Here is a 40,610-nt window from a genome sequence, read left to right on the forward strand (position 1 = left end):
AGCCCCAAAGTAAGCAAAGGGCTCTGCCCCGCCTGTCGGCACCTCGCCTAGGCTCGGTGTTCCCTCACTCCGGCGATGCTCCGCGGGCCGCCGCGATGGGCCATCCTTGGCCCAGCGCGGCTAAACCGGCGTCCTGCCGGTTTACCCGCTCCGCACCACCTGCGTTCGGCCTCGGGCTTATTGGGGCAGTCAGAGCCAGATCAAGATCAAAAGCAAGAGCACAGCGGCCTACAGGCCGGCTTGAGTGGTAGAAGCCAGATCAAAAGCCAAAGCGAAAACCAAATCTGAAACGGATGCAGCTCTGCTTTTCTGTGGGAGCTGGCTTGCCTGCGATGCAGACACCTCGGTTTTTCAGGTACACCGAGGCGATGCCATCGCAGGCAAGCCAGCTCCTACAGTTGGACCGTGCCCGCTTTAGATTTTGATTTTGATTTTGCCTTTGCTTCACACCACTCAAGCCGGCCTGTAGGCCGCTGTGCTGTTGATCTGCTTTTGATCTTGATCTTAGGCGCCCCGTTAAACCACGCTGGCCGAACGCAGGTGGTGCGGAGCGGGTAAACCGGCAGGACGCCGGTTTAGCCGCGACGGGGCAGGGACGCCCCGTCGCGGCGGCCCGCGGAGTAGTGCCGGAGTGAGGGCACACCGAGCCTGAGCGAGGTGCCGAGTGGTGGGGCAAGAGCCTTTTGGTTACTTTTGGGCTCTTTCAAAAGTGACCCGCTGTAAGAGCGGAACCCATAGCGGCCATCACCCAAATAACGGATATACACCCAACCCCCAAAACCACCCCGCCCAAGATTTTTTCAACCCAAGGGGAATAAACCCAAACCCTCGCCCGTTCTATCCCCAGAACATCTTCAACGAGGGCAGTACGATGGACCTCTCCACCCAAGCGCAACCCCTTGATTTCACAGCGCTGGCCCACCCGATGGGCGACACCGCCCCCTGTGGCGAGAACGTCGAATACGACCCCGACTTCCTCCTGCTGGAAGAAGAAGCCCTGGGCAAACCCGAGGTCCAATACGGCGACACCATCACCCAGGCCATCGAGCCCAACTGGAAACTCGTTGCGTCCCTGGCCTTGCCCCTGATGCAACGCAGCCGGGACCTGCGCCTGGCCATGTGGCTCACCCGCGCCGAGCTTAACCTGCATGGCATCCACGGCCTCAACGCCGGCCTGGGCCTGATCGAAGCCCTGCTGATCCACTGCTGGGACGGCCTGCACCCGCAGCTCGACCCGGACGACGACCACGACCCCCTGCTGCGCATCAATATCCTGGCCTCCCTGTGCGAACCCACCGGTTTGCTGCGCGACCTCCTCGACACCCCACTGGTCAGCACCCGCAGCCTCGGCCAATTCAGCCTGCGGGACCTCGACCAGGCCAGCGGCGAGCAGGGCAGCAGCGACACCCTGGCCCTTATCGATGGCGCATTCGCCGATGCCGAGCCCGACACCCTGCGTGGCATCGAAGCCGCCCTTACCGAAGCCCTGCAACGCAGCCAGCACATCGAACAACGCCTCACGGAAAACGTCGGCGTGGGGCGCGCCATTGACCTCAGCGGCCTGGCCAACGTACTGCGCCGCGCCGCCGAAGCCGTGCGCCGCCGCTTGCCTGCAAGCGAAAACCCGGCAACCGGCGTCGACGCTCACCCGGCAACCGCCGCAGCCCCACAGCCGGCCAGAGGCGAGATCAACAGCCGCGAAGACGCGCGCCAGGCCATCGACCGCCTGTGCACCTATTTCAACACCCACGAACCCGCCAGCCCCGTGCCGTTCCTGCTGCAGCGGGCGAAGAAACTGATCGACAAGAACTTCATGGAATTGCTGCAAGACCTCGCCCCCGACGGCCTTGCACAACTGGCGCTGGTCAGCGGTATCCGCCCCGGCAACGACTGACCTTCCCCTATCAACCCTCACACTGGAGCTATCCCGTGGCCAAAGAAAGCAGTCAAAAGTTCATCGCTCGCAACCGCGCACCACGCGTCCAGATCGAATACGACGTGGAAATCTACGGCGCGGAAAAGACCGTGCAGTTGCCCTTCGTCATGGGCGTGTTTTCCGACCTCTCGGGCAAACCCGCCGAGCCGTTGCCGCCGGTGGCCGAGCGCAAGTTCCTGGAAGTCGATATCGACAATTTCGACGACCGCCTCAAGTCGATGAAGCCACGGGTGGCGTTCCAGGTGCCCAACACCCTGACCGGCGAAGGCAACCTGCCGGTGGAGATCACCTTCGAAAGCATGGACGACTTCACCCCGGCCGCCATCGCCCGCAAGGTGCCGAGCCTCAACCAGTTGCTGACCGCCCGCAGCCAGTTGTCGAACCTGCTGACATACATGGACGGCAAGGTCGGCGCTGAAGAATTGATCGCCAAGCTGCTGAGCGATCCTGCGGTGATGCAAGCGCTGAGCAGCGCGCCCCAACAACCCGAGTAACTGATTTTTCGCTGACTCTGCCGGCGCCTCGTTTGCCCCGGTACGGGGACGCTTTTGCCCAAATTTCAAGGATACCGTCATGTCCACTACGCAATCGGAACAGTCAGGACTGCCACAAGGCGCCGCCGCCTTTGATGCCGGCGACTTCGCCAGCCTCCTGCAAAAAGAGTTCAAGCCCAAGACCGACAAGGCCAAGGAAGCGGTGGAAACCGCCGTGCGCACCCTGGCCGAGCAGGCGCTGCAAGGCACGCACCTGCTGTCCAATGACGTGCTGGGCACCATCGAAGGGCTGATCGCCGCCCTCGACCAGAAGCTCACCGAACAAGTCAATCACATCCTCCACCATGAGGAATTCCAGGGCGTGGAAAGTGCCTGGCGCGGCCTGCATTACCTGGTCAACAACACCGAGACCGACGAGTCGCTGAAGATTCGGGTGATGAACATTTCCAAGAACGAAGTGCACAAGACCCTGCGCAAGTTCAAGGGCGTGGCCTGGGACCAGAGCCCGATTTTCAAGAAACTCTACGAAGAGGAATACGGCCAGTTCGGCGGTGAACCCTACGGTGCGTTCGTGGCCGACTACTACTTCAACAACAGCGCGCCGGATGTGGAGCTGCTGACCCAGATGGCCCGGGTCAGCGCCGCCGCCCACTGCCCGTTGATCACCGCCGCCGACCCCAGTGTGATGTTGATGGAGTCCTGGCAGGAGCTGGCCAACCCGCGGGACCTGACCAAGATCTTCCAGACCCCGGAACACGCCGCCTGGCGCAGCTTCCGTGCCAGTGAAGACTCGCGTTATGTGGGCCTGGCGATGCCGCGCTTCCTGTCCCGCGCACCCTATGGCGCCAAGACCAACCCGGTGGAAGATTTCGACTTCGAAGAAACCACCGACAGCGCCGGCTCCCGGGATTTCACCTGGGCCAACGCGGCCTACGCCATGGCCGTGAACATCAACCGCTCGTTCAAGCATTACGGCTGGTGCTCGCAGATTCGCGGCATCGAGTCCGGGGGCGCGGTGGAAGGCTTGCCGGTGCACACCTTCCCCACGGATGACGGTGGCGTCGACATGACCTGCCCCACCGAAATCGCCATCAGCGACCGCCGTGAAGCGGAGCTGGCGAAGAACGGTTTCATGCCCCTGGTGCACAAGAAAAACAGTGACCTGGCGGCGTTCATTGGCGCCCAGTCGATGCACAAACCCGCCGAGTACGACGACCCGGACGCCACTGCCAACGCCAACCTGGCCGCGCGCCTGCCGTACCTGTTTGCCACCTGCCGTTTCGCCCACTACTTGAAGTGCATCGTGCGCGACAAGATCGGCTCGTTCAAAGAGCGCAACGACATGCAGGTGTGGCTCAACAACTGGATCGGCCGCTACGTGGAGCACAACCCGGCCACTGCCACCGACGCCGACAAGGCCCGCAAACCCCTGGCCGGCGCGGAAGTGGTGGTGGAAGAGATCGAAGGCAACCCGGGTTACTACGGCGCCAAGTTCTTCCTGCGCCCGCACTACCAGCTCGAAGGCTTGACCGTGTCCCTGCGCCTGGTCTCCAAACTGCCGTCGACCAAGGCTTCTTGATAACACCTTCCTACCCCAACCAAGGTACTGACCATGATCCTGCTTAACTTTAAAGGCAAACAAATCAAAGGCACTTCCACTGTCGAGGCGCACAAGGACTGGATCACCATCGACGCGATCCAGATGGGCGTCGGCCGGGCGATTTCCACCAGCGGCGGCGGTGCCGACCGTGACACCAGCAACCCGTCGTTCTCGGAAATCTCCCTGACCAAGGCCACCGACCTGGCCTCGGCCGACCTGTTCATGGAAGCGGTGTGCGGCAAGAGCCTGGGGGATGCCGAGATCCACTTCATCCAGACCGGCGGCCCGGACAAGAAGCAACAGGTGTTCCTCAAGATCATCCTGGGCAAAGCCATCATCAGCTCCTACTCCGCCAGCAGTAACGGCGAACGCCCGAGCGAAACCATCTCCATCAACTTCACCACCATCAGCTACGAGTACGACTCCTTCACCGGCGACACCGTGATCACCGGCACACCGAAGAAGTGGGACCTGGAAGCCAACGCCAAAATCTGACCCCGCTGCCGCCCCCCTGTAGGAGCCGGCTTGCCGGCGATGAGGCCGTTGAACCGTTCGGTGTTCTCGAGATGGCCATCGCCGGCAATCCGGCTCCCGCAAGGTGGCGCGTTCAAGTGATGGAGATTCATATGACCCCGATTCAAGGCCAACCCCATGGCTGAACTCACCAGCCGCGAACGCCTGCAGCCGTCCTTGCTCGATCGCCTGAGCGATGACGACACCGAGCACGCCGTGGAGCCCCGTGACAAGCGCATCTTGTCCATGACCGGCCTGCGCAAGGCGGTGCTGCGCGATCTGGGCTGGCTGCTCAACAGCACCAGCCTGGGCAGCTTTCGTGAACTCGGTGGTCACCCCCTGGCCGCGCAATCGGTCATCAATTTTGGCTTGCCGGATTTGTCCGGCAAGACCGCCGCCGGCCTCGACCGTGAAGAACTGGCCCGGCGCATCCGCCAGGCCATCTGGGATTTCGAACCCCGGATCCTGCGCGACAGCCTGCGTGTGGTGCCGCTGGGCACCAGCGCCATCCCCAACCAGATGGCCTTTGAAATCCACGGTGAACTCTGGGGCCAACCGCTGCCCGAGCGCCTGTACCTGAAGACTGAACTGGACCTGGAAGCCGGTGAAGCCAGGGTCTTTGATATCGAGACAAGGGACGTGCGGTGAACGCCAAACTGCTGCGCTATTACGAACGTGAACTGGCCCACCTGCGGGAAGTCGGCGGTGAATTCGCCCGTGACTACCCCAAGGTGGCCGGCCGCCTGGGGCTGGAGACCTACGCCTGCGCCGACCCTTACGTCGAGCGCCTGCTGGAGGGTTTCAGCTTCCTGGCCGCGCGGGTGCAACTGAAGATTGACGCCGAGTTCCCGCGCTTTACCAATCACCTGCTGGAGCTGGTGTACCCGCAATACCTTGCGCCCACGCCGTCGATGGCGGTGGTGCAATTGCAGCCGGACATGAGCGAGGGCAGCCTGGCCGCCGGCTTCAAGGTGCCGCGTGGCACGGCCCTGCACAGCCAGTTGGGCAAGGGCGACCAGACTGCGTGCGAGTTTCGCACCGCCCATGACGTGACCCTGTGGCCGGTGGAGCTGGCCGAGGCGCGGTACTTTGCCTGTGGCAGCCAGGTCGCGGGCATCGACCTGGCGCGCCTCGGCGGGGTGAAGGCCGCGCTGCGCCTGCGGTTGCGCGCAGGCGCCGGGATGACCTTCAGCGACCTGGCCCTGGACACGCTGGCGCTGCACATCCGTGGCGGCGAAGCCTTGCCTTCGCGCATCCTCGAACAACTGCTGGCCCAGGCCGCCGGGGTGCTGGTGATGCCGGTGCAGGAGCATGTGGACTGGCACCAGTTCCTGCCCAGGACCGCGATTCGCGGCCTCGGCTACAGCGACGAAGAAGCCTTGCTGCCCACCGGCGCCCGGTCGTTCCAGGGCTATCGGCTGCTGCAGGAGTACTTCGCCATGCCCCAGCGTTTCCTGTTTGCCGAGCTGGGCGGGCTGGCCAGCAGCGTGAGCCGCTGCACCGCGGAACAACTGGACGTGATTGTGCTGTTCAAGAAGCTCGACCCGCTGCTGGAACAGAGCCTCAACGCCGCCAACTTCGGGCTGTATTGCACCCCGGCGATCAACCTGTTCCCGATGCGCACCGAGCGTGTGCACCTGTCGGACCAGCAGTCGGAATACCACGTGATCCCCGACCGCACCCGGCCGATGGACTACGAGATTTACCAGGTCGAAGGCGTCACCGGTTATGGCAGCGGCGCCGAGGCGAGCCAGACGTTCGAGTCGTTCTACCGGGCCAACGACCTGCATGCGCGCACGCCGCCCAAGGCGTTTTACCAGGTGCGCCGGGACACGCGGCTGCTCTCGGAACAACAACGCCGCCAGGGCCCGCGCTCCAGCTACATCGGCAGCGAATTGTTCCTGTCCCTGGTGGACGCCCAGGAGGCGCCGCACCGCAGCAGCCTGCGCCAATTGGGCATCGACACCCTGTGCAGCAACCGTGACCTGGTGCTCAGCATGCCGGTGGGCAGCGGCAAGACCGACTTCAGCGTGGAGTCTGGCGCGCCGGTGCAGGCCGTGCGGTGCGTGGCCGGGCCCACGGTGCCGGCGCCGTCGTTTGCCGAAGGTGAAACGGCCTGGCGGCTGGTCAGCCACTTATCCCTCAACTATTTGTCGTTGCTCGACCAGGACAAGGAGCAGGGCGCCAGCGCCTTGCGTGACCTGTTGCGCCTGTATTGCCGGATTGACGACGAAGCCGCTCACAAGCAGATCGAAGGCCTGCGTTCGGTCAGTGCCGAAAGCATCGTGCGCCGTCTGCCGTTGCCGGGGCCAATCACCTATGGCCGTGGCTTGCAGATCAGCGTGACCCTCGACGAATCAGCGTTTGAAGGCAGCGGCGTGTTTATCCTCGGTTCGGTGCTGGAGCAGTTTTTTGCCAAATACGTGTCGCTTAATTCCTTCACTGAGACGGTGATCAAAGGCACCGCCCGTGGGGTGATCATGCAGTGGCCGGCGAGGGTGGGGCGATGCGAGATCCTCTGAGCCTGCTCAGCGCCCTGGAAGCGCACCCGGCGCGGTTCGATTTTCACGGGGCCCTGCGTCAGCTGGAGTGTGCCTTCCCGCACCTGCCACGCATCGGCCAGGCGGCGCGCCCGGCGGATGAAGCGGTGCGTTTCGGCCAGCAACCGTCCCTGGCATTCGAACCGGCAATGATCGCCAGCCTCATGCCGGGCGCCACGCCGAAATTGCTGCTGAATTTTTTCGGTTTGCTGGGGGCGAACGGGCCGTTGCCGATTCACCTGAGCGAATACATTCGCGACCGCCAGCGCAACCTCAATGACCCGACCCTGGCGGCGTTCTGCGACGTGTTCCATCACCGGCTGATCAGCCTGTTCTACCGCGCCTGGGCCAGCGCCCAGCCGGCCGTGAGCCTGGACCGTCCGCAGGCGGACCGCTTTGCGCAGTACCTGGGTTCACTGATCGGCATCGGCATGCCGTCGCTGCTGGGCCGCGACACGGTGCCGGACGTGGCCAAGCTGCATTTCGCCGGGCGCCTGGGCCCGCAGACCCGCAATGCCGGCGGCCTGGCGGCATTGCTGACGGACTACCTGCAAGTGCCGGTGCAGGTCGAGCAATTCGTCGGCCACTGGATGACCTTGCCCGCCGATGGCCTGTGCGCCCTGCGCAGCGGGCCCGACGCGCCGGTGTTGGGCCAGACCACGGTGATGGGCAAGAAAGTCTGGAACACCCAACACAAATTCCGCCTGTTGATCGGCCCGCTGGACCTGGAACAGACCCGCCGCCTGCTGCCGGGGGGCGACAGCCTCAAGCGCGTGCAGGACTGGGTGCGCCAATACGTCGGCCTGGCCATGGACTGGGACGTGAACCTGATCGTCAAGAAAGAACAACTGCCTGGCTTGCGCCTGGGGTCTGCGCCGTTGGGCTGGACCAGTTGGCTGAGCAGCAAGGCGCCCCTGGCGGATGACCGGCAATTGCTGATCAACCCGCGCATTTCTCACACTTCTCAAGGACCTGCCCATGGCTGATATCAGTCGCGTCGCGCTTTTCGGCAAACTCAACAGCCTGTGCTACCGGGCGATTGAAAGCAGTACTGTGTTCTGCAAGATGCGCGGCAACCCCTACGTGGAACTGGTGCACTGGTTGCAGCAGATCCTGCAACTGACCGACTCCGACCTGCAGCGTCTGATCCAGCATTACTCGCTCGACCCGGCCGTGCTGGCGCGAGACCTGACGGCGGCCCTGGACCGCTTGCCCCGTGGCTCGACCTCGGTCACTGACCTGTCGTCCCAGGTGGAGGAAGCGGTGGAGCGCGCATGGGTCTACGCGACCCTGATGTTCGGCGAGTCCCAGGTGCGCTCCGGGCATTTGCTGCTGGCGCTGCTGAAAACCCCGGGCTTGCGCAATGGCCTGTATGGCGTGTCCCGGGAGTTCAACAAGATCGGCATCGAAGACCTGAGCGAACAATTCACTGCACTGCTCAAGGACTCGCCCGAGGCGCAGATGACCGCCAGCGATGGCTTCCAGGTGCCCGGTGAAGACGCCGGCGCCCTGGCCCCGGCGGCCATGGGCAAGCAGGAAGCGTTGAAGCGCTTTACCGTCGACCTCACCGCGCAGGCGCGAGATTCGAAGATGGACCCGATCGTCGGCCGCGACGAAGAGATTCGCCAGGTGATCGACATCCTGATGCGCCGGCGCCAGAACAACCCGATCCTGGTGGGCGAGGCCGGCGTGGGCAAAACCGCTGTGGTCGAAGGCTTTGCCCAGCGCATCGCCCGGGGCGACGTGCCGCCGAGCCTCAGGGACGTGCAATTGCTGGCCCTCGACGTGGGCTTGCTGCAGGCCGGGGCGAGCATGAAAGGTGAGTTCGAACAGCGCCTGCGCTCAGTGATCGACGAGGTGCAGGCCAGCGTCAAACCGGTGGTGTTGTTTATCGACGAAACCCACACCCTGGTGGGCGCCGGCGGTGCCGCCGGGACGGGCGATGCGGCCAACCTGCTCAAGCCTGCGCTGGCCCGTGGCGCCTTGCGTACCATCGGCGCCACCACCTTTGCCGAGTACAAAAAGCACATCGAAAAGGACCCGGCCCTGACCCGGCGTTTCCAGACCGTGCAGGTCGATGAGCCGGACGAAGCCCGCGCGTTGTTGATGTTGCGGGGCATCGCCCAGACCATGCAGCAGCACCATCAGGTGCAGATTCTCGACTCGGCCCTGGAAGCGGCGGTGCGTTTGTCCAACCGCTACATCCCGGCGCGCCAATTGCCAGACAAGGCTGTCAGCCTGATCGACACCGCCTGTGCCCGCGTCGCCATCAGCCTGCACGCCACGCCAGCCGAGGTGGATGACAGCCGCCGCCGGATTGAATCCCTGGAAACCGAACTGGCGATCATCGAGCGCGAAACCGCGATTGGCGTCGATACCGTCAGTCGTCGCGCGTCCGTCGAGGCGTTGTTGGTGACTGAGCGCGAACGCCTGGATGGCCTGGAAAGCCGCTGGGACAACGAACTGGCACTGGTGGAACAGATTCTGCGCCTGCGCAGCCAACTGGCAGACGCCACCGAGGGCGAAAGCGGCCTGGCGGAGTTGCGTCAACTGCAGGACGAACTGGCGGCGCAGCAGGGCGAAAACCCACTGGTGCTGATCAGCGTCGACGAACAGGCGGTGGCCTCGGTGGTGCAGGACTGGACCGGCATTCCGGTAGGCCGCATGGTCAAGAACGAAATCGAAAACGTGCTGCGCCTGGCGGATCGCTTGTCCCAGCGCATCATCGGACAAAACCACGCCCTGGAAATGATCGCCCGGCGCATCCAGACCTCCCGCGCCGGCCTCGACAACCCCGGCAAACCGGTGGGCGTGTTCATGCTTGCCGGCACCTCTGGCGTGGGCAAGACCGAGACCGCGCTGGCCCTGGCGGAGTCGTTGTATGGCGGTGAACAGAACGTCATCACCATCAACATGAGCGAGTACCAGGAAGCCCACACCGTCTCCACCCTCAAGGGCGCGCCACCGGGTTACGTGGGGTACGGCGAAGGCGGTGTACTGACCGAAGCGGTGCGGCGCAAGCCCTACAGTGTGGTGCTGCTGGACGAAGTGGAGAAGGCTCATCCGGATGTGCACGAGCTGTTTTTCCAGGTGTTCGACAAGGGCTGGATGGAAGACGGCGAAGGCCGGATCATCGACTTCAAGAACACCCTGATCCTGCTCACCACCAACGCCGGTACCGCGTTGATCAGCCGCCTGTGCCGCGACCCGCAGGCCATGCCCGCGCCCGATGACATCGCCAGGGCGTTGCGCGAGCCGCTGCTGGAAGTGTTCCCGCCTGCCTTGCTCGGGCGCCTGGTGGTGATCCCGTATTACCCGCTGAGCGACGCGATGCTCGGCAGCATCATCCGCCTGCAATTGGGCCGTATCGCAAAACGCATCAGCGAAGGCCACAAGGTCCCGTTCACCTTCAGCGACGAAGTGGTGCACCTGATCGCCAGCCGCTGCACCGAACTGGAAAGCGGCGGGCGAATGATCGACGCGATCCTGACCAACTCGATGTTGCCGGCCATCAGCACTGAATTCCTCAACCGCCTGCTGGCGGGCACGCCGGCGACGCGGGTGCAGGTGAGCGTAGACGCCGGTGAATTTGCTTACGTGTTCGAGGAGCAGTGAACCAATGCCTTATGTAGCGTGGAAAACCCCGATTGCGATGAAGTGGTTCCGGGTCGCGAAGTTCAAGCAGCGCTCGCAACTGACCAAGAATCCTTACCTGCAAGCCATGCCCAGCCTGGCCGGCGGCGCCTGTGTGGGCGCGACCTTCGCCTGGTTGAACCGGCACCTGCAGGCGCCGGCCGAGTCGGCCACCCACCGGTGTGCGTTCCTGAGCCGGGACGACACCTGGTGCCGGATCGAAAGCTATTGCAGTGCATTCAATACCACCCTGATCCTCGATAACACCCGGCGCATCAAGGCAAACCTGCCGAACATCTGCGGCCTGACCGACAGCTCGTCGGTGGAGGCCCAGGGCTTCGAGGGACTGGCGACCCTGGCCCAGCACATCGACAGCACACAACCGGGCTACTACGTCTGGCTGTTCACCTTTGAAGGGGGCGGGCCTTCCCACGTCTGCGGTATCTACGCCGACCGCAACTGCATGACGTTCTTCGACCCCAACTCGGGTGAGTACCGCGTGGGCCCCACCCGCAAGCTCGATTTTTTCAAGATGCTCTACAAGCACTACCTCAATTACCTGTCGGGCGCGGGTGTGCGCAAGGAAATGAAGTTTGACGAGCACTACCTGGTGCAACTCGGCGCTTGAGTGGGAAATCAGCCGCGCCACGGAATAAACCCGTGCGCCCGGCTGTTGTGTCTACGTTCCTCAACTCTCAGGGAGACACACGATGCCCCGGATCAATAGTGCATTCAGCTGCCGCAAAGTGGACTTTCAAGCATTCCGCGAAGCCCTTGGCGAGGCCGGCATGCTGGCGGAGTCGCCCGCCGCGCAGGAAGTCATTGCGACCATGAACACCATCAGCACCGCACGCTCCAACGACACCCCGCAAGAGCAAGCCAAGGTTGCGTATTTCGCCGCCTATGAGGGCGAGGATGCGGTGGGGTTGATGGTGATGTTCAAGGAAGGCCCCACCTGGAAGATCGAAGACGTGTTTGCCGGAGTGGCGGGCAGCGGGCTGGGCTCGACCCTGGCGGCGTTTGGCATGGACTACGCGATCAGTGACTACGGCAACAAACCCAATTGCGAGATTCGCCTGACCTCCCTGGATGCGGCCTCGTGTGCGTTCTGGAAAAAGATGGGCTTTGTGATGCTGCCTGGGGTCGCAAGCGGACACGGCGGCATGATTTACCGCGTGCCCAACTCCCGCCCGACCACACCGCTCTAGGTAGAAAACCACCATGGCAACCACCCAAACCCGGCGCGAAATCCAGGTCACCAGCGTGCTCGGCGCCGATGTGCTGCTGTTCCGGCGCATGCAGGCCCGGGAAGGCCTGTCGCAGCTCAGCGAATACACGCTTGAGCTGTACAGCGAACGCGCCGACCTGAATATCGACGACCTGCTGGCAACCCAGATGAGCGTGGCGGTGGACCTGCCCAAGGGCGGCAGCCGCTATTTCAGCGGGCACGTCAGCCACTTTTCGTTTACCGGACGCCAGGGCCGTTTTGCCACGTACACGGCGGTGTTGCGTCCGTGGCTCTGGTTTTTGACCCTGGCCACTGACTGCCGGATCTTCCAGGAACTGAGCGTGCCGGACATCCTCAGGCAGGTGTTCGCCCCGTACACCATCGCCGATGTCGATACCTCGGGCCTGAGCGGCAGCTACAAGGCGCTGACCTACTGCGTGCAGTACCGCGAAAGCGACTTCAATTTCGTCAGCCGCCTGATGGAGCAGGAGGGCATCTACTACTTCTTCAAGAGCGCGGCCGGGCGCCACACCCTGGTACTGGCCGACTCTTATGGCGCCCATTCACCGACACCCGGGTATGCCCAGGTGCGCTTCATGCCCGCCGAAGACCACACCATGCGCGAGAGTGAAGTGATCTACGACTGGCGCATGAGCGGTGACGTGGAACCGGGTGGCTACACCTTGCAGGATTTCGACTTTGAAAAGCCGTCGGCCAACCTGGTGGCCAAGTCCACGCTGGCCGGCAGCTACCCGCAGGCGCGCCACGAACGCTACGACTATCCGGGCAAGTACACCGAGCGCAAGCAGGGCGAAACCTATGCGCGCACGCTGATCGAGTCCCTGCACACCGGCACTCAGCGGGTCACCGGCGCCACCCGTGCCCGGGGCTTGTTTCCCGGGGCACTGATGACCCTGACCGAACACCCGCGCAGCGAGCAGAACGCCCAGTTCCTGTTGCTGGAGGCGCGTTATGCGTTGTCCTCGGACACCTACGAGCCGACACCGCCGGCCCATCCCGCGCCGGTGCTGACCTGCGACTTCACCGCCTTGTCCAGGCAGCAGCAGTTTCGCGCGCCGTGCAGCAGTCGCAAACCGCTGATGCAGGGCCCGCAGACCGCCAGGGTGGTGGGCAAGCAGGGCGAGGAAATCTGGACCGACAAATACGGGCGGATCAAGGTGCAGTTCCACTGGGACCGCGAGGGCAAACAGGACGAAAACAGCTCGTGCTGGATTCGCGTAGCCCAGGGCTGGGCCGGCAAACGCTGGGGCAGCCTGTTCACCCCGCGCATCGGCCAGGAAGTCATCGTGAGCTTTCTGGAGGGCGACCCGGATCAGCCGCTGGTCACCGGCAGCGTCTACAACGCCGAGACGATGCCGCCGTATGCCCTGCCGGAAAACGCTACCCGCTCGACGCTCAAGAGCAACTCGTCCAAGGGCGGCGGTGGCTACAACGAGCTGCGTTTTGAAGACAAGAAAGGTTCGGAGCAGGTGTTCCTGCACGCCCAGAAAAACCTCGACCAGCGCGTGCTCAAGGACTCCCTGGACTGGGTCGGTGGCGACCGCCATTCCAAGGTCGACCAGGACCTGCGGGAGAAGGTCGGCGGCGACCGGCACTCTTCGGTGGGCGGGCATCGCAATGAGAAAGCCACCGGCGATGTCTCGATGTCGGCCGGCACCAACATGATCATCAACGGCGGCCTGAAAACCGGCGTCACGGCCGGCATGGACATGTACATGAAGGGCGGCATGAACGTGGTGATCGAGGCGGGGGCGACCATCACCCTGAAAGTCGGCAGCACCTTCCTGACCCTCACGCCGGCCATGATCATCGCCTCGACCATTCCGATCCCGCTGCCCGAGGCCGCCTCTGCGGCGACTGCGCTGGCGCTCACCGCTGCCACCGGCCCTGCCGGGGTGCCGCTACCACCGAAGGAGGCCGACGATGGCAAGTAACCCCGTGAATTTGATTCTGCTGGTCCGCAGCTACCGCGACCAACCCATGCCCGGTGACGTGATCTGCCGGTTTACCGACGCCGGTGGTTCGATTGGCCGTGGCCCGGACAACGACCTGACCCTGGACGACCCGGGCAAATACATCTCCCGCATCCACGCACGCCTCGAATGGCGCGGCGAGCAGTTCTACCTGACCGACACCGGCAGCAACCCCAGCCTGGTCAACGAACGCCCGCTGGGCAATGGCCGTGAGCGGGCGCTGGAGGAGGGCGACCGCCTGGTGATCGGAGATTACGGGCTGGAAGTGCGTCTGGAGCAACCGGTGGCCGAGGTGCAGGACGACGCCCTGGCCACACGCATTTTGCCCCCGTTGTTCGTGCCGCCGCCTGCGCCCGTGGCCGCACCGTTGCCACCGCTGGAGGTGTATCGCGAGCCTGAGGTGGTGGCGCCGGTGGTGCTGCATGACGCCCTGGCCGGGGCGAGGATTCTGGAGGGCGAGTCGTTGTTTGATGGGGCCGTGCCGCTGTCTGACCCGCTCGGGTTGAACCTGGCAGGACGGGTGGAACCACTGTTTCGCGGCACCGAAAGCGACCACGTGGCGCCGCAGATGCAGGCGTTTGTGATGCCGGTGATGCAGGTGGAAGCGCAGGTGATCCCTGATGACTACGACCCGTTGCTGGGTGTCTCCACACTCCCTGTAGGAGCCGGCTTGCCAGCGATGGACGTTAACGATGACGCGGGCTTGCAGGATGAACGTGTCGCGCTTGAGCCTTTCGCGAGCAAGCTCGCTCCTACAGAAGAGCGGGCAGTGCCAACCGGGGACGACGCCGTCTTCCAGGCCCTGCTCCAAGGCCTCGGCCTGGAAAACCTGCACACCACCCGCACCCCGGTCGAACTGGCCCACCTGGTGGGCGAGCTGCTGCGCACCGCCACCGGCGGCACCATGGCGGTGCTGATGGCCCGGGCCCTGACCAAGCGCGAAAGTCATATCGACATGACCATGATCGGCGCCCACTCCAACAACCCGCTGAAGTTTTTCCCCGACCCCCACAGCGCCCTGACCCAGATGCTCACCGCCGATTCCCCGGCCTATATGCGCCCGGTCAAGGCCATGGGCGCGGCATTCGACGACCTGAAGGCCCACGAGCTGGCGGTGATCGCCGGCATGAAAGCGGCGCTGGGCGCGGTGGTGCAGCGTTTTGACCCGGCCCGGGTCGAGCAACGCCGCACCACCCACGGCGCCCTCGACAAATGGATGCCGGCCCGGCGCAAGGCACGCTTGTGGGACCGCCTGGTGGAGCGCTACGAGGACCTCGCGCGGGATGCCGATGAGGACTTGCAGCGCCTGTTCGGTGAGTTGTTTTCGGTGGCTTATGAAGAGCAGGTCGCGCGGTTGCGCACCGGCCAATGAGAAGAATTTATGTCCTGGAATAACAAAGTAGTCTGGTCCGAAGGCATGTTGCTGCAACCCCAGCACCTGCAACAACACGACCGTTTTTTGCAGGCCCAGCTTGAAGCCCGGGTCGGTACCTTGCGGGCCTACGCCCATGGTTTTTCAACGCTGCACATCGACCCGCAGCAATTGGCCCTCGGTAAGTTGTCGTTGCTGTCCTACAGCGGCGTGTTGCCCGACGGCACGCCGGTCGGCCAGCCGTTCGACGATGAAATGCCGCTGCCCCTGGAGATCCCCGCAGACGCCCGTGACCTGAAGGTGGTGCTGGCGCTGCCGAGCCTGCGCCCCGGCGTGGCCGAGGTCGACGACAACCCCGGCTTCGAAAACTTCGCCCGTCACCGCAGCAGTGAGTACGAAGCCTGGGACAGCAACGGCCTGGACAGCAGCGCCCTGATGAGCATCGGCAAACTGCGCCTGCGCCTGGCGTTTGAAGGGGACGTGGCCGATGCCTACACCACCCTCGGCATCGCCCATGTGGTGGAAAAACGCGCCGACAAAACGGTGGTGCTCGACCGCGATTATTGCCCGCCCTGCCTGGACATCCGTGCCGCCGAGCGCCTGGGCGCGTTTGTCGACGAATTGCTCGGCCTGTTGCAGCAGCGCGGTGAAGCCCTGGCGGCCCGCCTGAACCGGCCGGACGGCAGCGGCGCGGCGGAGATTGCCGACTTCCTGCTGCTGCAAGTGCTCAACCGCAGCCAGCCGTTGGTGCGCCACCTGGCGGCCATGCGCGGCCTGCACCCGGAGCAGTTGTACCGCGACCTGACGGCCCTGGCCGGCGAACTGGCGACCTTTACCCAGGCCGACAAACGCGCCTCGGCCTACCCGGTGTATCGCCATGACGCGCTGGCCGAGACCTTCGCTCCGGTGATGCTCGACCTGCGCCGCTCGCTGTCGACGGTGATGGACGCCCGCGCCATCGCGATTCCCCTGGAAGAGCGCCAATACGGGATTCGCGTGGGGGTATTGCCCGACCAGGAGTTGCTGCGCTCGGCCACGTTCATCCTCGCGGTGCAGGCGCAAATGTCCGCCGAGAGCGTGCGCAACGGCTTCCCGCCGCAGGTCAAGATCGGCTCGGTGGAGAAGATCCGCGACCTGGTCAATCTGCAACTGCCGGGCATCGGCCTGCGCCCGCTGCCGGTGGCGCCACGGCAACTGCCGTTCCACGCCGGCTTCACCTATTTCGAACTCGACCGCAGCAGCGACTACTGGCAACAGCTGAGCAATTCGGCGGGGTTTGCCATGCACATCGCCGGGGTCTTCCCGGGGCTGGACATGCAGTTCTGGGCCATTCGGCGCTAAGGCAAGGTGACTGACGTGAATGACACTTTCGATAGCACCCAGGACCCGGACCGCACCCTGCTGATCCCAACGCCGGGCGGGCGGCGGGTTGCGCCTGCGGTGGCGCCCGTGGCCGACGTGCAGAGCGCCGCCGTGGTGCTCAAGGGCCTGGGCCTCAACCCGCTGGTGAGGGCCGCCAACCTGTTGCTCGACCTGGTGGTGCCACTGCGCATGCTGACCGCCATGCCCGACATGGAAAGCCTGCGCCAGCGGCTGATCCAGGCGATGCAGGCGTTCGAGGCCCAGGCCCGGGCCAGCCAGGTGGACGTCGAAACCGTGGCGGCGGCGCGTTACGCGCTGTGCACCCTGGTGGACGAAACCATTTCCAGTACGCCGTGGGGCGCGGGAGTGTGGGGCAGCCGCAGCCTGTTGGTGACCTTTCACAATGAAGCCTGGGGCGGCGAAAAATTCTTCATGATTTTGCAGCGCCTCAGCCAGGACTCGCGCACTCACATCGACGTGCTGGAGCTGATGTATTTGTGCATGGCCCTGGGGCTGGAAGGGCGTTACCGGGTGTTGGACCGCGGCCTGGATCAGCTGGGCCTGTTGCGGGAACGCTTGCTGCAACTGATCAACCAGCAACGCGGCAACCGTGAGCAGGACTTGTCGCCACGCTGGCGCGGCGCCGAAGCGCCCCAGGCGTCGATGTTGCGCCAGGTGCCGGTGTGGGTGCTGGCGGCGGTGGCGTCGGTGCTGCTGCTGAGTGCGCAGTTGACCTACAACTGGCTGCTTAACCGCGCTTCCGATCCGGTGTTCGCGCAACTGGGGGCGATCCGTGTGGTGTCGCCGCTCAAAGTGGCGGCGCCCGCCACGCCTGCGCCGGTGCGCCTGTCGGGGTTCCTCGCGCCGGAAGTCGCCCAGGGCCTGGTCACGGTGAAAGACAGCGCCGACCGCTCGGTGATTACCCTGCGCGGCGACGGTGTATTCGCTTCCGGCAGTGCCGAAGTGGCGAGCAATTTCGACGGTTTGCTGGCCCGCATTGGTGATGCGCTGGCAACGGTTCCGGGGGATGTGGTGGTGGTCGGGCATACCGACAATGTGCGGCCTTCGGCGACTTCGCGGCTGGGTTCCAACTTTGATCTGTCCCAGGCCCGGGCCAAGACCGTTGCACGCTTGCTCGCGCAACGGGCGGGGCCGGCCGAGCGTTACCGCAGCGAAGGCCGGGGTGAAACCGAACCCCTGGTACCCAATGATTCAGCGGCCAATCGTGCACGCAACCGCCGTGTCGACATCACCGTGCTGATCCCTTCCCAGGCGCAATAGACCATGAACCTGTCCTCGTTTTTTTCGTTGTTATGGTCGCCGGTGGAGCGCTTCATCCTGTGGTTGCTCAAGCCGTGGTTGCTGTCGCTGATCGGCGTGGCGCTGTTGTCGCTGCTGGTGTGGTACGAAGGCCCGCTGCTGGCGTTCAATGGCAGTGAGCCGTTGGCCCCGGAAGCCCGGCGCTGGGGCTTGATCAGCGTGTTTGTGCTGGTGTGGGCGGGCTATTTTGCCTGGCGGTTGTGGCGTGCCTGGCGGGCGAATCGCGGGTTGATGGCGGGGGTTGCCGAAGCGCCGGCGGGGGTACGCGAGTCCCAGGCCGAAGTGAATGAACTGGGCGAGCGCATGCGTTCGGCCATGGCGGTGCTGCGCAAGGCCAACCCCGGCTGGAAGATGAGCGGGCAGTACCTGTATCAGTTGCCGTGGTACATGTTTGTCGGCGCGCCGGGCAGCGGCAAGACCACCGCGCTGACCCATTCCGGCCTGCAATTTCCCCTGCGCGAAGCCATGGGTTCCGGGGCCATCGGCGGGGTGGGCGGCACCCGGCATTGTGACTGGTGGTTTACCGATGAAGCGGTGTTGCTCGACACGGCGGGGCGCTACACCACCCAGGACAGCTACACCGAAGTGGACAAGGCGGCCTGGGGCGGTTTCCTCGACCTGCTGAAAAAACACCGGCGCCAGCGCCCGGTCAACGGGGTGATCGTGGCCCTCAGCGTCAGCGACCTGTTGCAGCAAACCGAAGCCCAGCGCCAGGCCCAGGCCTTGGCGATTCGGGCCCGGATCAATGAGCTGTATGAACGTCTGGGCCTGCGGTTTCCGGTGTACGTGATCATCACCAAGTGCGATTTGCTGGCGGGTTTTTCGGAGTTTTTCGAGACCTTTGGCCGGGAGGAGCGGGCGCAGGTATGGGGTGTGACGTTCCCGTTGCAACAAGACCCGAAAGCCGACAGCAGCCTGGCGTCGTTCCCCGCCGAATTCGATGCCCTCGAACGCCAGCTCCAGGGCCGGGTACTGGAGCGGGTGCAACAGGAGCGGGACCTGTCGCGCCGGGCCTTGCTCTACAGCTTCCCGCAACAGTTCGCCAGCCTGGGCGAAGGGCTCACGCGGTTTCTCAACAGCGTCTTCGAGGCCAACCGTTATCAGGAACCGGCGCTGCTGCGGGGCGTGTACTTCACCAGCGGCACCCAGGAAGGTAGCCCGATTGACCGGGTACTCACCGCCCTGGCGGCCTCATTTGGCCTGGGCCGCAAGGTGCTGGCGCCGAATGTCGCCAGTGGCCGCAGTTACTTCATCACGCGTTTGCTGCGGGAAGTGATCTTCAAGGAGGCCGGGCTGGCCGGCGTCAATCATCAGGAAGAGCGTCGCCGCCGCTTGCGGGCGCGGGGCGGGCGGATCGTCGCCGGGGCGGCGTTTGTCCTGCTGTTGCTGGGCATGACCATCAGCTACAACCGCAACCTGCAATTGATCGCCGACTCGGCCACCGCCGCGACCAACGTCGCGCAACTGGCCAAGGAACTGCCGGCCGAAGGCGACGTGCTGGTGACCTTGCCGTTGCTCAATGCCGCCCGCGCGCTGCCCGGTGGCTACAGCGAGGGCGACACCAGCGTGCCGCTGCTCAGCCGCATGGGCCTGTACCAGGGCAACAAGCTGGGCGCGGGCGCGGTGACTTTGTACCGCCGCCTGTTGCGCAGCACCTTGCTGCCGCACATCGTGGCGAACATGGAAAACGCCCTGCGCCGGGGCGACGCCAGCAACCAGGAGTTCCTCTACGAAACCCTGCGCGCCTACCTGATGCTGGGTGAGCGGCAGTTCTTTGATGCCGCGTCTGTGCAGGCGTGGGTCGATGTCGATTGGCGTCGCGAGCTGCCCCAGGCCACCCCGGCGCAGTTGCAGCAATTGTCCGATCACGTCTCGGCGCTGCTGGAGGCCGACGATGAAGCTGAACCGGTGCCACTCGACAGCGCCCTGATTGCCAAGGTGCGCCTGGCCCTGGCGAGTATGCCGCTGTCCCAGCGCATCTATAACCGGGTCAAGCGCCAGGTGGATCAGGAGCATTTGCCCGAACTCAGCGTGAATGGCGCGGTGGGCCGGGATGTGTCGTCGCTGTTCACCCGGGGCAGTGGCGAGCCGTTGTCCCGTGGGGTCAGCGGCGTGTACCGCATCGCCGGCTACCGCGAGCTGACCGACAAGACCCCGCAAGCCGTGGCTGACATGGCCAAGGACAGCTGGGTGCTGGACCGTCAGGAGTCGGCGCAGATCGCCGGCGGCAGCGCTGCCATGCAAGCCGCGGTGCTGGAGCTGTACTACGCCGATTACATCCGCCAATGGGACACCTTCCTCGCCGATGTGCACCTGGTGCCGTTGACCAGCCTCGGCCAGGCGTCCCTGGTGACCAACGTACTGGCGGCAAACGATTCACCGCTGCGCGCGTTGCTGCTGGCGGTGGCGAAGGAAACCACCCTGGAAGGCGCATTGACCTCGGCCGCCAGCAAAGACACCGACCAGCGCGTGCGCGACAAAATCGCCGCCGCCACGCAAAAGCTCCAGGCGGCCCTGGGCAACGACGCCCCGGCCCCGGCGACGGATGCCGGCGCAAACCCGGTGGACCAGCACTTCGCCGCGCTCCATCGCCTGGTGGGCAACGGCACCCGCCCGCAACCGGTGGATGAGGCGCTGGCTGCGCTGAAAGACGCCGGCCAGTACTTCGACAGCGCCGATGCCGCCCGCCGCAGCGCCGCGCCGGCACCCACCGGTGAAGTGCTGGAGCGTTTGAAACGTGCCAGCGACACCCAGCCGGCACCGTTGTCGACGTTGCTGCGGGATGTGCAATCCGGCGGCGCCGCGCTGACCCTGGGCAACGAAAAGGCCCGGCTGAATGCGTTGTGGGAAGCCTCCGGCGCACCGTTCTGCCGGGCGGCGATTGCCGATCGTTATCCATTGGTGCGTAGCTCCAGTCGCGATGCCACCGCCGATGACTTCGGCAAATTCTTTGGCCCGGGCGGGCTGATGGATGATTTTTTCAGCAAGAACCTCGCGGCCTATGTCGACATGAGCGGCAGCCAATGGCGCTGGCGCTCCAGCGGCGTGACGCCGTTGAACATCTCCCAGGACGTGCTCAACCAGTTCCAGCGCGGGGCGCGCCTGCGGGACATGTTCTTCGTGGCCGGGGCACGCCAGCCGTCATTGCGCTTTGACCTGAAAGCCCTCAGCGCCGACCCGGCGTTGACCAAGGTCACCCTGGACATCGACGGCCAGCCGGTGGTGTACGACGCGGGCAACGTGGCGGACTTCACTAGCATCAGTCTGCCGAGCGGCAAGGCCGGTGGTCTGGTGCGGCTTGAAGCGACCCCCGCGCTGGTCAGCCCGCTGCGAGCCGATGGCCCGTGGGGTTGGCTGCGGATGATGGACAAGGCGGCGGTGAGTGCCCAGGGTGAGTTGCTGCAATTGACGTTCACTGTGGAAGGGCATCGGGTGGTGTATCAACTGCGGGCCAGCAGTGTGATCAACCCGTTCCGGCGTGATGCGCTCGAGGCGTTTCACTGCCCGACGACGTTATAGGGATTGGGCATGGACCAGCAGTTGACGGGGTTTTTCGGCAAGGTTCCCAGCCATGGGGACTTTGTCAGCCGACGTTTGCCAGAGGCTTTTTTGCGACCTTGGGATACGTGGCTGCAGAACGGTTTGCAGCACAGTCGCGAGCGGCTGGGTGAGCGCTGGCTGGAGGTTTATTTGTGCAGTCCGGTCTGGCGCTTCGCCTTGGCGGCGGGAGTGTGTGGCGATCAGGGCTGGGCCGGTGTCATGTTGCCCAGTGTGGATCGGGTAGGGCGCTATTTTCCATTGACGGTGGCGGTGGCGAGCGAAGACGTGCCGCTGTTCGCGCGGCTTGAGCAGGATGGCGAATGGTACGCGCAGGCCGAACGGTTGGCGCTGTCGACCCTGGTTGAGGGGTTCACGATGACTGCGTTTGATTCGGCGCTCAGGGCATTGCCGCCGCCGTCACCCCTTATCCGGGGGGAAGAGGGTGCGGCGGCGGGGCATTCGTTGTTCTGGACTGAAGGCTCGCCGTTGTTGGCGCCCTCGACGGTGGACGTTGCGGGCTTGCCTGGCGCCTCGACATTCGTCGATATGCTGGCGGGGCGCAGCCAGGTGTGAGGCTACACCTGGGCCAGCGAGGCGACAGCGCTCTTGGGGAGTGTCGGGGTTTCGAGCGCAGGTGTGGCATTCGAAGCTATTGCAGGCTTCGCGTTGGCCGGGAACTCGGCACGGTCTGCGAATGTTTGCTGAACGGCAGGGACGAAAACCTCGGCGCTTTTTGGAACGGATTCCTCCGGGGTGGCCACCGCAGGTTTGTCTTTGGTTGCTGATTTGAGCAGCTTGTCGGCCCCAAAGGCCGCACCGCCGCTGATAGCGCCCAAGCCCACCGCTTTCAGAATCGGCATGGCCAGAGCTTTCAAAATATTCAATAGGGCGCCCATGGGTCTTTTCCTCTCATCTGGTTTTGTCTGGCGGCCTTGATAGCCGCTCGTCCTTCTGTGTCAAAAACAGCGCCACCGGTTCCAGGCCCTCTTGCGCCGATTCAATTTCCTTGCTAGCTTCTCGCAAAATGTTAACGATAACATTTGCTCTAAAAATAAAAACAAAACAGAGAATCTCGCCATGAAAATGCTTCCGAAAACCCTGTGTTTGTTGGCTTTAAGCATCAATCTCGGTACCGCCGGCCTGGCCTGGGCCGACACCAAACCCGCGCCCATCCGCATCGGTGCGTCCTTCCAGGAAATCAACAACCCTTACTTCGTCACCATGAAAGACGCCTTGCAGGAAGCCGGGGCGACCATCGGTGCGCAGTTGATCATCACCGACGCCCGCCACGACGTGTCCAAGCAGGTCAGCGACGTCGAGGACATGCTGCAAAAGGGCATCGACATCCTGCTGATCAACCCCACCGATTCCGTTGGCGTTCAGTCCGCCGTCAAGTCTGCCCACGCCGCCGGCGTGGTGGTGGTCGCGGTCGATGCCCAGGCCGAAGGCCCGCTGGACTCCTTCGTCGGTTCGAAAAACTTCGACGCCGGCTTTCAGGCCTGTGAATACCTGGCCAAGAACATCGGCGACAAAGGCAACATCGCCATCCTCGACGGCATCGCCGTGGTGCCGATCCTGGAACGCGTGCGCGGTTGCAAAGAGGCCGTGGCCAAGCACCCGGACATCAAGATCGTGAGCATCCAGAACGGCAAGCAGGAACGTGACCAGGCGCTGACCGTCACCGAAAACATGCTGCAGGCCCAGCCCACCCTCAAAGGTATTTTCAGCGTCAACGACAACGGCTCCCTCGGTGCGCTTTCGGCCATTGAAGCCAGCGGCCTGGACGTCAAGCTGGTGAGCGTCGACGGCGCGCCGGAAGCCATCAAGGCGATCCAGAAACCCGGCAGCAAGTTCATCGCCACCTCCGCGCAATACCCGCGTGACCAGATCCGCCTGGCACTGGGCATCGCCCTGGCCAAGAAGTGGGGCTCCCAAGTGCCCGCCACGATCCCGGTGGACATCACCCTGATCGACCAGGCCAAGGCCAAGGATTTCAGCTGGTAAACCGCCCAGGCCCCACGCCTGGCGTGGGGCACAGGTCATCCATCTGAATGCGAGGTCGGCGGTATGAGCAGTCTTCTGAAGCTGGAAAATATCTGTAAGCGTTACCCGGGGGTGCAAGCCCTCAAGGCGATCAACCTGGAAGTACAGCGCGGCGAGATTCATGCCTTGCTCGGGGAAAACGGCGCGGGCAAATCGACCCTGATGAAGATCCTTGGCGGGGTCGAGCATCAGGACGAAGGGCAGATCCTGATTGACGGCCAGGCCCGGCAGTTCGCGACCTATCGTGATGCGATTGCCGCCGGTATCGGCATTGTGTTCCAGGAATTCAGCCTGATTCCCTACCTCACAGCGGTGGAAAATATCTTCCTCGGCCATGAGCTGAGCAACCGTTTTGGCCTGTTGCGCAAGCGCGAAATGGTCGAGACGAGCGAGGCGTTGTTCAAGCGCCTCGGGGTCAGCATTGACCTGCAATGCGCGGTCAAGCACCTGAGCGTGGCCGAGCAGCAGTTCGTCGAGATCGCCAAGGCCCTGGCCCTGGATGCGCGGCTGCTGGTGCTCGACGAACCCACCGCCACCCTTACGCCGAGTGAGGCCGAGCTGCTGTTCGAGATCATGCGCGAACTCAAGCGCCAGGGCGTGGCGGTGATTTTCATCTCCCACCACCTGGAGGAAATTTTCCAGGTGTGCGACCGCATCAGCGTGCTGCGCGACGGCGGCAACGTGGGCGTCACTGACGTAGCCGACAGCGATATCGACCGCCTGGTGGAAATGATGGTGGGGCGCCGCCTGGAATGCAGCTTTCCGCCCAAGCCCACCGCCGAACGCGGCCCGCTGTTGCTGGAAGTCAAAGACATCCAGCTGGTGCGCAACGGCCCCCACAACCACTTTGAATTGCACAAGGGCGAGATTCTCGGCTTTGCCGGCCTGGTGGGTTCCGGGCGTACCGAATTGGCCCTGGGCATGATGGGCGCGCTGCCGTCGGTGAGCAAAGACGTGTGGCTGCGGGGGGAAAAAATCACCCTTGACGACCCGGCCCAGGCCTTGGCCCACGGCATCGGCCTGCTGCCGGAAAGCCGCAAGAGCGAAGGGCTGATCACCGATTTCAGCATTCGCGAAAACATCTCCCTCAACAACCTGCCCAAATACCAGAACGCCAGCGGCCTGATCGACAAGGACAAGGAGTGCGCCAGCGTCGAAGCCCTGATGCGCCAGCTGTCGATCAAGGCGCCCAGCGGCGAGAGCCGGGTGTTCAACCTCAGCGGCGGCAACCAGCAGAAAGTCGTGATTGCCCGCTGGATCAACCATCACTGTGACGTGCTGGTGTTCGACGAACCCACCCGTGGCATCGACGTCGGCGCCAAGGCGCAGATCTACGCACTGATGCGCAGCCTCACCGAGCAAGGCTACGCAATCATCATGATTTCCTCGGAACTGCCGGAAGTCATCGGCATGTGCGACCGCGTCGCCGTGTTCCACAAGGGCGCCATCGTCAAGGTACTGGAAGCGTCTGCCGTCAATCCTCAAGAGGTCATGCGCCATGCAACAGGGGGCTCAAGTGAATACGTCCATTAATGCCGTGGGGCCGGGCCGGCTGCGCCTGAACCTGGCGCGCTTGATTCGCTCGCCGGCGTTTTATCCGTTTGTGGGGCTGCTGGTGGTGACGCTGGTGATGATCTTCGCCAGCGACAATTTCCTCACTGCCAACAACCTGTCGAACATTGCGCGCCAGGTGTCGATCAACGCGATTATCGCGGTGGGCATGACCTGCGTGATTCTCACCGGTGGCATCGATTTGTCGGTGGGGCCGGTGATGGCCTTGTCCGGCACCCTGACCGCCGGCCTGATGGTCGCGGGCTTGCCGCCGGGCCTGGCGATTGGCGCCGGGATGCTGATTGGCGTGGCCTTCGGCATCGGCAACGGGCTGTTCGTCGCCTACCTGCACATGCCGCCGATCATCGTCACCCTCGCGACCATGGGCATCGCCCGCGGGTTCGGCCTGATGTACACCGACGGCTATCCGATTTCCGGCCTGCCGGAATGGTTTGGTTTCTTTGGTCGCGAAAGCCTGTTCGGCATTTCGGTGCCGATCCTGATCATGCTGGTGACGTACCTGGCGGCGTATGTGTTGCTGCAACACACCCGCATCGGCCGCTATATCTACGCGATTGGCGGCAACGAGGAAGCGGTGCGCCTGTCCGGTGTGCGGGCGGCACGCTTCAAGTTGCTGGTGTACGGCATCAGCGGTTTCACCGCCGCGATTGCCGGGCTGGTGCTGACCTCGCGCTTGATGAGTGGCCAGCCGAATGCCGGCGTGTCGTTCGAACTCGACGCGATTGCCGCCGTGGTCCTGGGCGGCGCCTCGATTGCCGGCGGGCGCGGGGTGATTGTCGGCACCTTGCTTGGCGCCATGCTGCTGGGGGTGTTGAACAACGGCTTGAACATGCTCGGGGTCTCGCCCTACGTCCAGAGCGTGATCAAGGGCGGGATCATTTTGCTGGCGATCTTTATCAGCCGTCAGCGCCACAAGTAAACCGGTTATCTCCACGCGGCCATGGCGGCCGCGATGGGTTCTCTCATGCTCAAGAAAGGTCCGCACATCATGGAAAAGCACAACGAAATGCAAGCCGTCGTCTGCCACGGCCCTAAAGACTACCGCCTGGAACGCATCAGCAAACCCCAGGCGCGGGTCAATGAACTGGTGATCCGCATCGCCGCCTGCGGCATCTGCGCCAGCGACTGCAAATGCCACTCGGGCGCCGCGATGTTCTGGGGCGGCGACAACCCGTGGGTCAAGGCACCGGTGGTGCCGGGGCACGAGTTTTTCGGCTACGTGGTGGAAGCCGGCGAGGGCGCCGAAGAGCACTTTGACGTGAAGGTCGGCGACAAGGTGATCGCCGAGCAGATCGTGCCATGCGGCAAGTGCCGCTTCTGCAAATCCGGCAAGTACTGGATGTGCGAGGTGCACAACATCTTCGGCTTCCAGCGTGAAGTGGCCGAAGGCGGCATGGCCCAGTACATGCGCATCCCCAAGACGGCCATCGTGCACAAGATTCCAGAGTCGGTGTCTCTCGAAGATTCGGCACTGATCGAGCCGATGTCCTGCGCGATTCACACCGTCAACCGGGGTGAGATCCAGCTGGATGACGTGCTGGTGATTGCGGGTGCAGGCACTCTGGGCCTGTGCATGGTGCAGGTGGCGGCGCTGAAGACTCCGAAGAAACTGGTGGTGATCGACATGGTCGATGAGCGCCTGGAACTGGCGAAGAAGTTCGGTGCCGATGTGGTGATCAACCCGTCCCGGGACAACGCCCGGGAGATCATCAACGGCCTGACCGACAACTACGGTTGCGACGTGTACATCGAAACCACCGGCGTGCCGGCGGGCGTCACCCAGGGCCTGGAATTGATCCGCAAGCTCGGGCGGTTTGTCGAGTTCAGCGTGTTTGGCGCCGAGACCAGCGCCGACTGGTCGATTATCGGTGACCGCAAGGAACTCGACGTACGCGGCGCGCACCTCGGGCCGTATTGCTACCCGGTGGCCATCGACCTGTTCGAACGCGGCCTGCTGACGTCCAAGGGCATCGTGACCCATGACTTCGGGCTGGATAGCTGGGCCGAGGCCTTTGAGTTGGCCAACTCGACCAAGTCGATCAAGGTGCTGCTGAAGCCGGTGGTCTGAGATGAACTACGTGATGGGTGTGGACATCGGCACGCAAAGCACCAAGGCGCTGCTGGTGGACGGTGACGGTACGATCATCGCCCAGCACAGCCAGGGGTATCGCGTGGACACCCCTAAAGTGCGCTGGGCCGAGCAGTGGCCGCAGGTGTGGCTGGACGCGGTGGAGGCGTGTGTTGCCCAGTGCATGGCCAAGGCCGGCGTGGCGAAAGAGCGGGTCAAGGCGCTGTGCATCAGTAGCCTGTACGGCGGCTCCGGGATTGCCGTGGACGCCCAGATGAAGCCGCTGCACCCGTGCCTGATCTGGATGGACCGGCGCGCGGGCGAACAGGTGGAGTGGGTGCGCGAGCACGTGGACCTGGAGCGGCTGTTCGCGGTCACCGGCAACTCGGTGGACAGCTACTACGGCTTCACCAAGATGCTCTGGCTCAAGCAGCACCAGCCGCAGGTGTGGGCCAATACCCGCTACCTGCTGCCGCCCAACAGCTACATCAACGCGTGCCTGACCGGTGAGGTGGCGGTGGATCACAGCAGTGCCGGCAATATCGGCGGCGTCTACGATGTGGCCCGGCGAGGCTGGTCGGCCGAGATGCTGGCGGCGCTGGATATCCCGCTGGCGATGATGCCGGAGCGCTTGCTGTATTCCGGTGAAGTGGTCGGCGGTTTGCTGGAGGCGTGGGCACCGCGCCTGGGCTTGCAGGCCGGTACGCCGATCCTCGCGGGGGGCGTGGATGCGGCCATGGCGACCCTGGCCGCCGGGGTGACCCGGCCGGGCAATCATGTGGCGATGATCGGCACCAGCATGTGCTGGGGTTATCTAAACCAGCAGGTGGACGCGCGGCATGGCCTGGTGAGCATGCCCCATGTCTATAACGGCCATCAGGACCTGTACATCTTCGGCGGCGCGATCACGGCCGGGGCGTCGGTGAGCTGGTTCCGCGAACAGTTCTGCCAGGCCGAAGAGCAACAGGCGAAGGACACGGGCCAGGACAGTTTGTGGCTGCTGGAGCAGAGCGCCGCGAAGATCCCGGCGGGCAGTGAAGGGCTGCTGTTCCTGCCCTATCTCATGGGCGAACGCAGCCCGGTGTGGGATGACCGGGCCAGCGGCAGCTTCGTCGGGCTGAACCTGTATCACAGCCGTATCCACCTGTACCGCGCGGTGCTCGAAGGGGTGAGTTTTGCCCTGCGGCACAACATCGAAGCGGGCACCCGTGGCGCGCACTCCCTTGACCCGCGATTGATTGTGGTGGGCGGGGCCAGCCATTCGGATTTGTGGATGCAGATTATCGCGGACATCACCCATTACCCGGTCTACACCATCGTGCAAGAGGTGGAAGCGGCGTTGGGCGCGGCGTTGTTGGCGGCCCATGCGGTGGGGTTGGTGGATGACCGGGAGATGCAGAAGGGCTGGGTACAGCTGGAGCTGCGGGCAGAGCCGGAGGCGGGGAATGTCGGGGTGTATGACCGGGCGTTTGCCGAGTATTTGAAAGTGTACCCGGCGTTGAAACCGGTGATGCACAGCCTGCAATTGAATTAAGCGAACACTGATCCAAATGTGGGAGCGGGCTTGCGGTGGCGAGCGGGCTTACTGTGGTGAGCGGACTTGTTGTGGTGAGCGGGCTTGCCCCGCGCTGGGCTGCGAAGCAGCCCCATCAATCTGTGGTGAACCGGGCGGGGGACAAGCCCCCTCACCACAGCAAGCCAGCTCCCACATTGGATCTTCATTGTTTCCGGGATACCTGCCATGAACGCCACTTTTGATTTTACCCACCAGCGCATCCTCGTCACCGGCGCCAGCAGCGGCATCGGCCGGGAAATAGCCCTGCAACTGATCGCCAGCGGTGCCCAGGTGTTTGCCCTGGGCCGCGACGCCCAGGCCCTGGCCCGACTCGGCTGCGAAACCCTGTGCCTGGACATCGCCGACAGCGCCGCCCTGGACCTGGCCCTGCAAGGCTTGCCGCCGATGCACGGCCTGGTCAACTGCGCCGGCATCTCTCGCCTGGAACCCGCCGCTGCCATCAGCGCCGAAGCTTTCGACCAAGTGATGAACGTCAACGCCCGCGCTGCCGCCCAGGTCGCCAGCCGAATCGCCGCAGGGATGATTGAAGCGAAGATCGCCGGCAGCATCGTCAACGTCTCCAGCCAGGCCTCACTGGTGGCGCTGGACGATCACCTCGGCTACTGCGCCTCCAAGGCCGCGCTGGACGCCATCACCCGCGTGCAATGCGCCGAGTGGGGGCGTTTCGGGATTCGCGTCAACAGCGTCAACCCCACCGTCACCCTCACGCCCATGGCGAAAATGGCCTGGTCGGCGCCCGCCAAGCGCGATCCGGCATTGGCGGCGATTCCGTTGGGGCGGTTTGCCGAAACGGCGGAAGTGGCATTCCCGGTGCTGTTCCTGTTGAGCGACGCCGCCAGCATGATCAGCGGCGTCAGCCTGCCGATCGATGGGGGCTACACCAGCCGCTAGCCGTTCTCCAGCTTGCCGGCGATCACCACCTTGTCCCGCGGTTTGTGCGGGTCTTCGAGGCGGTCCAGCAGCAGTCGCACCGCGCTGCTGCCGGCCAGCGACGCGTCGTGGGCCACACAGGCAATCGGCACGCCGAAGATATCGGCGAAGGGGAGGCGGTCGATGCCGCAGATGGTCAGGCTGTCGTGGGGAATGTTGTGCATGCGCAACGCGCGCAAGGCGCCGAGGGTGATCAGCTGGTTGAAGCCCATGATCGCGTCCGGCGCCGTGTGTTCGGCCAGGTAGTCGAGGGTGTGCAGGTAGGAGGGCATCAGCGTGTAGTCGCCGGCGCACACCTCGACGTGCACTTGCGGGTGATCGGCCAACACTTCTTTCAGGCCTTTGAGGCGTTCCATGGTGATGCGCGAATGCTCGGGCCCGGTCAGCACCAGCAGGCGCTTGAGGTTCGGGGTTTGCCGCAGCAGGTACTGCGCGGCCTCGATGCCGCTGTGGTAGTTGTCCAGCACCACGCGGCTGAACGGGCTGTCGTGGATCGTGCGGTCGAGCAGCACCACCGGCGTCTTGCCGTTGCCCAGGCGCTCCAGATAATCCGGCTGGTAGCTCGGCTCATCGGAGACCGGCGACAGGATGATACCCGCCACGCGGTAGCCCAGCAGGGTGTCGACCGCCTTGCTTTCCAGCTCTTCCAGCTCGTCGGTGTCCACCAGCATGATGGTGTAGCCGTGCTTTTTCGCCTCGCGGGAAATCGCCTTGATCATCTCGCTGTAGAAGGGGTTGTCCACCGAGGCGGTGATCACGCCGATGATCAGGCTTTCGCTGCGCTTGAGCCCGCGGGCAAACGCGTTGGGCACATAGTCCAGCTCCCGCGCCACTTCGAGAATCCGCGCCAGGGTGGCGGGCTTGACCAGGTCAGGCTTGCTCAGCGCCCGGGACACCGTGATGGTGGTCATGTTGACCCGTTTGGCGATGTCGCTGATGGTGACGGACTTTTTCTTGTTCATCGGCAGGGGGAAACCAGGAGAAAACAACCTGAGGCTACCATGGGCACGGCTTCAAATCACCGGATCCCAGCGCTGCGACCAATCCTTTTCCGCCTCCACCACCGCCCGCAGCAAGCCCAGCGCCTGCTGCAAAACCGCTGAATCGCGCTCCCGGGAATACACCAGGTACGTCGGGAAGCTGAACTCCGGTGCCTTGGGCACCCGTTCCATCACGCCGCTGTCCAGGTAGCTCTGCACCACCCGCGTGCGGAAATACCCGGCGCCGCCGTTTTCCAGGATGTACTGCAACGCCAGCGGCCCCAGGTTGAAGCTCAGGGCGGCGCGGGCCTTGTCCGGCAGGGCCGCGTCGTGCTGCTGGCGAAAGCCCTGGCCCCAGTCGATGTACACGTAGGGCTCGGGCCGGGCCGCCAGTTGCACCAGGATCAATTTCTCTTCCAGCACCTGCTCCACCTGCAGCCCCGGCCAGTACTGCGGCTGGAACACCAGCGCGGCATCCAGCACGCCCAGTTCCAGTTGGCGCAGCAGGTACTCGCCTTCGCGAATCTCCGTGCGCAGGGCGTAGCCCGGAATGTGCTCGCGCAGGGCCTGGGCCCAACCAAGCATCAACGGGTTGCACAGGCTGACTTCGCCCCCGATGTGCAACACGTTGCGGTAGCCCTCGGGCAACGGCAGGTCGCGGCGGGCGGCTTCCCAGGTTTGTACCAGCTGGTTGGCGAAGACCACGAAGGCCTCGCCGTCCGGGGTCAGGCGGGCGCCGGCGCGGTTGCGCACGAACAGCGTGCTGTTGAGCTGGCTTTCGAGATTTTTGACCCGGGCGGTGATTGCCGTCTGGGTGACGTGCAGCTTCTCGGCCGCCGCGGCGAGGCTGCCGCAGCGGGTGATTTCGAGGAAGGTGCGTGCCAGTTCGATGTCCATGAAACCCCCGGGAGTGAATGGGGGACATTGTAGAGCGATGCGCGATTGGAATGCGATCAGCGCAGGTGCCTGGCTTTTGTGGTGAGCGGGCTTGCCCCGCGCGGGGCAAGCCCGCTCACCACAGGGTTATTGGTCAGTCTCTGAACATTGCTTGCACTTCAGGTTGGGGTTTTTGGGGCTTGCAGATGCTCGGTCGGGAAAGCCTTGGCATACGCCTGGCAAACCCTCAGCACCTGATGATCAGCAAACCGCGCCGCCACCACATGCAGCCCCACCGGCAACCCGTTCGCCGCCAACCCGCACGGCACCGACGCCGCCGGTTGCTGGGTCAAGTTGAAGGGATAGGTAAACGGCGTCCACTCCATCCATTCCCCAAGGCCCGAACCCGGCGGCACGTTGTGCCCGGCCTCGAACGCGGTGATCGGCATCATCGGCGACACCAGCACATCGTAATGCTCATGGAATGCCGCCATACGCGCCACCAAGGCCGCCCGCGCTTCCAGCGCGGCGCTGTAGTCGCTGAGGCTGATCTGTTCGCCCAGGTGCGCAATGCGCAGCAGGCCCGGGTCCATCAGTTGTCGCTGAGTCTCGCTCAACGGCCCGGCGAGGCGCGCAGCACCGGCAAACCACAGGGTATTGAACACCTCCAGCGGATCACTGAACCCCGGGTCAATCTGTTCAACCTGGGCACCCAGCTGCACCAGGCCTTCGACCGCCTGGGCGACGACCCTGGCCACTTGCGGGTCCACCTTCACGTAGCCAAAGTTCGGACTATAGGCCACCCGCAGGCCTTTCAAGTCAGCCCCGGCCTGCAACCACGGCGTGGTCCGGGGCGCGCCGATCAAGCCGTCCCGCGCGTCCGGCTGCGCGATGGTTTGCAGCATCAGCACCGAGTCTTCCACGGTGCGGGTCATCGGCCCCAGGTGCGACAGAATGGTCATCGAACTGGCCGGCCATTGCGGCACATAACCGAAGGTCGGCTTGATGCCAAAGGTGCCGGTGAAGGCGCAGGGAATCCGGATCGAGCCGCCGGCATCGCTGCCCTGGTGCAGCACCCCCAGGTTCAAGGCCGCGGCCGCACCGGCACCGCCGGACGAGCCGCCCGCCGTCATGCGCGTGTCCCACGGGTTGCGGGTAATGCCATACAGCGGGTTATCGGTGACGCCTTTCCAGCCGAATTCCGGTGTGGTGGTCTTGCCTAGCAGCACCGCGCCGGCCTTGCGCATGAAGGCCGAGAAGGGTGCATCCACGTCCCACCGACCCTCTGCAGATGTGGTGCGCGAGCCCTTGCGCGTCGGCATGCCGATGGTCTGCGTCAGGTCCTTGATGGATGACGGTACACCGTCCAGTGCCCCGCACGGCTGGCCCTTGAGCCAGCGCTGCTCCGAATCACGGGCAGCCTTCAAGGCGCCTTCCGGGTCGACATGGCAGTAGGCGTTGACCGCCGGGTTGTAGCGTTCGATTCGCAGCAGGGCGTCTTCGGTGACTTCTACCGGCGACAGGCGTTTATCCCGGTAGTGCGCCAGCAGTTCAACGGCGGTCAGGTTGGCAATATCCGTCATGCTGCTTTACCTCCTTGTGCCGCGTTGACCATGGCCCGCAGCAGCACTGCGCAGCCCGCCGCCAGGTCATCCGGCGCGGCGTTTTCGATTTCGTTGTGGCTGATGCCGCCTTCGCATGGCACAAAGATCATCCCGGCCGGGCCGAGTTCGGCGACGAAGATCGCGTCGTGCCCGGCGCCGCTGACGATGTCCATGTGGCTCAGGCCCAGGCTGCTTGCGCCGTCGCGTACGGCGTTGACGCAGGCGGGGTGGAAGTCCAGCGGCGGGAAGTCGGCGGTGGGCGTCAGCTCAAAACTCAGGCCGTGTTGCTCGGCGGTGGCTTCGATCACCTGGCGCACTTCATCGACCATGGCGTGCAGCTTGTCGGCGTGCAGGTGGCGCAAGTCGATGGTCATGTGCACCTGGCCGGGAATCACGTTGCGCGAGCCGGGGTGCAAGCTCAGGCAACCGACGGTGCCGCAGGCGTGGGGTTGTTGCGCGTGGGCGATGCGGTTCACCGCGCTGACCACTTGCGCGGCGCCCACCAGGGCGTCCTTGCGCAGGCGCATCGGCGTCGGGCCCGCGTGGGCTTCGACGCCGGTGAGGGTCAGGTCGAACCACTTCTGCCCCAGGCAGCCCATGACCACACCAATGGTAGTGGCCTGGTCTTCCAGTACCGGGCCTTGTTCGATATGCGCCTCGAAATAGGCTCCGACCGGGTGGCCCAGCACGGCGCGTGGTCCGGCGTAGCCGATGCGCTGCAATTCGGCGCCCACCGACAGGCCATGCTCGTCCTGCTTGTCGAGGGTTTCCTGCAAGTCGAACTTACCGGCGAACACCCCGGAACCCATCATGCACGGTGGAAAACGCGAGCCTTCTTCGTTGGTCCACACCACCACTTCGATGGGCGCTTCAGTCTCCATATTCAAATCGTTGAGGGTACGGATCACTTCCAGGCCGGCCATCACGCCATAGCAGCCGTCGAACTTGCCGCCGGTAGGCTGGGTGTCGATATGGCTGCCGGTCATCACGGGCGCCAGTGCCGGATTGCGCCCGGCGCGGCGGGCAAAGATATTGCCGATGGCGTCGACACTGACGCTGCACCCGGCGGCCTCGCACCATTGCACAAACAGGTCGCGGGCCTGGCGGTCGAGGTCGGTGAGGGCCAGGCGGCATACCCCGCCCTTGGGTGTGGCGCCCAGGCGGGCGAGGTCCATCAGCGATTGCCACAGGCGTTCGCGGTTGATCAGCGGGGCATTGCTCTGGAGCGGTTGCGCAAAACTATTCATCAGCAGTCTCCGGTCAGGCACTCAGGGCCAGGTAACGGTTCTTGATCGTCGGGTCGGCGCGGAAGGCTTCGGCACTGCCTTCGTACACCACACGGCCCTGTTCGAGGACGTAATGGCGGTCGGCGAGCTTGTCGCAGACCATCAGGTTCTGTTCCACCAGCAGCACCGGCAGCCCGTCGTCCTTGACCTTGCGCAGGATCTTCACCAACTCGTCGACGATCACCGGCGCGAGGCCTTCGGTGGGTTCGTCGAGGATCAGCAGCTTGGGATCGTTGAGCAGTGCACGGGCGATGGCGAGCATCTGTTGCTCACCGCCAGACAGCGCATGGCCGGCGTTTTTGCGGCGTTCCTTGAGGCGCGGGAACATGCCGTACACGTCGTCCATCTGCCAGCGGCTGGTCTTGCGCACCGCGATGCGCAGGTTTTCCTCAACCGTGAGCAGGCGGAAGATCCCGCGGTTCTCCGGCACCAGCGCCAGGCCCTGGCGGGCGATTTCGAAGATTTTCTGTCCCACCAGCGGCTGGCCGTTGAAGTGGATCTGGCCCTGGCGCGGGCAGATAATCCCGAGGATGCTGCGCAAGGTGGTGGTCTTGCCGGCGCCGTTGCGCCCCAGCAGGGTCACCAGTTCGCCGGGGTTGACGGTCAGGGACACGCCTTCAAGGACGTGGCTCTTGTCGTAGTAGGAATGGATATTGTCGACGGTCAGCATCAGGCGGCTTCTCCCAGGTAGGCGGTGCGCACGCGCTCGTCGGCGCGCACGAATTCCGGTGTGCCTTCCACCAGGATCTGGCCGTGGCTCATCACGGTGATGCGTTGGCTGATGGACATGACGATGCTCATGTTGTGCTCGATCAGCAGCACGGTGTGGTCGCGGCCGAGGTCGCTGATCAGTTGGGTCATGATCGGAATGTCGTCGATGCCCATGCCCGAGGTGGGCTCGTCGAGCATCAGCAGCTTGGGTTTGGAGCAAATCGACATACCGACCTCCAGCACCCGCTGCTGGCCGTGGGACAACTCGCCAGCCAGGGTGTCGGCGCGGGCGGTGAGTTGCAGGCGTTCCAGCACCTGGTCGGCCATCTCCAGGTGCTCGCGCTTGCTGTCGACCCGGCGCCAGAAGTTCAGGGCGCGGGCACCGTCGCGGCCCTGGGCGGCGAGGCGCAGGTTCTCGCGCACGCTGAGGTTCTGGAACAGGCTGGTGAGCTGGAACGAACGGGCCATGCCCAGGCCGACGCGACCGTGGGCCGGTTTGCGCATCAGGTTCTTGCCGTCGAAATGAATCGCCCCGGCGGTGGCCTGGCGTTCGCCGGTCAGGCAGTGGAACAGGCTCGTCTTACCGGCGCCGTTGGGGCCGATGATGGTGTGGATGGTACCGGCTTGCACCTTGAGGTTGACGCCGTTCACCGCGTGGAACGCACCGTAGGCCAGTTCCAGATTCTTGGTTTCCAACAGGATGCTCATGACAGCTTCTCCTTGGTCACAACGTCGGCCTTGCGGCTGCCACGCACACGTTCGAACAGCGTCGACAAGCCACCCCACAAACCACCGCGCATGAAGATCACCACCAGGATCAGAATCACCCCCAGCAGCATCAGCCAGCGCGGCCACAGGTCGGAGAGGAAGTCCCCCAGCAGCACGATGGAACCGGCGCCCAGCAAGGAGCCGAACAGTGAGCCGGTACCGCCGACGATGGTCATGATCAGGATGTTTTCGGACATCGCCAGGTCGATATTCGACAGCGGCACAAAGTGCAGCAGCATCGCGTACAGCGCCCCGGCGATCCCGGTGACGGCGCCGGACAACACGAACACCAGGATCTTGAAGTGGCGGGTGTCGTAGCCGATGGCCGAAGCGCGGGTTTCGTTTTCGCGGATCGCCATCAGCGTGCTGCCGAACGGCGAGGCGATCACCCGGCGCGCCCCGATGAAGATCAGCAGGAACAGCACTGCGACAAATCCGTAGAACGCGCGGGCATCGGTGAGAGACAATAGCACCGTGTCACCGATACGGATTTCCGGACGTGGCACGCTGAGCAAGCCGTTGTCGCCGCCGGTCCAGTCGCTCAGGGTATAGGCGACGAAGTAGGCCATCTGGCTGAAGGCCAGGGTCAGCATCACGAAGTAAATGCCGGTGCGGCGGATCGCCAGGGCACCCACCAGAAACGCCAGGAAACCACCGGCGACGGCGGCGCCCAACAGTGCGCTGAACAGGCCGAGCTGCAGGTGAATCATCAACAGCGCCGCGCAATAGGCGCCGGCCCCGAAGAAGATGCCTTGGCCGAACGACAACAGCCCGGTGTAACCCAGCAACAGGTTGCAGGCGAGGGCGGCCATGGCAAATATCAGAATCTCGGTGGCCAGGGTCGCCGAGGGCAAAATCAACGGTAGGCCGATCAATACCGCCAGCACCAACAGCAGCATGTAGCGCGACTGGGTCTTGGCGAACGGCAGGGGATTTTTCTCGCTCATGTCAGGCTCTCCCGAACAGGCCGTAAGGACGCACCAGGATCACCACGGCCATCGCGCCGTAGATCATCAGGCTCGCGCCCTGGGGCCAGAGTGTGGTCATCAGGCTTTGCACCACGCCGACCAGCAGGCCGCCGACCAGTGCACCGCTGAAGGAACCCATGCCGCCGATCACCACCACCACGAAGGCCACGCCGAGGATTTCCGGGCCAACAAAGGGCTGGGCACCGCGCAACGGGGCAAACAGCACACCGGCGACGCCGGCCAGGGCCACGCCGAGGGCAAACGTCATGGAGAACAGGCGAAAGATGTTGGTGCCCAGCAGGGACACGGTTTCGGTGCTTTCACTGCCGGCCCGCACCAGGGCACCGAAGCGCGTGCGTTCCAGCAGCAGCCACAGGCCAAGGCCGACGAGGCCGGAGAACACGATCAGGAACAGGCGATAGTAGGGATAGACGAAATCGCCCACCACCAGCACCCCGCGCAGCAACTCCGGCACCGCGACGCTTTTGCCCACCGGGCCCCAGATCATCACGCTGGCTTCCTGGATGATCAGGGCTATCCCCAGGGTCACCAGAATCTGGAACATGTGCGGCAAGTGATAAATCCGCTGGATCAATAATCGCTCGATCACCCAGGCCAGCGCGGCCACCACCAGCGGCGCGATCAGCAGCGCCAGCCAGAAGCTGCCGGTGAGACTGACGGCGGTGTAGCAGATGTAGGCGCCCAGTAAAAAGAATGCACCGTGGGCGAAGTTGACGAAGTTCAGCAGGCCGAAAATGATCGTCAAGCCGACCGCGATCAGGAAGTAAATCATCCCAAGGCCCAGGCCGTTGAGAATCTGGAACAGGTAAAGATTAAGCATGCAGGAACCCTCGGCAGGCGGCCGCGTGAGCGGCCCTGCGCTGTGTCACCAGTAGATTTTCAGCAGATCAGCCGAGCACGCAGCCCGTGGCTTCCACCGGCGGGAACGACTGGCCGGCGCTGAGCACCTTGGCCAGGTCGTCCTTGTCGGCCATGTCGCCTGCCGCCTTGCCCACCAGCAGGTAGTAATCCTTGATCACCTGATGGTCGCCGGCGCGGATCGATTCCTTGCCGGTGGGGCCTTCGTAGCTCAGGCCCTGCATGGCCTTGGCCACGGTCGGCCCGTCGAAACTGCCGGTGGAGATGATGGTTTCCAGCATGACCTTGGTGCTGATGTAGTCGGCGGCCAGCGGGTAGGTGGGGTTGATGCCGTACTTGGCCTTGGTCAGTTTCACCAGGTCGCGGTTGAGCGGGGTGTCAACCTGATGCCAGTACTGCGCGCCGAGGTACACGCCTTCCAGTACGTCGCTGCCCAGTTCCTGGAACTGGTCGAGGCCGGCGGACCACACCAGCAGCACTTTCATGCGTTCCTTGATACCGAAGTTCACCGCCTGGCGCAGGGTGTTGGACGACTGGCTGCCGAAGTTCAGCAGCACCAGTACGTCGGGTTTGGCGGCGATGGCATTGGTCAGGTAGCCGGAGAATTCCTGTTCCTGCAGCGAGTGGTAGCTGTTGCCGGCGTGTTCCAGGCCATGTTCGGCCAGGACCGATTTGGCACCTTCGAGCAGGGCTTCGCCGAACACATATTGTGGGGTGATGGTGTACCAGCGCTTGGCGTCCGGCAGCAGCTTGATCAGCGGCACGAGGGTTTCGCGGATCGCGCCGTAGGTGGGGACTGACCAGCGGAAGGTGGCGCTGTTGCAGTCCTTGCCGGTGACCTCGTCGGCGCCCACCGGGGTCATGAACACGCCGCCGGCCTTGCTCACTTCCTTGGCGACGGCGAGTGCCGAAGATGACAGGGTGCAGCCCTGGAAGAAGCGTGCACCGTCCTGCTGGATCGCTTCCTGGACCTTGCGCACCGCCTTGCCGGCGTTGCCTTCGGTGTCGATCACCTTGTAGACCAGCGGGCGACCGAGCAACTCGGGGTGTTGTTCTACCGCGAGGCGTGAACCCATGTCGGCAAATTTGCCATAACTGGCAAAGGCGCCAGACATGGACTTGAGGCCGTAAAAGGTAAAGGGCTCGGCGGCGAATGCCGAGCGCACACCCAGCGGAAGGCTGAGGGCGGCTGCGGCGGTGAGACTGGCTTTCAACAACGTACGACGCTGCATGGGGTGACTCCCTGGATTAGTTATTGGCAGGAGTGGCAATGGCGATACGGTGGAGCACGGCCTGTGGGCAGGCCTTTTATTTGGATTTTTGGGGGTGTCAGTGGTTGTGGTCGAACTCCAGCAGAAAGTGCGGGCTGACTTCACCTTCCAGTGCGGTCATGTGGTGTTCGGCGTCGCACATGTGTTCGTGCATCAGGCTGCGTACGGTGGCTTCATCTTCGGCCCGGAACGCGATCAGCAGTTGCTTGTGGTAGTCGAGGTTGGCGGCGTCGAATTGCTTGCGCTTGGGCTTGTAGGCTTTTTTCAGCACCACCAGGTCGCGCAATAAGTCGTTGAGGAACTGCGCCATGAAACTCAGCAGCGGGTTGGGGCAGGCCTTGGCCAGCAGGTTGTGGAATTCCAGTTCGGCGATGCGTTGTTCGCGTTGGCCGGCTTCGCTGTCTTCGGGTGCGCTGCAAAAATCGACATTGTCCTGGAGGGCGCGGTAGTCGTCTTCGCTCAGGCGGCCCAGCACGGAGACGGCGAGTTCGACTTCGATGACTTTGCGCAGTTGGTAGACCTGTTCGCCGTCCAGGTGCTGGAAGTGCAGGTAGTTGCGCAGGGCGCGGCTGGCGGGTTCGGTGCCGGCCTGGTTGAGGTAGGCGCCGCCGCTGGGGCCGGTGCGGGTGTTGACCAGGCCTTCGACTTCCAGCGCCTTGAGGGCTTCGCGGGCGGAGCCTTTGGAGCACTGGAAGCTTTCCATCAACTCGCGTTCGGTGGGCAAGCGGTCGCCGGGCTTGAGGGCATCGGTGACGATGGAGCGCTTGACCGACTCGACGATCACGTCGGAGAGCTTCTGGCGTTTGCGGCGCAACGGGCGGCTTAGCATGGTGGTTGATTGATCCTATTAATGCGGATTAATAGTACTTAATAGGGGTTTGGGGTGGGGCGTCAACGGAGGGGGTCGCTTTTGGTTTGGATGGGTCGTAAATGGGGTGGGTGTGTATATCCGTTGCTGCGGTCAGGGCTGCTATGGGTTCCGCTCTTACAGCGGCTCACTTTTGAACAGCGCAAAAGTAAGCAAAACGCTCTTGCCCCACCACTCGGCACCTCGCCTAGGCTCGGTGTGCCCTCACTCCGGCTTTGGAGCGTGGGCCGCCGCGATGGGCCATCCTTGGCCCAGCGCGGCTAACCCGGCGTCCTGCCGGGTTACCCACGCTCCAAAGCCTGCGTTCGGCCAGCGTGGTTTAACGGGGCGCCTAAGATCAAGATCAAAAGCAGATCAAGAGCACAGCGGCCTACAGGCCGGCTTGAGTGGTGTGAAGCAAAGGCAAAATCAAAATCAAAATCTACAGCGGGCACGGTCAAATGTGGGAGCTGGCTTGCCTGCGATAGCATCGCCTCGGTGTACCTGAAAAACCGAGGTGTCTGCATCGCAGGCAAGCCAGCTCCCACAGAAAAGCAGAGCCGCAGCAGTTTCAGATTTGGTTTTCGCTTTGGCTTTTGATCTGGCTTCTACCACTCAAGCCGGCCTGTAGGCCGCTGTGCTCTTGCTTTTGATCTTGATCTGACTGCCCCAATAAGCCCGAGGCCGAACGTAGGGATT

At 63.9% G+C, this 40,610-nt stretch carries 33 protein-coding genes; 22 read left to right on the top strand and 11 right to left on the bottom strand.

Annotated elements, in window-relative coordinates; all coding sequences use genetic code 11:
• Positions 1-871 precede the first annotated feature (871 nt).
• From tssA to tagF, 16 genes are all read left to right on the top strand, one after another.
• A complete protein-coding gene (gene tssA / locus P3C29_RS29725) occupies positions 872-1,894 on the top strand; it encodes a type VI secretion system protein TssA (protein ID WP_275966145.1) in 1,023 nt (340 codons plus the stop codon).
• A 35-nt stretch (positions 1,895-1,929) separates the two neighbouring features.
• Positions 1,930-2,430, top strand: coding sequence for a type VI secretion system contractile sheath small subunit (gene tssB, locus P3C29_RS29730; protein WP_010175161.1), 501 nt, complete (start codon positions 1,930-1,932; stop codon positions 2,428-2,430).
• A gap of 79 nt (positions 2,431-2,509) precedes the next feature.
• The gene (gene tssC, locus P3C29_RS29735) at positions 2,510-4,009 is read left to right on the top strand and encodes a type VI secretion system contractile sheath large subunit (protein WP_010175159.1); all 1,500 of its coding nucleotides are present in this window, start codon (positions 2,510-2,512) and stop codon (positions 4,007-4,009) included.
• 33 nt (positions 4,010-4,042) lie between these two features.
• A complete protein-coding gene (locus P3C29_RS29740; protein WP_010175157.1) occupies positions 4,043-4,525 on the top strand; it encodes a type VI secretion system tube protein Hcp in 483 nt (160 codons plus the stop codon).
• Positions 4,526-4,681: 156 nt separating this feature from the next.
• A complete protein-coding gene (gene tssE / locus P3C29_RS29745) occupies positions 4,682-5,191 on the top strand; it encodes a type VI secretion system baseplate subunit TssE (protein WP_010175155.1) in 510 nt (169 codons plus the stop codon).
• Positions 5,188-7,065, top strand: coding sequence for a type VI secretion system baseplate subunit TssF (gene tssF, locus P3C29_RS29750; RefSeq protein WP_275966146.1), 1,878 nt, complete (start codon positions 5,188-5,190; stop codon positions 7,063-7,065). Before tssE ends, tssF begins: the two co-directional genes overlap by 4 nt.
• On the top strand, positions 7,050-8,069 hold the full coding sequence (gene tssG, locus P3C29_RS29755; protein WP_275966147.1) for a type VI secretion system baseplate subunit TssG: 1,020 nt from the start codon (positions 7,050-7,052) through the stop codon (positions 8,067-8,069). Before tssF ends, tssG begins: the two co-directional genes overlap by 16 nt.
• Positions 8,062-10,698: a type VI secretion system ATPase TssH gene (gene tssH / locus P3C29_RS29760; RefSeq protein WP_275966148.1), complete on the top strand. Its 2,637-nt coding sequence runs from the start codon at positions 8,062-8,064 to the stop codon at positions 10,696-10,698. The genes tssG and tssH overlap by 8 nt, the downstream gene beginning before the upstream one ends.
• A 4-nt stretch (positions 10,699-10,702) precedes the next feature.
• Positions 10,703-11,344 carry a hypothetical protein gene (locus P3C29_RS29765; protein WP_275966149.1) on the top strand — a complete coding sequence of 214 codons (642 nt, stop codon included), beginning with the start codon at positions 10,703-10,705 and terminating at the stop codon, positions 11,342-11,344.
• Between the two features lie 82 nt (positions 11,345-11,426).
• Complete coding sequence (locus P3C29_RS29770; RefSeq protein ID WP_010175146.1) at positions 11,427-11,924, top strand: GNAT family N-acetyltransferase; 498 nt, start codon at positions 11,427-11,429, stop codon at positions 11,922-11,924.
• Positions 11,925-11,937: 13 nt separating this feature from the next.
• Positions 11,938-13,899, top strand: coding sequence for a type VI secretion system tip protein VgrG (locus P3C29_RS29775; RefSeq protein ID WP_275966150.1), 1,962 nt, complete (start codon positions 11,938-11,940; stop codon positions 13,897-13,899).
• A complete protein-coding gene (gene tagH / locus P3C29_RS29780; protein WP_275966151.1) occupies positions 13,889-15,310 on the top strand; it encodes a type VI secretion system-associated FHA domain protein TagH in 1,422 nt (473 codons plus the stop codon). The genes P3C29_RS29775 and tagH overlap by 11 nt, the downstream gene beginning before the upstream one ends.
• Before the next feature lie 9 nt (positions 15,311-15,319).
• Positions 15,320-16,651, top strand: coding sequence for a type VI secretion system baseplate subunit TssK (tssK, locus tag P3C29_RS29785; RefSeq protein ID WP_275966152.1), 1,332 nt, complete (start codon positions 15,320-15,322; stop codon positions 16,649-16,651).
• 15 nt (positions 16,652-16,666) lie between these two features.
• Entirely contained in the window at positions 16,667-17,953 is a 1,287-nt protein-coding gene (gene icmH / locus P3C29_RS29790; protein WP_201123062.1) for a type IVB secretion system protein IcmH/DotU, read from the top strand.
• A gap of 3 nt (positions 17,954-17,956) precedes the next feature.
• Positions 17,957-21,511 (top strand): type VI secretion system membrane subunit TssM, encoded by a 3,555-nt coding sequence (gene tssM / locus P3C29_RS29795; protein ID WP_169387799.1) that lies wholly within the window; start codon positions 17,957-17,959, stop codon positions 21,509-21,511.
• Between the two features lie 9 nt (positions 21,512-21,520).
• Positions 21,521-22,105: a type VI secretion system-associated protein TagF gene (tagF, locus tag P3C29_RS29800; protein WP_275966153.1), complete on the top strand. Its 585-nt coding sequence runs from the start codon at positions 21,521-21,523 to the stop codon at positions 22,103-22,105.
• Positions 22,106-22,107: 2 nt separating this feature from the next.
• Here the strand turns inward: tagF and P3C29_RS29805 are convergent, their stop codons facing one another.
• Positions 22,108-22,428 (bottom strand): hypothetical protein, encoded by a 321-nt coding sequence (locus P3C29_RS29805; protein WP_201123068.1) that lies wholly within the window; start codon positions 22,426-22,428, stop codon positions 22,108-22,110.
• A gap of 181 nt (positions 22,429-22,609) precedes the next feature.
• Here P3C29_RS29805 and P3C29_RS29810 point away from each other — a divergent pair, with 181 nt between their 5' ends.
• The 6 genes from P3C29_RS29810 (at position 22,610) to P3C29_RS29835 (ending at position 29,682) form a co-directional block, all read left to right on the top strand.
• On the top strand, positions 22,610-23,536 hold the full coding sequence (locus tag P3C29_RS29810; protein WP_201123069.1) for a substrate-binding domain-containing protein: 927 nt from the start codon (positions 22,610-22,612) through the stop codon (positions 23,534-23,536).
• 63 nt (positions 23,537-23,599) lie between these two features.
• Positions 23,600-25,108 carry a sugar ABC transporter ATP-binding protein gene (locus P3C29_RS29815; protein WP_169387802.1) on the top strand — a complete coding sequence of 503 codons (1,509 nt, stop codon included), beginning with the start codon at positions 23,600-23,602 and terminating at the stop codon, positions 25,106-25,108.
• A complete protein-coding gene (locus P3C29_RS29820; protein ID WP_275966154.1) occupies positions 25,074-26,066 on the top strand; it encodes a ribose ABC transporter permease in 993 nt (330 codons plus the stop codon). Before P3C29_RS29815 ends, P3C29_RS29820 begins: the two co-directional genes overlap by 35 nt.
• Positions 26,067-26,135: 69 nt before the next feature.
• Positions 26,136-27,215, top strand: coding sequence for an alcohol dehydrogenase catalytic domain-containing protein (locus P3C29_RS29825; RefSeq protein WP_177045839.1), 1,080 nt, complete (start codon positions 26,136-26,138; stop codon positions 27,213-27,215).
• A gap of 1 nt (position 27,216) precedes the next feature.
• On the top strand, positions 27,217-28,749 hold the full coding sequence (locus P3C29_RS29830; RefSeq protein ID WP_275966155.1) for an FGGY-family carbohydrate kinase: 1,533 nt from the start codon (positions 27,217-27,219) through the stop codon (positions 28,747-28,749).
• Positions 28,750-28,956: 207 nt separating this feature from the next.
• Positions 28,957-29,682, top strand: a complete 726-nt coding sequence (locus P3C29_RS29835; protein WP_275966156.1) for an SDR family oxidoreductase — start codon at positions 28,957-28,959, stop codon at positions 29,680-29,682.
• Here the strand turns inward: P3C29_RS29835 and P3C29_RS29840 are convergent.
• The 10 genes from P3C29_RS29840 to P3C29_RS29885 form a co-directional block, all read right to left on the bottom strand.
• Positions 29,679-30,683, bottom strand: a complete 1,005-nt coding sequence (locus P3C29_RS29840; RefSeq protein WP_010175110.1) for a LacI family DNA-binding transcriptional regulator — start codon at positions 30,681-30,683, stop codon at positions 29,679-29,681. The genes P3C29_RS29835 and P3C29_RS29840 overlap by 4 nt on opposite strands.
• A 51-nt stretch (positions 30,684-30,734) precedes the next feature.
• Complete coding sequence (locus P3C29_RS29845) at positions 30,735-31,598, bottom strand: LysR family transcriptional regulator (protein ID WP_275966157.1); 864 nt, start codon at positions 31,596-31,598, stop codon at positions 30,735-30,737.
• Between the two features lie 158 nt (positions 31,599-31,756).
• Complete coding sequence (locus P3C29_RS29850; RefSeq protein ID WP_275966158.1) at positions 31,757-33,160, bottom strand: amidase; 1,404 nt, start codon at positions 33,158-33,160, stop codon at positions 31,757-31,759.
• Positions 33,157-34,428, bottom strand: coding sequence for a Zn-dependent hydrolase (locus P3C29_RS29855; protein ID WP_275966159.1), 1,272 nt, complete (start codon positions 34,426-34,428; stop codon positions 33,157-33,159). The genes P3C29_RS29850 and P3C29_RS29855 overlap by 4 nt, the downstream gene beginning before the upstream one ends.
• A 13-nt stretch (positions 34,429-34,441) precedes the next feature.
• Positions 34,442-35,137, bottom strand: coding sequence for an ABC transporter ATP-binding protein (locus P3C29_RS29860; protein ID WP_275966160.1), 696 nt, complete (start codon positions 35,135-35,137; stop codon positions 34,442-34,444).
• Complete coding sequence (locus P3C29_RS29865; protein ID WP_010175101.1) at positions 35,137-35,886, bottom strand: ABC transporter ATP-binding protein; 750 nt, start codon at positions 35,884-35,886, stop codon at positions 35,137-35,139. Before P3C29_RS29865 ends, P3C29_RS29860 begins: the two co-directional genes overlap by 1 nt.
• The gene (locus P3C29_RS29870) at positions 35,883-36,893 is read right to left on the bottom strand and encodes a branched-chain amino acid ABC transporter permease (protein ID WP_177045853.1); all 1,011 of its coding nucleotides are present in this window, start codon (positions 36,891-36,893) and stop codon (positions 35,883-35,885) included. Before P3C29_RS29870 ends, P3C29_RS29865 begins: the two co-directional genes overlap by 4 nt.
• Before the next feature lies 1 nt (position 36,894).
• The gene (locus P3C29_RS29875) at positions 36,895-37,755 is read right to left on the bottom strand and encodes a branched-chain amino acid ABC transporter permease (RefSeq protein ID WP_003215751.1); all 861 of its coding nucleotides are present in this window, start codon (positions 37,753-37,755) and stop codon (positions 36,895-36,897) included.
• Between the two features lie 67 nt (positions 37,756-37,822).
• Entirely contained in the window at positions 37,823-39,025 is a 1,203-nt protein-coding gene (locus tag P3C29_RS29880; RefSeq protein WP_275966161.1) for an ABC transporter substrate-binding protein, read from the bottom strand.
• A 97-nt stretch (positions 39,026-39,122) separates the two neighbouring features.
• Positions 39,123-39,893, bottom strand: coding sequence for an FCD domain-containing protein (locus P3C29_RS29885; RefSeq protein ID WP_003215747.1), 771 nt, complete (start codon positions 39,891-39,893; stop codon positions 39,123-39,125).
• Between the last annotated feature and the right edge of the window lie 717 nt (positions 39,894-40,610).

Source organism: Pseudomonas sp. 1912-s (assembly GCF_029269205.1).
Classification (GTDB): Bacteria; Pseudomonadota; Gammaproteobacteria; order Pseudomonadales; family Pseudomonadaceae; genus Aquipseudomonas.

Excerpts from the sequence above, each read along its gene's own strand:
- P3C29_RS29775 (WP_275966150.1), top strand. The coding sequence starts at position 11,938 with ATGGCAACCACCCAAACCCGGCGCGAAATCCAGGTCACCAGCGTGCTC.
- tssM (WP_169387799.1), top strand. The coding sequence starts at position 17,957 with ATGAACCTGTCCTCGTTTTTTTCGTTGTTATGGTCGCCGGTGGAGCGC.
- P3C29_RS29860 (WP_275966160.1), bottom strand. The coding sequence starts at position 35,137 with ATGCTGACCGTCGACAATATCCATTCCTACTACGACAAGAGCCACGTC.
- P3C29_RS29840 (WP_010175110.1), bottom strand. The coding sequence starts at position 30,683 with ATGAACAAGAAAAAGTCCGTCACCATCAGCGACATCGCCAAACGGGTC.
- P3C29_RS29815 (WP_169387802.1), top strand. The coding sequence starts at position 23,600 with ATGAGCAGTCTTCTGAAGCTGGAAAATATCTGTAAGCGTTACCCGGGG.
- P3C29_RS29855 (WP_275966159.1), bottom strand. The coding sequence starts at position 34,428 with ATGAATAGTTTTGCGCAACCGCTCCAGAGCAATGCCCCGCTGATCAAC.
- P3C29_RS29820 (WP_275966154.1), top strand. The coding sequence starts at position 25,074 with ATGCAACAGGGGGCTCAAGTGAATACGTCCATTAATGCCGTGGGGCCG.
- P3C29_RS29825 (WP_177045839.1), top strand. The coding sequence starts at position 26,136 with ATGGAAAAGCACAACGAAATGCAAGCCGTCGTCTGCCACGGCCCTAAA.
- P3C29_RS29850 (WP_275966158.1), bottom strand. The coding sequence starts at position 33,160 with ATGACGGATATTGCCAACCTGACCGCCGTTGAACTGCTGGCGCACTAC.
- P3C29_RS29885 (WP_003215747.1), bottom strand. The coding sequence starts at position 39,893 with ATGCTAAGCCGCCCGTTGCGCCGCAAACGCCAGAAGCTCTCCGACGTG.
- tssG (WP_275966147.1), top strand. The coding sequence starts at position 7,050 with ATGCGAGATCCTCTGAGCCTGCTCAGCGCCCTGGAAGCGCACCCGGCG.
- P3C29_RS29805 (WP_201123068.1), bottom strand. The coding sequence starts at position 22,428 with ATGGGCGCCCTATTGAATATTTTGAAAGCTCTGGCCATGCCGATTCTG.
- P3C29_RS29770 (WP_010175146.1), top strand. The coding sequence starts at position 11,427 with ATGCCCCGGATCAATAGTGCATTCAGCTGCCGCAAAGTGGACTTTCAA.
- P3C29_RS29765 (WP_275966149.1), top strand. The coding sequence starts at position 10,703 with ATGCCTTATGTAGCGTGGAAAACCCCGATTGCGATGAAGTGGTTCCGG.
- tagF (WP_275966153.1), top strand. The coding sequence starts at position 21,521 with ATGGACCAGCAGTTGACGGGGTTTTTCGGCAAGGTTCCCAGCCATGGG.
- P3C29_RS29870 (WP_177045853.1), bottom strand. The coding sequence starts at position 36,893 with ATGAGCGAGAAAAATCCCCTGCCGTTCGCCAAGACCCAGTCGCGCTAC.
- tssA (WP_275966145.1), top strand. The coding sequence starts at position 872 with ATGGACCTCTCCACCCAAGCGCAACCCCTTGATTTCACAGCGCTGGCC.
- tssC (WP_010175159.1), top strand. The coding sequence starts at position 2,510 with ATGTCCACTACGCAATCGGAACAGTCAGGACTGCCACAAGGCGCCGCC.
- tagH (WP_275966151.1), top strand. The coding sequence starts at position 13,889 with ATGGCAAGTAACCCCGTGAATTTGATTCTGCTGGTCCGCAGCTACCGC.
- P3C29_RS29865 (WP_010175101.1), bottom strand. The coding sequence starts at position 35,886 with ATGAGCATCCTGTTGGAAACCAAGAATCTGGAACTGGCCTACGGTGCG.
- P3C29_RS29740 (WP_010175157.1), top strand. The coding sequence starts at position 4,043 with ATGATCCTGCTTAACTTTAAAGGCAAACAAATCAAAGGCACTTCCACT.
- P3C29_RS29880 (WP_275966161.1), bottom strand. The coding sequence starts at position 39,025 with ATGCAGCGTCGTACGTTGTTGAAAGCCAGTCTCACCGCCGCAGCCGCC.
- tssK (WP_275966152.1), top strand. The coding sequence starts at position 15,320 with ATGTCCTGGAATAACAAAGTAGTCTGGTCCGAAGGCATGTTGCTGCAA.
- tssH (WP_275966148.1), top strand. The coding sequence starts at position 8,062 with ATGGCTGATATCAGTCGCGTCGCGCTTTTCGGCAAACTCAACAGCCTG.
- P3C29_RS29875 (WP_003215751.1), bottom strand. The coding sequence starts at position 37,755 with ATGCTTAATCTTTACCTGTTCCAGATTCTCAACGGCCTGGGCCTTGGG.
- P3C29_RS29835 (WP_275966156.1), top strand. The coding sequence starts at position 28,957 with ATGAACGCCACTTTTGATTTTACCCACCAGCGCATCCTCGTCACCGGC.
- P3C29_RS29830 (WP_275966155.1), top strand. The coding sequence starts at position 27,217 with ATGAACTACGTGATGGGTGTGGACATCGGCACGCAAAGCACCAAGGCG.
- P3C29_RS29810 (WP_201123069.1), top strand. The coding sequence starts at position 22,610 with ATGAAAATGCTTCCGAAAACCCTGTGTTTGTTGGCTTTAAGCATCAAT.
- tssE (WP_010175155.1), top strand. The coding sequence starts at position 4,682 with ATGGCTGAACTCACCAGCCGCGAACGCCTGCAGCCGTCCTTGCTCGAT.
- P3C29_RS29845 (WP_275966157.1), bottom strand. The coding sequence starts at position 31,598 with ATGGACATCGAACTGGCACGCACCTTCCTCGAAATCACCCGCTGCGGC.